Origin of the sequence: Devosia sp. (genome assembly GCF_036406155.1) — a bacterium.
Taxonomy (GTDB): domain Bacteria; phylum Pseudomonadota; class Alphaproteobacteria; order Rhizobiales; family Devosiaceae; genus Devosia_A.
Genome location: NZ_DASWVV010000006.1, coordinates 1 through 52,056, shown reverse-complemented (window position 1 = coordinate 52,056; position 52,056 = coordinate 1). Strand labels below are relative to the sequence as shown.

Here is a 52,056-nt window from a genome sequence, read left to right as displayed (position 1 = left end):
GGCGAGCAGGGCGCGGGCGCCTTCGATGGCGTCCGTGACCGTGTGGCGCAGGCGGATGAGCTTGGTGGTCAGCAGCCTGGCCTCGAGCGAGCCCGGATCGGCGGCACGATAGGCCTGCAGCGGGGCGAGCAGCGGCACCGGCTCGGCCAGTGTCGAGACGCCGTAGCTGTCCTGCCCGTATTTGCCGCAGGCCGAGCCGGTGATGAAGGTCAGGTGCCGGGCGAGGCGCAGCACCGCCCGGTTGGCCCGCACGCGGGCGCCGTCATCGGCTGCCCCCGCGGCGAGGCCGTCGAGATGGGCGTCGAGCCAGGCCAGGTCGGTGCCGAGGGCCTCGAGGGCCGCGGGAATGCGGGCGAGCTCGGCCGGATCGGGCCCGTCGCCGAGCATCCGGGCGAAGCGCGCCTTGAGGTCGGCGGCGCGCGGCGAGAAGCGCTGCGGCAGCACGGGGACTGTCGCGAGGTCGTAGACGAAGCGCGTCCAGTAGTCGGTGTCCTTTTCCAGCACGCCGACGTCGACGACCTCGATGGTGTCGTGCTCGGTGTGGTTGTACCAGCCGATGGTGGCCCCGTGCAGGCTCTGCACGATGCGCCGCGAGAAGCCGTGCCGGGCGGTGGAGGAGTTGACGCCGACCCCGAAGAAGGACTGGTCGCCGAAGCGGTCGAGATTGCCGGTGACGATGGGCAGGCCGTCACCCAGCGCGGCTTCGGCGACGGCCTGCGAGAAGGCCATCAGTTCGGGGCAGGAATTGATGTGGAACTCGTCGGTGCCCTTCATGCCCACCGAGTCGATGTTGAGATAGGCCACGGCATCGCGGTTGATCTGCTCCCAGTGGCTGTCCACGAAATAGGTCGAGCCGGCCGCCTCCGCCACCTCGTGGCCGTTCCAGAAGCAGAACACGACCGAACGCCGCAACTGGTCGCGGCTGGCGGCCAGCACCCGCGCGATCTCCATCATGACGGCGTCGCCGGTGATGTTGTCGGTGACGCCGGGGAACCAGGAGTCGATATGGCCGGAAACGATGATGAACTGGTCGCGCTCGGGCGACGTTTCCGGCGCGCGCAGCCAGCCGATGGGCTGCGGCAGCGTGCGCCACTCGCGCTTGGAGGTCACCCGGGCGCGAAGCTCCACCTTGCCCTGCCCGAGTAGCTCGCGCAGGGCCATGCCGTCGCGCCGCGAGATCGAGATGCCGAACAGGCGCGGGATGTCGTGCCAGGTCTCGGGCGTGGGGTTGCCCCACACCGACTTGAGCCCGCGCCAGGGAATGTCCGGCTCGTTCTCGCGCCCCCAGTTCATCAGCACGATGCCGGCGGCACCCATGACCGAGGCGATGCGCGCCTTCTCCGGCGTGGCGGGGGCGTAGGAGACCTCGGCGAGCACGATCTTGCCCTTGACGTCCTTGCCGGCGTAGTCGGCGAGCCCGCCCGGGCCGACGTCGACCAGTTCGCCCACGAAGCCGTCCTCGGGGGTCGGGTCGATGTGGCAGCACGGCAGCGATGCGAGGACGCGGGAGGCGGGGCCGACGATCTCGAGATGCGACTCGCCCGGGTCGCTGTCATAGGTCTCGAATTCCTGCAGATAGGCCTCGAGCCCGTAGCCGTTGAGGGTGTCGACCACGTACTGGCCGGCGCGACGGTCCTGACCGGACCCGCTCTTGCGGTAGGGCGTGTCGGTGCGCATGTGCTCGACATGCTGCATGACATTGGCAATGGCGTGCGAAAGCTTGATCTGACCGAAGGTCATCTGGCAGTCCTTGTATCCGCAGTTGAGAGGAAGCGCCGGGCGAGGTCGAGATACACCGTCCGGGCGATCAGCATCTGGTCGAGGTCCGCCCACTCGTCGGCGGCGTGCATGTTGGCGCCGCCCGGGCCGTAGAGCAGGGTGGGGATGCCGTTGGCGTTGAAGATGTTGGCGTCCGAGACGCCGAAGCAGAACTCGTAGGACGGCGGCCCGCCATGCACGGCCGCGTAGCTCTGGGCGAAGGCGGCCACGAAGGGGTGGTGCTGCGGCAACTCGAAGCTGTCGTAGCGCGGCGGCTCGATGGTGATGGCGAAGCTGGCCGGCGACTGCAGGTCGCCGACGAGGCCGGTGAGCAGGGCGACGGCCTGCTCCGCCGTTTCCCCCGGCATGAAATGCCAGTTGACCAGGAATTCGCAGTGGTCGGGCACCCGGATCTCGTAGCGCCGTTCGCCGGAGGAGATATTGAGCACGCAATGGCTGGCGACCCCGTATTCCGGGTGCGGGCGGCGTTCGATGCCGGCGATGGCGGCGAGCAGGCGACCGGCCTCGACCACGGCATTGACGCCCAGATGCGGGGTCGAGCCATGTGCCGACCGCCCGGTCACCACGACCTTGAGGTTGACCTTGCCGATGGCGCCGATGGACGGGCCGGTGAAATGCGGCTCGCACATGATGGCCGCGTCGATCGCCCGCCCCCGGGCGAGGAAGCCCTTGGCCCCCCGGGAATAGGCTTCCTCGTCGGCCAGCGCCGCGAACACCACCTTGCCGCGCCAGTCACTGCGGCACCGGTGCAACTCGCGCACCGCATGCATGGCGCAGGCCAGCCCCGCCTTCATGTCCATCGCCCCGACGCCGTAGAGGCGGCCGTCGCGCACGAAGGGCGCGTGCGGATCGAAGCTGTAGTCGGGCGCCGGCGAAACCGTGTCGCAGTGGCCTCCGATCCACAGGGTCGGCCCCGGCCCGGTCCCGGCGATTTCGACGACGACGTTGTGCAGCCCGCCGTCGGCGGGCTCGAGCGTCGCCGTCATGCCGTTGTCGGTGAACCAGGCGGCAATGGCCTGCTGCACCGCCTGCTCCTCGCCCGACAGGCTGGGAATGGCCACCAGCGCCGACAGCAGGCCGGCGAGTTCGGCCGCGGTATCGGGGGCGGCGTCGTTCATGCGGCCCACCAGCGGCGTTCCAGCCGGGTGATCACCTCGACGCCGGTCGGGGTGACCAGCACCTCGTCCTCGATGCGCGCCCCGCCGACGGGGGTACGGTAGAGCCCGGGCTCGATGGTGAGCACCATGCCCGGCCGCAGGAAGGTCTTCTCGCCGCGGCACAGCGCCGGCGGCTCGTCGACGCCGAGCCCGATGCCGTGGCCGAGATAGGTGCCGGCGCCGCCGTAGCCGAAGGCGAACTTGCCGTCATAGCCGGCCTGCACGGCGACATCGTTGGCGATCTCTTCGAGGTCCTCGGCGAGAACGCCGGGGGCGATGGCCGCGATCGACGCCTCGAGCATGCGGTTGACGGTCTCCAGCAGGTGCACGCCGGCCTCGGTCGGCTCGCCCACCACCGTCGCCCGGCAGATGTCGATCATGTAGCCGTCGTAGCGGCCGTTGATTTCCATGTGCAGCAGGTCGCCGTCCTCGAGCACGCGGTTCGACACCGGCGGCACGAGATAGGGCTCGCCGGAGCGGGCGACGCCGGTCTGGCAGGTGGCGAAGGCGTTGGCGACGCCGCGCCGGGTCAACTCGGCGCGCACGATGGCCGCGAGGTCCTCCTCGGTGACGCCCGGCCGGATCTGGCGGCGCACGATGTCGCCGACCTCGTCGGCGATCGCCGATCCCTTGCGCAGGGCGGCGAGCTCGACCTCGGACTTGACCGCCCGCAGGTTCATCACCAGGTCGTCGGCCTCGACGAAGCGGACCGTCGGGTTGTAGCGGACCAGTTCCTCGTAGGTCATGGCGGAGATGACGTCGAGGCCGACAAGGCCCAGCGTCGCTCCGGAATAGCCGCCGGCCTCGAGGACCTGGGTGATGCCCCTGACGATGTTGGGGTTGACCGTGATGCCGCCGACCCCGTGCGCCGGCGTGTGGAACGGCGTCGTCACCACGACCTCGGTGGGCAGCCTGGGATCGGTGGGCACGAACAGCAGGCCCAGCCCGCGCCCGCGGATGGCGAAGCGGCTGGGATGGCCGGCGAGCATGGGCACGTGGCCGGTCAGATACAGCATGTCGCCATTGCGGTCAGGCGCGCGGCCGACCACCACCACGCCCTCGAATCCACGCATTCCGGCCAGTTCGCGAACGCGCTGGATGCGTCCGGCATACTCTTCGATCACGTTCGTTGCTCCTATCGTGTGCGGACGTCGAAGGTGTCGCGCAGCCCGTCGCCGAGCAGGTTGAGACCAAGGACGAGGAAGATGATTGCGAGGCCCGGGAAGACCGAGATGAACGGCGCGGCGCGCAGATAGCCCCGTCCCTCCGCCAGCATCTGGCCCCATTCGGCCAGCGGCGGCGCCACCCCGAGGCCGAGGAAACCGAGGCCGGCGCCGACCAGGACCGCCTCTGCCATCAGCAGCGAGGCCTGCACGATGACCGGGGCGAGCGCATTGGGCACGACGTGCTGCACGATGATGGTGCGATCGCGGGCGCCGAGCGAGCGGGCGCTCTGCACGAAATCCAGCTCGCGCACCTGCAGCACGGCACTGCGCGCGACGCGCACCACCCGCGGCACGGCGGCAATGGCGATGGCGATGATGGTCGAGGACAGTCCCGAGCCCATGATGGTGATGATGGCGAGCGCCGTGATGATGGTGGGCATGGTCATCATCACGTCGGTGACGAACACCACCACCCGCTCGACCCAGCCGCGGAAATAGCCGGCGACGGTGCCGATCGCGGTGCCCACGACCGTGGCGATGCCGACGACGCAGAAGCCGAGCAGCAGCGAGGTCTGGGCGCCGAACAGGATGCGGCTCAGAATGTCGCGCCCGAACTGGTCGGTGCCCATCCAGTGGCTGGCGGAGGGCGGCGCGGCGACGTTCATCAGATCGACGGCATTGGGATCGTAGGGGGCGATGAACGGCGCCAGCGCGGCGGCGACGACGTAGAGAAGGACGACGACCAGCCCGACCATGCCGACGCGGCTGGCGAGGAACTTCCACAACAGCCGGCGGCGCGGCGTGGACGCCGGGGTGGGCGCGGACCCGGCTGCAGCGGCAGGACTTCCCATGACCATTCCCATCGCTCAACCCAGCCTGATGCGCGGGTCGATCAGGCTGTAGGCCAGATCCACCAGCATGTTCACGAGCACGAAGAAGAAGCCGATGATCAGGATGGCGCCCTGGATCATCGGAAAATCGCGGCGGAAGACGCTGTCGGCCAGCAGCTTGCCGATGCCCGGCCAGACGAACACGGTCTCGATCAGCACCGCGCCGCCCATGAGGTAGGCGAACTGCACGCCGATGACGGTGATGACCGGGATGAAGGCATTGCGCAGCGCGTGCTTGTAGATGACGACGCCGGGACGCAGCCCCTTGGCGCGGGCGGTGCGCACGAAGTCCTGGCGCAGCACCTCGAGCAGGCTCGAGCGCGTCATGCGCATGATGATGCCGATGGAATTGCCGCCGATGGCGAGCGCCGGCAGGACGAGGTGCCAGAACGTGCCGGACCCGGTCGCCGGCAGCACGCCGAGCTGGATCGAGAACAGCAACTGCAGGATGAGGCCGATCCAGAAGATCGGCGCCGACACCCCGATCAGGGCGACGACGGACAGGCCGACATCGGCCGCGGTGTTGGCGCGCAGTGCGGCGTTGACGCCGAGCAGCACGCCGACGATGGCGGCCACGAAGATGCCGGCCACCGCCAGCAGCAGGGTCATGCCGAGGCGCGACAGCAGGATGGGCAGGACCGGCTCCTTGGAGACGACGGAGACGCCCCAGTCGCCCTGGAAGATGCCGGCGATCCAGGTGAAGAACTGTACCCAGACGGGCTGGTCGAGGCCGAGTTGCTGGCGGATGACGGCGATGTCGCTTTCCGACGCGCCCATGCCGGCAACGGTGAGCGCGGGGTCGCCCGGCACCAGCTGCAGGATGGAGAACACGAGGACGGACAGTGCGGCCAGCACCAGGACCCCGTTGATCAGGCGACGGCCGACGAAGGTCAGTATGCCCATGAAAGCTCAGCCTTTCGCGGCGAGGGGGCGGCGCATGCGGCCGGCCCATCGCCGACCGCGGCGCTGCGTGTCACTGGGATCGGCCGGCGGCGCCCGGGAGGGAGTTTCGCCGCCGGCCGGCCCCGGGGGGACTACTCGAACGCGGCGTTCTTGAAGCGATAGATGTCGGTGGCGAGATACTCGACGCCGTGCAGGGCGGCGTCATGCGCCGTCACCTGGACATAGCTGTAGAGCGGCACCCACGGGGCATCCTTCATGATCAGCTCCTGCACCTGGGCCGCCAGCTGCATGCGCCTGGACTGGTCGATCTCCTGGGCGATCTGGGCGCGCAGCGCATCGACCTCGGCATTCTTGTAGAACATGGTGTTCCAGCCGTTCGGCGGCACGTTGGCGCTGTCGAACACGGTGTTGAGGATCTGCGAGATGTCGGCGGTGCCGGTCTCCCAGCCGAGCAGGTACAGCGCGGTGTCGTTCTCGCCGGCCGGCTTGCGCAGCACGGACAGGTAGGTCGACCAGTCGATGACCTCGACATTGGCGGTAATGCCGACCGCGGCCAGTTGCGCCTGGACGCCGATCACCGTCTCGCGGTCCATGTAGTAGCGGCCCTGCGGCGTGCGGATGGTGGTGGTGAAGCCGTTGGGATGGCCCGCCTCGGCCAGCAGCTGGCGGGCGCGATCGGGGTCGTAGCTGTAGAGGTTCTGCGGGGCATAGCCGATCACCGTCGAGGCGATGATGGAATCGGCGGGCACGCCGACGCCGCGCAGGATGCCGGAGACGATCGCCTGCCGGTCGACGGCGAAGTTCAGCGCCTGGCGCACCAGCACGTTGTCGAACGGAGGCTGTGCCGTGTTGATGCCGATGTGGCCGAGGCGCGTGTTGGAACGCTCGATGAGCTCGATGCCGTCGGTGTTGCGCAGCCGGTCGACCTCGAAGCCGGGCACGTCGACGATGATGTCGGCCTCGCCGGTCTCGAGCATCGTGAGCCGCGTCGTCGCTTCCGGCACGGTGATGAAATTGACCGCCTCGACCTTGGGCGCCTCGCCCCAGTAGGCGTCATTGCGGACCACGCGCACGCTCTGCTCGGCGACGTGGGAGTCGTACTTGAACGGGCCGGTGCCGACCGGATTCCAGCCGAGCTGATCGCCGAACTTCTCGATCGAGGCGGCCGACAGCACGGAAGCGGAATCGAGCGCCAGCGCACGCAGCAGCGTGCCCGACGGCGCCGCCGTCACGATCTGCACGGTGTGGTCGTCGACTGCCGTGATCTGCTTGATCTCGCGCAGGTCGTTGGCGCGGCCCATGCCGGCGCTGGGGTTGATGATGCGGCTGATGGAGGCGACCACGTCCTGGGCGGTGAGCGGCGAGCCGTCATGGAAGCTAACGCCCTGGCGCAGATGGAAGGTCCAGGTGAGGTTGTCACCGGACACCTCCCAGCGTTCGGCCAGCAGCGGCTCGATCTCGGCGGTCTCGGCGTTCATCTGCACGAGCGTTTCCATGATCTGGACGCGCACGCTCTGGGCCTGGGTGCCGGCGGCGACGCCGGGATCAAGGGTCAGGATGGGGGCGCCGAGCGCGAAGTCGATCACCGCGTCCTGCTGCGCGGCAGCAGGCAGGGCGAAGACGCTGGCCAGCAGGGCTGCTCCCAACAGCCGCCTGGAAATGCTATGGAAATTCATCTGGTGGTTCCCTCTCTTCAGATTGATCAGACGGTGAACGGGACCGCGCCGTCAGGCGTGACGTAGTACCCGTCCTCGCAGGCGATTATCTTGTCGTCGATCGGCCATACGAACTCGGTGCAGCCGAGCATGCCGGCGTGCAGCGTCCCGGCGAAACCGGGCAGGAAGTGGACGGTGGCCAGCGTCTGGCGCTGCAGGGTGTGGCCGCAGTCGCGGGTATAGCCGTCGATGCTCATGTCGGCGTGCAGCAGGCCGCAAGCCTTGAGCTCGTCGGCCATGGGCCGCAGCACCTCGATGCCGACGGCATGGATTTCGCTGCCGCTCATGCCCGGCTTGATGGCCGGGATGAGGGCGTCGACCAGCAGCGCCCGCAGCTTGTCGTGAGCCGCCTGCAAGGCCGGGTCGGGCGACATCGAGCGCGCGATGTCCGAGCAGCCGCGCACCACGCCGGTGCTGTCGGTGACGAGCAGCCCCATGTCGAACTTGATCGTCTCGTCGCCGGCGCTGATGGGATAGCGCCCGGCCATGGCCGGCAGCAGCGTGCGCGCGCCGGGGTGGATGATGTCGAAATAGGGCAGGACGCGCCCCTGCATGCCGACGTCCTGCGCGAAGGCGGCGACGCCCTGGTGGAACACGGCGGCGACGTCGGTTTCCAGCAGCGCCGAGCACGACGCCGTGCGCAGCAGGAACGCCTTGGCGTACTCGAAGCCGGCCAGCACGGCATTGGCGGCGACGATGAAATAGACGAGGTCGGTGCCGGCCCGCTCGTCGAAGAAGCGGCGCAGGGCGTGGGTGCCGTCGGCGAGGTCGAGCCCGGCCGCCTGCAGGCGCTGGAAGCTCCCCGCCGGCAGGTGGCCCTTCTCGAAGCCGACCCGCCCCGAGGCCGCGGCAGCGAGCGCAGCGCCCAGGTTCGCCGCCGCGCCGGCCGGCACAAAGCCAGACTGCACGATCGGCCGCTCCGAGATCACCAGGATGTCGTCGACACCCGGGCGGTACAAGCAGGTCAGGCCGAGGTCGGCGATGAGCCCGCCCGGCAGCCCGGTGAACATTTCGGCGTTGAACGGCGCGCTGACCAGCAGGGCGTCAAGGCCGGCGGCGGCGAGCTGGCGGTCGAGCACGGCGAAGCCGAGCGGCTCGGCGCGCATCGCCTCGGCCAGCACGGCGCCGAAGCGCAGGGTCGAGACGAACGCATCGAGCCGCGGCACGTCGGCATCGCGGGTCTGCCGCCACACCGCCTCGAGGGCGGCGGCGGAACGCGTGTACAGATGCACGGGCACTTCGGGCGCCTGCCCGAACAGCGTCACCGGCCGCGCCGCGGCCAGCGCCTCGAAACGAGCGACGGGCATCGTCGCCTCGATCTCGAGCGGCCCCTCGCCGGCGGCGGCCAGCACCGCATCGACGAAGCCCGGCGCCTTGAAGTCCGGCCCCTGGTTCCAGTCGAAATAGCGCCCGGCGGTGCTGAACGGCACCTCCCGCCTGGCGGCGGCGTGCGCGCCGGCATCGGCCGCCCCGACGACGACGTGCGGCCGGCCGTCCCGTGCGACGACGACGGGAAAGACGCTGAGTTCGCTGTCCTTGAAGATCTGCGGAAAGGTGAGTTCGCGCACATAGTCGACCCCGAGCAGCGCGGTCACGTGTTCTTTGGACGCGAAGATCTTCGTCGCCATCGGGCAATACTCTCCATCTGTGGAGATGCACTGATCTCCACACCAGTTCTTCTGAATTTGAGACCGGCGCCCGGCCGGCCCGGAATGTGGCTGCGCCCCACCGTTTCACCCTTGGAGGCGCGCCGATGATCCTTGCATCGGGTCAAATATCGTGTCAATAGTCGGTATCTCATTCCCAACTATTGGGATCGTTGCAGATGCCGGTTTTGCCACAGGGTTGCCGTCGCCGCTGAAAGCGTGTTTTATTTCAGCATGTTACATAGGCACCGCAGAGATTTGGGGAGGATGAGGTGAGCCTGGTGGTTTCAAAGGCGATACGGCTGATCGACCTGGTCGCGGAGGGCGTCGACAACCTCGCCGACATTTCGGAAGCCTCGGAAATGTCGCGCAGCACCACGCATCGCCTGCTCGCCACGCTGGTCGAGCACAACTATCTGAAGCTGGAAGCCAAGCGCTATACGCTCGGCTACCGGCTGCTCGAACTGGGCGAACAGAAGAAGCGAAGTCTCAGTTTCGTCAACGCCATGCACGAAGTGCTGGCGCGCTATGCCCAGCTGACGTCGGACACCATCCACCTCGCCATCCTCGACGGCAAGGACATGCTGCTGGTCGACCGCGTCCCCGGCAGTCGGCAGCTGCAGATCAACTCCTTCGTCGGCCAGCGGGCCGCCGCCTGCATGACCGCGGTCGGCAAGGTGCTCATCGGCCAGACCGACGCACGCGGTTGGCCGGGTTACCTCGTGCCGCTGCGCCGCGATTATCCGAAGACGCCGGCACAGCTGCTCGAGGAATTCCGCACGGCGCAGCTCGAGAACTATGCGGTCGACTACAACGAATGCGACATCGGCACCTGCGGCGTGGCCTCGAGCTTCCGCGTCAACGAGCGCCTGCTGGCGGCCGTCTCCATCAACGGGGCGACGGCCTATTTCCCCGGGACCCGTCTCGAGGAGATGGCCGACATGACCCTGCGCATGGCCGGGGAACTGGCCGAAATCGCCAGCCAACTGCCGGCCGGCCAGGGCCTCAGCGACATTGGCACGGCGGCCGACGCGCTGCCGCGAGCGCTGCGCACAACCTCGATGTGACGGGCGCATGAACGCACGCATCGCCAGACTCGATGCCGTGAACCGGCGCATCCTGGAAACGCTGCAGCTCAATGCCGCGATGACCAACCAGCAACTGGCCGAGGCCGTCAACCTGTCCGCCAGCGCCTGCCACAGCCGGGTGCAGGCGCTGGAGCGGGCAGGGATCATCCGCCGCTATATCGCCGACCTCGACGTCAACAAGCTCCCCTCGAGCCTCAGCGCCTTCATCGAGGTGTCGCTGGACAGCCACCACGCCGCCGATTTCGCCGCCTTCGACGCCATCGTCGCCGGCATTCCCGCCATCGTGTGGAGCTACAAGATCAGCGGCCCCGCCGACTACATGCTGCTGGCCATCGTCAGGGACATGGGCGCGCTGCGCCGGCTCACCGACGACCTCATCGAGTGCTCGGGCGCCATCGCCAAGCTCACCACCATCCCGGTGCTCGAGCGCCTCAAGAGCTTTGCCGGCATCCCCGTCGAAGCGCTGTTCAGCTCTGCCGGGGCAGACGAATGATCTGCAGTTCTGCGGCATCGCCGGGGGATTTTCGGCGGCGCCGGCCCCCCATTTCGAAAGCACATTCCGCTGCCCTTGCCGCATCATGGCGCGGCAACGAACGAGCGGAAGGAGGTGCGACATGGTGGTATTCGTCGGCGTAGGCGATCTCAAGGCGCTGGTGCAGGCCAAGGGGCTGGACGTGGTGCTGCCCGAGCTCGTGGGCTATCTGGAGCACGATTTCCGGCGCTGGGACGCCTTCGACAAGGTGGCGCGCCTGGCCAGCCATTCCGACATCGGCGTGATCGAACTCATGCCGACCTCGGACGGCCAGCTCTATGCGTTCAAATTCGTCAACGGCCACCCGATCAACCCGAGCACCGGGCACCTGACGGTCACGGCTTTCGGCGCCCTTGCCGACGTGCGCACCGGCTATCCCCTGCTGATCAGCGAAATGACCCTGCTCACGGCGCTACGCACGGCCGCTACCTCGGCGCTGGCGGCGCGGGCGCTGGCCCGCCCCGATTCGCGCCGCATGGCGCTGATCGGCACCGGCGCGCAGTCGGAGTTCCAGGCCCACGCCTTCAGGGCCCTGCTCGGCATCGAGACGCTCAGCATCTACGACGTGGACGGGGCGGCGATGGACAAGTTCGTCGCCAACATGGCCGGCAGCGGCCTCGTCATCGAACGAGCCGGGTCGGCGGCGCAGGCGGCGCGCGGCGCCGACATCGTGACCACGGTCACCGCCGACAAGGCCAACGCCACCATCCTCGAGCTGGCCGACATCGCACCCGGCACCCATCTCAATGCCGTGGGCGGCGACTGCCCCGGCAAGACCGAGCTGGCCGCCGACATCCTGACGGCCGGCCGGGTATTCGTCGAGTTCACCGCGCAGAGCCGCATCGAGGGCGAGATCCAGCAGATGCCGGCGGACTTCCCCGTCACCGAGCTGTGGCAGGTGCTGACCGCCGCCGCGCCCGGCCGCGCGGCGCGCGACGACATCACCGTGTTCGATTCGGTCGGCTTCGCCATCGAGGACTTCTCGGCCCTGCGCTACCTGCTCGACAGCCTGCCGGGGCGGCGGCGCAGCCTCGACCTCGTGCCGGAGCTCGACGATCCCAAGGACCTGTTCGGCGCGCTGGCGGCGAGGCAGGCACCGGCCCTGGTCGCCTGAGACCGGCCGCCCCGGCAGGGTCGCTCGCCCCCCCTGCCGGGGGGCGCCCCTTGCGGTGCAGGAGCCTTCTGCCCTTTGCTGTGGTGGAATAGGCTGTCACACGCGCACCGTTCACGGGGGTAAGGCTGGCAACATGGCGACGACGACGAAGGCCGCGGGCGGCTCTCACCTGACACTCCACCAGTTGCGGGTCGTATGGGCGATCGCGCATGCCGAAACGGTCAGCCGGGCGGCCAAGCAGCTCGGGCTGTCGCAGCCGTCGCTGTCCCAGCAGGTGGCCAAGCTCGAGGCGAGCATCGGGCAGAAGGTGTTCGACCGCGGCGCCGGCCGCATGACGCCCACCGAGATCGGCAGCTTCATCGTCGAGCGCGCCGAACAGGTGATGCGGGAGGTGCAGGAACTCGAGGACGGGCTGGGCAGCTTCGCCGGCGGCACCCGCACCATCGGCATCGCGGGGATCAGCTCGCCGGTGCGGACCCTGCTCCCGCTCGCCCTGCGCCGCTTCCGCGAGAGCCACCCGCAGGTCATGTTCGACGTGCAGGAAAGCAGCCCCGGCGACGTGCTCGCCATGCTCTACGCCCGGCGGGCCAATATCGGCATCGTGGCGGCGAGTTCCATCGCCCAGGCCGGCATGAGCTTCGTGCAGATGCCGCTGCTCGACGATCCCTACGTCCTCGTCGTGCCCGAGGGGCTTGATCTCGACGGCGTCGGCTCAGAGGACGAGCTCGACGCGGCCCAGCGGGCGACCCTCAACAGCGTCATCCACTTCATCTACGGCACGCAGCACCAGAAGCGCATCGAGGAGTGGTACGAAACCGCGCTCGGCCGGCATCGCGTCGTCGCCCGGTGCCGCAGCTTCGAAGGCGCCGTGGCGATGGTGCGCGCCGGGCTCGGCGTCTGCCTCGCCCCGGCCCTGTCCTGCCACGCCGGCGATGCCGTGCTGGCCGGCATCCGGCTCTACGACGTCGCGCTTGGCGACCGCCGGCCGCTGGTGGCGCTGGTGCCTTCGCAATATCGCCATCTCGCGCCCTATCCGGAACTGATCGAGACGCTGCAGGAGGTCGCCCGCCTGCACGTGCGGCCGCATGTCGGCCCGCTGCCGCCGCTCTTTGCTGCGCGCGACCCGGGAGCCTGACTTCTCCGCGCCCCCTGACCACGCTCCAGAAGAGGAGCCTATAGGCACTATTCGACACGGCATTGCCGATCCGCGCTAGGCTGGCCCCATTGGGCAACGAGGATGGCCCGCGGGCCGTGCGTGCGACGTGATCATACTCTATCGCCTCGGCTTTCTGGCCTTGCTGCTGGCCGGCTGGACTGCAGCTTCCGAGCTCATCTCCCGCAATCTGGTGCCGACGCCCCTCGCCACCCTTGCGGCCGCGCAGCGGCTGTTCGCGGAGGGCCGGCTGTGGGTGGCCATCGGCGACAGCCTGACCGTCTACGGCCTCGGCTTCGGCCTCGCGGCCGCGGTGGCCATCCCCATCGGCGTCGCCATGGGCACCATAAGGCCGCTGGGCAAGATGCTCGACATCTACGTCAACGCCCTGGCGGCGACGCCGCGCGTCGCCTTCATCCCGCTGATCATCGTGCTGCTCGGCCTCGGCGTGCAGGCCAAGGTGTTCATCGTCTTCCTCGGCGCCGCCATGCCGATCCTGCTCAACACCTATGCCGGCGTGCTCGCCGCCGACGACGAACTGGCCGAGATGGCGCGCTCGCTGGGCACCAGCCGCCGGCGCATCTTCACCCGCATCACCATCCCGAGCGCGGTTCCCTTCATCGTCGTCGGGCTGCGCATCGGGGCGACGATCGGGCTCATCAACACCGTCGTCGCCGAGCTGTACACCGCCGTGCGCGGCCTCGGCGGGCTCCTCGCCATCTATGGCAACACGTTCCGCATGGCCGAGTACTTCGTCATCGTGCTGATCCTGGCCACGGTCGGCATCGTCGTCACCGAACTGCTTCACCACGTGCAGCGCCGCCTCGAGCGCTGGCGCGGCGAAGCGGCGAACTGAGCTTCCAACAAACTCCGGGAGGAACCGACCATGAAACTGTTACGCCTCGTGCTGCCCGCGCTCGCGGCCTGCCTGCTCGCCTCGCCGCTGGCCGCGGCGCCGTTCCGGCTGATCCTGACGCATCTGGAGCCGCCGCTGGTCCCCAACTCGGTCATGGATCTGGCCCTCGAGAAGGGCTATTTCGGCGCCGAAGGCGTCGACGTCGAGTTCGTCCGCGTCGAGCAGACGCCGTCGGCGCTGCAGGCACTGGCCGCCGGCGAAGGCGAGATGGCCAATGTCAGCGTCGACGGCCTGCTGCTGCTCGTCGCGCAGGGCGCCACCGACCTCAAGGCGGTGGTCTCGCCCAACAAGTCGCTGCCCTACGTCATCGTCGCCAAGGACGACATCCGCTCCGTGGCCGAGCTCGCCGGGCGCAAGTTCGGCGTCGGCCGCGTCGGCAGCCTCGACCATTCGCTGTCGATGAAGGTGCTCGCCAGCGAGGGCCTCGACACCGACTCGCTGGAGGTGCTGGCCATCGGCCAGCCCGGCGTGCGGGCCCAGGCGCTGGTCGCGGGACAGATCGATGCGACGACCATGTCGATCGGCGTGTGGATGTCGATCCCCGACAAGACCGGCTATCACATCCTCATCGACCAGGCGCCGTATTACGCGGCCGCCCCGGTCATCAACAAGGTGAACGTCGTCACCCAGAAGGTGCTCGACGAGCGCCGGCCCGAGGTCGAGGGCGTGATCCGCGCCCTGATCAAGATCTCGCGCGACTTCGCGGCCGACCCCGATGCCTGGGCGGCGGCGATGGTGCCCTATGCGCCGAACACCGACGAAGCCGGGCTGCAGTCCCTGGCCGCCACCTTCGCTGGCAGCTGGAGCGTCAATGGCGGCATGAACCGCAACGACCTGCAATATACCCAGGACTGGCTCTACTCGACCGAGGACTTCGCCGGCGTGGCGCCGGTGACCCTCGATCAGTGGGTGGACTTCGGTCCGGTTGACGCCGTGCTCGCCGATGTGGGTACAGTGGAGGGAGACGCCGCCGCCCGCTGAGGCATGCCGATTCCGACGGGAGGGAAGATTTACGCAGCAGTCATCTTCCCCGGCCGGCGCCATCGCTCTCGAGGGCGTCTCGATGTCGTTCCGCTCGGCGCGGCTGCGCCAGGAGATCGTCGCCCTGCGTGACATCGACCTCGCCGTGCCCGAGGGGCTTTTCGTGAGCCTGCTCGGGCCGTCGGGATGCGGCAAGACCACGCTGCTGCGGCTCGTCGACGGATTGCTCGAGCCGCAGCAGGGCACGGTGCGGGTGCACGGGCAGCCCCCCCGCCCCGGCCCGGCGATGGGCTTCGTCTTCCAGTCCTTCCGCCTCATCCCCTGGCTCACGGTCCAGGCCAATGTCGAGTTTCCGCTGGGCGAGCAGGGGCTGACCCGTTCGGCACGCGCGGCCCTGGCGCTGGAGCAGTTGGAGACGGTCGGGCTGGCGCGCTTCAAGGACGCCTACCCCAACGAGCTGTCGGGCGGGATGAAGCAGCGCGTCGCGCTGGCGCGCGCCCTGGTCACCAAGCCCCGCGTGCTGCTCATGGACGAACCGTTTGCCAGCATCGACGCGCAGACCCGCGAGCTGATGCAGATGGAGCTGATGCGCATCTGGAGCCAGCGACGGGCGACCGTGCTGTTCGTCACGCACAGCGTCGACGAGGCCATCGTCCTGTCGGACCGGATCGTCCTGATGGGGCCGCGGCCGGGCCGGATCGTCGAGACGGTGGACGTCGACCTCGAGCGGCCGCGCTGGGCCTACGACGCCCGCGCCGACGCTCGCTACATCAGGCTGCGCGCCCATCTTTCCGCGCGGATGCGCGAACTGGTGCTGTCCGACCCGCTATCGGATTTCTACCGCCCCGACGACGGGCAGCAGCAGTAGGAGCACCCCCGGACGGGGCCACCACGCGGCCGCGGGCCGCGGACAAAGCGGGCCGGTTGGCCGGCCGCCAGACCCTCGCCAAAAGTTGCATGTCAGGGCTCCTGCGTCCTGTTGACGCACCGCAATTCGGGGCCCTATAGTGACTATAACGATTGCCTGCACTGCTCGGAACGACTTGGTCCAGTGGCGGAAATGCCATTGGGCGAGAGCGCCGGACGCAAGACAATTCAACGAGTTGGTCACAATAGTTGAGGAGGAGGCAACTCATGAAGAGTAGTCAGAGACTGACAGCGATCGTGGCGATCGCCGCAACGTCCATTTCGCTGCTGGCGGTACAGGCCGCGACGGCGCAGGACAACCCGACCGACGCTCTGACGCCGGTCACGGACGAGATGCTGCTCAACCCGCCGGACGGCGACTGGCTGATGTGGCGGCGCACCTATAATGGCTGGGGCTACAGCCCGCTCGACCAGATCAACAAGGAGAATGTCGGCAAGCTACAGCTTGCCTGGGCCTGGGGCCTGACGCCGGGCGGACGGTCGCAGGAGACGCCGCTCGTCCATGACGGGATCATGTACGTCCAGAACTCCACCCACCTGATCCAGGCCCTCAATGCGGCCACCGGCGAGCTGATCTGGGAATACCAGTACGAACTCCCGGACGGCGTGAACCCCAGCGGCGAGCGCTCCAAGGCGATCTACGAGGACAAGCTGTTCATTGCGACCCGCGATGCCCACCTGATCGCGCTCGACGCCAAGACCGGCCAGCTGATCTGGGACAAGCAGGTCGCCGACCACAAGAAGGGCTTCGCCTTCTCCAGCGGACCGCTGGTCGCCAATGGCGTCCTCATCCAGGGCATGACCTCGTGCAGCAACGCCCAGCCGGGTGGCTGCTTCTTCACCGGGCATGACCCGGATACGGGCGCCGAACTGTGGCGCGTCCATACCATCGCCCGCGGCGATACCCCCGAGGGCAACAGCTGGAACGGCCTACCCGTGGACAACCGCTACGGTGCATCGGCCTGGATCACCGGCTCCTACGATCCCGACCAGAACCTGTTCTTCGCCGGCGTCGGCCAGCCCTATCCGTGGAACGTCGAGATCGCCGGCCTGACGCCGCCGAGTTCGGATCCGGGCGTCACCAACGAGGCCCTGTATACCAACTCGACCCTGGCCATCGACCCGAACTCGGGCGAGCTCAAGTGGTACCACCAGTACCTGCCCACCGACTCCCTCGACCTCGACTACGTCTACGAGCGCCTGCTCGTCGACCTGCCGGTCAAGGGCGAGATGCGCAAGCAGGTGGTGACCACCGGCAAGATCGGCATCATCGAATCGCTCGACCGCACAACCGGCGAATGGCTGTGGGCCAAGGAAACGGCGCCGCAGAACGTCGTGCTCTCGATCGATCCGCAAACCGGCAAGAAGGAGATCAACCCGGAGGTCATCCCGGTGATCGGCGAGACCACCTTCAACTGCCCGGCCGACCCGGGTGCCAAGGCCTGGCAGGCCACGGCCTACAGCCCGCGCACCGAGACGCTGTACCTGCCGACGGTCGAGTTCTGCTCCAACACGACGGTCAACCCGCTCGACCCGGGCCAGATCTACACCGGCGGCGGCCTGCAGACCTACTCGCGCGTGCCGCATCCGGACAGCGACGGCAATATCGGCCAGGTCCGCGCCATCAAGCTGACCGACCAGTCGGAGGTGTGGCAGTACCGGCAGCGTGCGCCGGTCACCAGCTCGACCCTGCCGACCGCGGGCGGCGTGGTGTTCGTCGGCACTCTCGACCGGCACCTGCTGGCGATGGACGACGAGACCGGGGAGGTGCTGTGGAAGAGCCCGACCCTCTCCAACTCGCTGGAGTCGTTCCCGATCACCTATGAGGCCGGCGGCAAGCAGTATGTTGCGATCACCGCCAGCTGGGCCTCCGGGCTCGGCCGCCTGGCATCGTTGACCCCGGAAATCAAGCTGCCGCCGGACAACCCTGCCACCGTGTACGTCTTCGCGCTTCCCGACTGATCGCTGGCGCATCGCGAACCCGGCCCGGGCGGACCTGGACTCCTCCAGTCCGCCCGGAGTCTTTGTGAGGTCTGACCATGTCCCCTGCGTTCACCTTGCCGCGTCTGGCCAACCTGCTCACGGCGCTGGCGCTGGCCCTGCTGATGGCGGCGCTATGGCAGGGCCCGGTTGCGGCGCAGGCGGAGCCGGAATTCTTCGACCAGCCCTTCGCCCCCGGCCAGTGGAACATCGGGCGGCGCCTCGACCAGTCCGAACTGCGCTATTGCGTGGACCAGCGCGACCCCGACTGGGAAGTCGCGGGCGCCGTCGCCGACGCCATCGCTGCGGCGCTGCTGCTCGAGCCGCGGCGCTACGTGGTCGAAAGCGACCTCGCCCTCGAGGACATCACCAAGGTCTACGAGGTCATGCTCAAGCACTGCGACGCGCATATGGGCTTCAAGCTGATCCCCGAGGGATACGCCAACTGGGTGACCCTGAGCCGCGCCTATTACGACGCCCAGTATGTATTCGTGACCACCGAGGCCGGGCCGGGCCGGCTCGCCGACCTGGCGGCAGGGCGCCCGATCGGGGCGACCATCGGCACCTCGGCGCATATCCGGCTGGCCTCCTACCTGTCCGGCCTGCCTGCCGAGAAGCGCTGGCCGGTGTACCCCATGGGCAATGACGAACTCGCACTCGAGGCGCTCGTGGCCGGCAAGGTCGACGTCGCGCTCGTCTGGGCCCCGGCGCTGTGGGCGAGGCAGCGCGCGGAGCCCGCCTATGCCGGCATCCACGCCATCGATCCGGCGCCGCTGCCGCCCACCACCCTGGGTGTCGGCGCGCTGCTGCTGGCCGACCAGGTGTTCCTGCGCACCGCCATCGACCAGGCGATCGCGGCGCTGAGCGCCGACGGCACCTTCGCGCAGATCTACAAGCGCTTCGATTTCCCGGCGACCCCGGCCCCGTGATGGCAGACCCCGCCCCCGCTCCGGCCGCGCCCGCCATCCGCGTCGACGGCGTCAGCAAGCGCTATGGTCGCACGCTCGCGCTCGACAATGTCAGCTTCGACGTGGGCGAACGGGAGATGTTCGCCCTGCTCGGCCCCAACGGCGCCGGCAAGACGACGCTGCTGCACATCCTGTGCTCCATCCTGCGCCCCGACAGCGGCGTGGCGCTGATCGGCGGCGTCGACGTGGCGAAGCACCCCCTCGCCGCCCGCCAGCTTCTCGGCATCGTCTTCCAGGAGCCGAGCCTCGACGACCGGCTGACGGTGAAGGAGAACCTCGATCTGCACGGCCTCGTCTTCGGCGTGCCGCGGCGGCTGCGGCGCCAGCGCATCGGCGAGATGCTGGCGCTGGTCGAGCTCGCCGACTGGGCGGACAAGCCGGTGCGCTCGCTGTCTTCTGGCATGAAGCGGCGGCTTGAGATCGCCCGCGCGCTGATCCACGATTCGAGGATCCTGCTGCTCGACGAGCCGACGGTCGGGCTCGACGCGCAGACGCGCGAGCGCATCTGGAGCCATGTGCGCCAGTTGCGGGCGGAGCGCGACATCACCGTGCTGGTGACCACCCACTACATCGAAGAGGTGGAGCATTGCGACCGCGTCTGCATCATCGACGGCGGCAAGGTGCTGGCGCTCGATACCCCGGAGGCGCTCAAGCAGGCCCACGGACAGACGCTGCTCCGCCTGTCGCCGGCCAGCGCTGCCGATGGCGAGGCGATCGCCCGGCGCTTCGCCGACCGGCTGACGGGGACGCCGGGCACGGAGCTGACGCTGGTCAGCGATGACGCGCTGGTGGCCGCGGTGCTCGCCGAATTCGGCACCCGAATCAAGACGCTCAGCATCGAGGTGCCGAGCCTCGAGACGGTGTTCCTGTCGTTGACCGGACATGAATTGCGCAATCGGGCGGCGGATCCGCGCGAGCAGACCCGTGCCTTCGGCCGGCGGGGAGGCGAGCACACGCGATGAACGGGGCTGGGGCAAGGCAACGGCGTTCGGCGCTGATGGTGCAGCTCGGCGGGCTCTACGGCCTGTGGCTCAGGGAGGTGAAGCGCGCCTTCCGCGATCGCGGCCAGCTGATCGGCGGCGTCAGCCGGCCGATCCTGTGGGTGCTCATCCTGGGGATCGGCCTCAATCCCTATTTCCGCGGCGAGGTCTACGGGGCGGCGACCTTCGTCGTGCCCTTCACCTACCTGCAGTTCATCTTCCCCGCCGTCATCGCCCTCAACATCATGTTCACCTCCGTGCAGTCCGCCGTCTCGGTGATCTGGGATCGCGAATTCGGCTTCCTGCGCGAGGTGCTGGTGTCGCCGCTGTCGCGCACGACGGTGCTGCTGGGCAAGGTCCTGGGCGGCACCACCGTGGCCGTGCTGCACGGATGCCTGGTGCTGATCCTCGCGCGCTTTGCCGACGTGCCGCTCACCCTGCCCGACGTCCTCAAGGCCGTGGGACTGATGGCGCTGCTCGCCTTCGCGCTCACCTCGCTGGGGGTGGTGATCGCCAACCGCATCCGCAGCTTCGAGGGGTTCGGCATCTTCTCCAACGCGGTGATCCTGCCGCTCTATTTCACCTCGAGCTCGATCTTCCCGCTCGACCCGGCGCTGACCCGGGCGCAGACGCGCATCGTCTACCCCGAATGGCTGGTCACCCTCGTCGAGTACAACCCGCTGACCTACGCGGTCGATGCCCTGCGCGGCACGCTGATCGACTACTACCAGTTCGCGCCGTGGATGGGGATCGCGGTCATGGCGGGGGCGGCGGTGGTGCTGTTCGGCATCGCGCTCTACGACTTCCACCGCACGTGAGGCGACCATCGTGACCCGGGCTGCCATGCGCGATGTCCTGAGCTTCGTGGCGGTGGTGGCGCTGCTCGTCGCGGTCAGCGTGCTGCCGCCGGACACCTCCCTCAGCGAGGTCGAGAAATCGGCGTCGCTCAAGGCGTGCGTGCCACCGGTCTATCCGCCGCTGGTGACCGGCGACGCGGCCCTGCCGGGGCTCGACATCGAGCTGCTCGGCGCCGTGGCGCAGCGCCTCGGGCTGGCCCTCGTCGTCAATGAGAACCCGGCCATCGGTCGCGATTTCAACCCGCGCAACTGGCGGCTCAGCCGCGGGCAATGCCACGTCATCGCCGGCGGTGTGGTCGATTCCGTACAGACCCGCTCCTTCCTCGACGTCAGCCCGCCCTATGCCGAAACCGGCTGGGCCGTCGTCTCGCCGGCCCCGATCGCGGACCTCGCGGGCAAGACGGTCGGCGTGCTGACGCTGGTCTCCGGCCTCGACCGCATCGGCCTCGCCAGCGTACTGCGCGCCCGGGGGGCTGTGGCGCGCGTGGTGCCGACGCCCGACATGCTGGCGGCCGGCATTGCCGACGGCACGTTCGCCGCGGGGGTGACCGAGGCCATGCTGGCGCGCAAACTCGCCGACGAGCACGGCTGGACGGTCGCCTGGGCGCCGGACCTCGCCCACTACCGGCTGGTCTTCGGGCTGTGGAAGGGCGACGTCACGCTCAAGCATGCCATCGCCCGCGCCTTTGCCGGGCTGTCGGCGGACGGCACCCTCGCCGCCATTCTCGATCGCTATGGCGGTGTCCCGGTCGCGCCCCGGTGAACCGGCCAGCTAGCGCGCCAGCTCGGGCCCGATGACCAGTGGCGCGACGACGTCGTAGACGGGCAGCAGCACCATCCGGGTGATGCCGAAGGCGGAGGCCAGCAGCAGGCCCCAGCCGACCATCACGCCGGTCAGCGCCGGCAGGCGCACGCCGATGGCGGCCAGCAGGTGGGCGCCGGCCAAAGGCGGCAGCGGCAGGAGCGCGAACAGCGCCATCCACACGCATAGCCGCGCCGTCAGGCGCACGAAAGCCGCCCCCGCGATCCCGGCGGTATAGGGCAGCGTCGTCAGCAGCGGGATCGCCAGCTGCAGGATGAGGTAGCCGAGGGCAAGCAGCGCCGCGCTGCCGGCCAGCACGGCGACCACCAGGCCCCAGGGCCCGATGCGCAGCCCGGCCGCGTCGATCGCCACCGGCCGGCTCCAGCCGAAGCCCGACAGGATGAGCGAGCCCAGGCCGAGGACGTCGACATGCGGGAGCGGCAGCAGCGTCAGCCTGCCGTCATGGGCGGGCCCCTTGTCGCCCAGCAGCACCGCCACCGCCGCGATCGTCGCGCCCTGTACCGTCATCATGAGCAGCCCGGCGAACAGCCGGAGCACCAGCAGCTGGACGGTCAGGTCAGGGCCGCTCACGCGGGTCTCGGCAGGCTGGAACGACCGGGCGCGGCGGCGATCACTTGGTCATGGTGAGGTTGTAGAGCGCGTCGACGTCCGAGGGCAGCGGCGCGCCGGCCGGGTAGCCGTTGCGCTTGAGGATATAGGCCATCATGTCGAGATAGACATTGGCCGAGTAGCGCCCCGGCGAATCGGGCGGCATGGCGGTGCTGATGAAATCGAACAGCACGCCGGCCGGCACGCCGTTGGCGTATTTTTCCTCGAAGCTGGTGCCGCGCAGGGGCGGTCCGCCCAGCAACCCGCCCCGCAGGTCCTCGCCATGGCACTCCACGCAGTACTTGACGAAGCTCTTCTGGCCGCGGTCGGCCTGGTCGGAGGCATAGGTGACCGGCTTTTCGACCACGGTCTCTTCGGCGGCCTGGGCAAGCAGGACGCGGTCGGGGCGGGCCGCCGGGGGCGTCGTGCCGTCAACCACGGGCGGCGCGAAGGCAGACAGGCTGAGCCAGATGCCGGCGACCAGTCCCAGGGCCAGCGCGCCGCGCCCCGCGGGGTGTTGAAAGAAGGGATGCATGAGTTCCTCCAGTTACCGGCCAGTCGCCGCCGAGGAACGGCGTGGCCCTATTTTGTCGCGCAAGCAAGATTCGCGAGCAAGATTACAGTGAAGCCCACGCGGGCGCCGATGGCAAGACCGCTTTCTTCTTTGGGAATGGCAAATGCGCGCCCGGACTCAGTGGACGTGGGGCCTCGTGCCCGGCATGTGCGCTCATCGCCCGGGGATGTCCGGCCGCCGACTTGCGGCCGACGCTACCATCCCCCGGCACGCGCCGAAGCCGATGCTCGAGAAGCCTTCGCGGGTGCAGCGGGCCGAGAGGATCACCAGATCGCCATCCTCCAGAAATCTCCTGGATTCGCCGGACGGCAGGGCTATGGGCTCGCGGCCGCCATGCGTCATCTCCATCAGCGAACCGACACTGTCCGGCGCCGGTCCCGAGATCGTCCCGGTGCCCAGGAGATCGCCGCTGCGGAGGTTGCACCCGCTCACGGTATGATGGGCAACCATCTGCGCCACGGTCCAATACAGATAGGCAGTGTTGGTTGTACTGATGGTGACGGGCGGGGTTCCTGACCCCCGCATGGCCGCGGTCTGCAGGCCGATCGTGACCTCGCAGTCGAGTCCGCCGGAACTCCGGTCTTCCTCGTCGTCAAGATAGGCAAGGGGAGCCGGGTCGCCCGCACCGCGCCGGAAGGCCTGCCGGCGGAACGGCGCCAGGGCCTCGGGGCTGACGATCCAGGGCGAGATCGTGGTCGCGAAGTTCTTGGCGGTGAACGGGCCGAGCGGGCGATACTCCCAGGCCTGAATGTCCCTTGCCGACCAGTCGTTGAGGAGACAATAGCCGCCGACGTGTTCCCTGGCGGCGCCGATCGGGATCGGTTCGCCCATGGGATTGCCGGTGCCGATCACGACGCCGAGTTCCGCTTCGAAGTCGAGTTGGTCCGTTGCAGCATGGACCGGCGCCCGCGCGCCCGACACCGGCAACTGACCGGCAGGGCGGCGCACCGCCGCGCCGTCGACTTGAATCGAGGAGGAGCGGCCGTGATAGGCAATCGGCACGTATTTGTAGTTGCCAAGCAGCGGCTCGTTGGGCCGAAACTGCGCTCCCGCATTCGTCGCGTGGTGGATTCCCGCGTAGAAGTCCGTGTAGTCGCCGATACTGACGGGCAGGTGCATCGTGCATGCGCGGGCCGGTTTGAGCAGGCGCGTCGACATTTGCCTCGCCGCCTGCGATCCGGCGCCATCGACGGCCAGCAGGTCGAAGACCGCGCGCCGCAGGGCCCGGCGCGCTGCGGGGCCGAGCGCGAGGAAGGCGTTCAGGGCCGGCGCGGCGGCTGTGCGGGCGAGGGCGGCAGCGCCGGCGTCCAGGATACCGGCACCGGCCAGTTCGGCCAGATCAAGGATGTCGTCGCCGATGGCCATGCCGCCACGCGGGCCATCCGCGCCACAGCTGAAGACGCCAAGCGGCAGGTTCTGCAGCGGGAAATCGGCGTGGCCATCCGCGCCCGCCACCCAGCTTCGCCGCGTGGCATCATGGGTTTCATCGATCATGCGACAGCCGACGGTGCAAGGGCCTCGATGTCGGTGACGACGTCGATCACGGTGAGCCGAGGCGTGGCCAGCGCCGAGGCCAGCGCCGACTGGAAGTCGACCGCCTTTTCCACGCGGATTCCCCGGGCGCCGATCGCTTCGGCGAGGCCGGCGAAGTCGGTCGGGCGAAACGTCCAGAGGGCCCGTCCCTGTTCGGTCTGCTGACCGCCATAGACGCGGTCAAAGCCACGCTTGGACTGATTGCCGCCGCCATTGTTGTTCACGACAATGACGGCGTTGATGCCCCAGCGCAGCGCCGTCTCGATCTCCGCGACGTGGTACCAGAAGCCGGCGTCGCCCGTAAAACAGATCACGGGGCGATCGGGAGCTGCACATTTCGCCCCGAGGGCGGCGGGGAAGGCCCATCCCAGATGCCCGGCACTGCGCAGATAGCTCTGGCGGTTGCTGCGCAGGTCATACATGCCGCCCATCCACATGCCGGCATGGCCCGTGTCCACCACCATGATCGCGTCCTCGGGCGCATGCCGCGAAAGCTCGCTGCAGATCCGCTCGGGGCGAATGGGCATCGCGTCGCTGCTCAGCAGCGGCCGCATCTCGTCACGCCATTGTGCCGCCAGTTCGCGCACCCGGGCGAGCCAGGTGCCGCGCCGGGGCGCGGTCGAACGATCGGCGCAGGCCAGCATCAGCTCCAGCGCCACCCGCGCATCGGACAACAGGGCCGCGTCGAGCCTGTAGTTGCGCCCAAGGTTTTCCGCTTCGATGTCGATCTGCAGGACGGCCGCGTCCTTCGCCGGCAAGCGCCAGAAGTGGGTGGTCATGCTGCCGGTCTCGCTGCCGATGAAGCAGACGAGGTCGGCTTCCAGCAGCGCCCGGTTTGCCGAGCCTCGCGAATAGGTGCCGCAGACGCCGATCGAGAGAGGGTGCGTTCCTGCGATGGCATCCTTGCCGTTGAGCGAGGTGGCAACGGGAATGGACAGGGCTTCCGCCAGGGCGACAAGCGCCGCTCCCGCCCCCGACGCGCGGACGCCGCCGCCGGCCACGATCACCGGTCGTGCCGCCGCCTGCAGCCGCTCCACCAGTTGGCGCACATCCGCCTCGGACGGTCTGGGCCGATAGGGCGGGATCGCCGACGGCAGCCCGGACACATCGGGGTCGAGGTCGGCTTCCTCCTGGTCCAGCTGGCCCTCGTTGCCGCGAAACTGCAGGTGCACCGGTCCCGGCACCCCGCTCACCGAAACGCGGAAGGCCTGGCGCAGCATGTCGGGAATCCGGGCCACGTCGTCGACCGTGGCATTGAACTTCGTCACCGCCTCGAAGGACGGGACGTCGTCGATCTCCTGGTAGACCTTGCGGAACTTGGTTGCCGGGTCCCGCCCGCCGGTCAGGGCGATGACAGGGGAATGGGCGAGATATGCGTCCCGCAGTCCGGCGGCGAGGTTCATCGCGCCCACGACCTGCGCCATGCAGACACCCGGACGGCCGGCGACGCGTGCATAGCCGTCTGCCATATAGGCAGCCGCCTTTTCGCCATGCGCGTGAATGCGCCTGATGCTGGTGTGCAGCTCCAGTTCGGCCATGGTGCGGCGCAGCACGGCCGGGACCATGAAGATGTCGGTGACGCCGTAGGCGGAAAGCATCTCCGCGAGGGCGCGGGCGCCTGTCATGCGAGTCATGTCTGAATCCGGAGTTGCGGCATGGGGATCGAGTCGGTTTCGCTGGTCGGAAACCGGGCGGCAGCGGCGTCCAGCCGGTTGAGTTCATGCTGCCTGGCACGTTCGCGGCGCCGCAGGCGATAGGCGTAGGCAGGCGGCAGGCTGGCAAAGGGATCGGCGACGCCCAGCGCACCAGCAGCCGCCACCGGCCAGTCCCCGTTCACGAGAAGTTCGCGGGCCAGGGCGATGATGTCGGCATGGCCACCGGCGAGGATGGCTTCGGCATGCGCAGGCGCCGTGATCATCCCGACGGCCACGGTCATCAGGCCGGTCGCCTGCCGGACGGCGCTCGCATAGGGGACGTGGTGCCCCGCGACCCACGGCACGACAGGCATCGTCGAATCGCCGGCGATGCCACCGGAGGAACAGTCCACCACGTCGACTCCGCGCTGCTTGAGCGCGGTGCAGAGTGCCAGCGTGTCCTCCAGCCCCCACCGGCCGCCGCGCCCGTCGACGCTCGAGACGCGAAAGGCCAGGGGGCGGTCGGACGGCCAGACGGCGCGAACCTTTTCCGTGAGTTCGAGGGCGAAGCGCATGCGGCCCGCACGGTCGCCGCCATAGCCGTCGGAGCGCCGGTTGGTTACGGGCGAGAGGAACTGGTGGATCAGGTAGCCGTGGGCACCGTGGATTTCGACCATGTCGAAGCCTGCCTCGAGGCTGCGTCGAGCGGCCTCGACCCATGCGTCCTGAACGGCACGGATGTCGTCGCGATCCATTGTCCGGACGGGCAGGCCGGCATCCTCGGGCGCCGCGCCGCCCGGTGAGAGCGGCACCCACGGTGGACGACCCTCGTCGGCATCGGCCGATGTGAGCCGCCGCCACCGGCCGTCCGGTCCGCGGGTGGTGGAGGCCTTCGCCCCGGAATGGCCAAGCTGGATCGCCGGCACGCCATTCTGGCTGCGGATGAAATCGGTGATGCGGCGATAGGCCGGGATCTGCGCGTCGTCCCACAGGCCGGCGCAGGAATGGGTTTTTCGCCCCCGCGCTTCCACGGCGGTTTCCTCGCCAAAGACGATTCCAGCGCCGCCAATGGCGAGACGTCCCAGATGGACCAGATGCCAATCCGTGGGCGCGCCGCCGGGCGACCTGTATTGGCACATCGGCGATACCATGATGCGATTGCGGGCCGTGACCCCACGCATCTGCAACGGCCGAAACAACAGCGGGAGGGAGGTGTCCATGGGCTCGGCGGGGATGGACTGCATGTGCAACTCCTGTGGCATGGAAGGGCAGCGCACCGGGAGCAGGCGAACCGCGGCCGGCATGGGGGCCGCACCCAGGTATCCTGGGCGCGCCGAAGCGCGCCCAGGACGGCGAATGCCTATTGCACGCCCAGCCTGTTCAGCAGGTCGTCCACCCGCTCCTGCGACAGGTCGGTCTCGGCGGCCATGTAGTTCTCCCCGACGACGGGACATGCGGGCAGGTCGGTGACGACCGCCGACGAGCCGCCGCTGAGCGCACAGTTGATCCGCTGCGACTCCTGCGACAGGAACCAGGCCATGAACACGCGTGCCGCGTTGGGGTTGGGCGCCTTGGCGGCAATGGCCCAGGAATGCTGGGGACCAATGGCCGTCACGTCGGAATGGTCATTCGGGATCGACACGCCGATGGGCGCCTGCTTCTCGATGAAGGGCTGCGCATGCGCGAAGGCGGGCGGAATGACCAGTTCTGCGCCGCCGGCGGCGACTTGCTGCACACCCTGGGTGCCGCCTTCGACCAGCGTGAAGTTTTGCGCCTTCAGCTTTTCGATGTACTCCGGGCCGTAGGTGACATCCATGAGGTCCAGCCACGCCATGTATGAACTCGACGAGCGCGGGTCCACCAGCATGCCCTTGCCGCGATACTCCTCCTTGAGGATGTCCTCCCAAGTCAGCGGAATGTGGTCGCCCTGCACCAGGTCGGTGTTGTAGGCGATCAGCATGATGCCCTGAAGCGTGTTGATGTAGTGCCCCTTCTTCACCCCGTCCGGCCACTCGGCGAGGATGGGAATCTCCTGCTCGGTGAGCGGGGCGAACCAGTCGGGGTTGGCCTCGAGCAGCCTCGTCGCCGACAGGTCGAGCACGTCGGGAACGTGGACGCCGGCCTCGACTTCCTGCACGTAGCGCGTGGTCAGGGGATTGGTGGCGAGGCGCAGCACGTTGACCTCGATGCCGGGGACGGCCGCCCGGAAGCCCTCGACTGCGGCATCCATCACCGGAGCCGCGGAGCTGGCATAGATGACCAGCTGGCCTTCCTGGAGCGCGGCGGCCATGATTTCGGGGCTGACACCGTCGAAGCCCTGCGCGCTCGGACTGATGAATAGAGCTGCAAGAGCGCTAAGCCCGAGCAGTGCATTCTTCGTTCTTGAGAACATGCATTCCTCCTTTTCGATTGTGGCCTCGGCCTACTCGGCCGCGTCCTCCTGCTGAGTGAGGCGTTCGCCTTCTTTGTGGGTCCATGTAGAGGTGGCAGCCGCAAGGATGCGGCCACCGCCGTCGGTCATCTGCGCCTCGACGAAACTTATCGTGCGGCCGCGCTTGAGCAGCCGCGCCGTGCACCTGGCCGGTCCCGGCAGGACCGCGCGGAGGTACTGGATGTTCATTTCCACCGTCTTGCCCTGGCTGATCCGGTGGCGCACCAGGCGGCCCATGCAGGTGTCGAAGATCACCCCGATGAGCCCACCGTGAAGCGAGCCCTGCAGGTTCAGCATGAATCCCCGTACCGTGAAGTCGATGGTGCAGGTGTCGCGGTCGAACTGCGGGTGCAGACCGAGCAGCCGGGTGATGAACGAGGACGGGCCAGCACCGGGCGCAGGGATCAGCGCCGACTCGAATGCCGCGCGCACCTCGCTATCGTCCATCGTATTGTCGTGCGGCTGCATCAGCGGGCCACGCCGCGTTCGCGCATGGCCGCAAGTGCGGAGTCGGAAAGACCGAGTTCCTCCTTGAGCACGGCGTCGGTATCGGACCCGAGCGACCGGCCGGCCCAGCGGATAGTCCCCGGCGTTTCCGACATCCGGAACAGCACATTGGGCATGCGGATGGTGCCGAGGTCGGGGTCCTCGACCGCGGCAATCATCTCGCGGTGCACCACCTGCGGGTCACTCATCATGTCGGGGATGGAATAGACGGGAGCGAAGGTGACGGCCGCTTCGGCAGCGGCTTCCATCACCTCGTCCCGCGTGCGCTCCATCATCCAGCTGGCGACTGCCCCATCGAGCAGGTCGACGTGCTCGGCACGTCCCTTGCCGGTCTTGAACCACGGCTGCTGCACGAGGTCGGGCCGGCCCACGAGGAGGATGATGCGCTCCGCCAACTCGTTGGTCGCGGCCGAGACACCGATCCATTTGCCGTCCTTGGTCGGATAGGTGTTGCGCGGGGCCGTGTTCGGCGAGCGATTCCCGGTGCGTTCGGTCGGTATGCCGAGTTGGTCGTAGCGCACGATCGGCAGCGCCATCGTCGACATCAGCGGCTCGAACACCGTCAGGTCGATGACCTGGCCGCCGCCGCCGTGAACGTCGCGATGATAAAGCGCCATCATGATGGCGGCCACGCCGCTGATGCCCGCCATGTAGTCGGCCATCGCAAACGGGGGCAGCGTCGGTGGCCCCTCGGGCTGGCCGGTGAGATGGGCGAACCCGGACATGGATTCGATGAGTGTGCCGAACGCAGGACGATTCTTGTAGGGGCCGTCCTGGCCGAACCCGCTCACCCGCAACAGGATGAGGTTCGGATTGACGCTCTTCAGCCGGTCATAGCCAAGCCCCCATTTCTCGAGGGTGCCCGGACGGAAGCTCTCGACCACGACGTCGGCGGACTTGACCAGTTCGACGAAGATGTCGCCTGCCTCCGGATCGCCAAGATACAGCCCGACACTGCGCTTGTTGCGGCCTGCCACCTTCCACCACAGGGGCATCCCATCCTTGATGTTGCCCATTCGGCGCATGCCGTCCCCGCCTGCGGGGTGCTCGATCTTGATGATATCCGCGCCGAAATCGCCGAGGACCTGACAACAGGTGGGGCCAGCGACCACATTGGCGATTTCCACTACCCGCAGGCCACTCAGCGGCGCGGAGCGATTGGCTTGTGACACGCTCAGTTCCTCCCTTTGCAGACTGTCACCCGCAGAAAGATTATTGTCAACAATCTTCATTCATGAAGTTGCCACTTTCGATCTTTGGTCGTAGACCTTATTGCGCTAGGTGTGCCCCGCGCGCCCGCCCGCGCACACCTGCCCATGAAGAGGGGTTATCCGCTGATGAGCGGCACCAGTTCGAACTTTTCATCCCACCTCACGATCGACCCGCTGGATGCGCCGCCGCTGCGCTTCAAGGTGGCCGAAAGGCTCGAGAAGATGATTGCCGACGGCATCCTCAAACCCGGCGAGCGCCTGCGAGAAAGCGAGCTGGCGGCCATGCTGCAGGTCAGCCGCGGGCCGATCCGCGAGGCCTTGCAGTTGCTGGAGAACGACGGCTGGGTCGAAGTGCGGCCGCGGCTCGGGGCACGGGTGCGCGAACGCACGGAGCGGGAGGTGTGGGAATATTTCGACATGCGCAGCGCGCTCGAAACCCACGCCGCCGGGCTCGCAGCGGCGAGCACCGACGAGGCCGGGCGACGCCGGCTGGCGCAGCTCATGGCGGAGGCCCGCGCCGCGCTCGACACGGGAAGCATCGACGAACTCCGCGAGGCCAACCGGGCCGTGCACCGTCATATCACGGTACTTGGCGGCAACGAGTCCCTGACCTTGCTCGTGCAGCATCTCGGGCGGCGCGTCTACGCGTTCACGCAGCGCACACCGCACCGCTCCCGCGAGGTCTGCCACGAGCATGAGGAAATCGTACAGGCGATTCTCGACCACGATGCCGACAGGGTCGTGGAACTGATGACCGAGCACACGCGCCGCAACTGGCTTGCCTATCAGGAGTATGCCAGGAAGGCTCCGACCGGCGAGGCGGCCCGGGTCGGCACCATCTCCGAAACCTACTGAACCTTCGGTTCCGGGAAGTCGGCGACGATCGCATTGGTTGCCCGCTTGAGGGCGATCAGGCGCCGGTCACGGTCGGCGACCAGTTCGGCAGCCGGCCTGCCGCCGTAATCGTAGAACCCCTTCCCCGCAAGAACACCGGTTCGACCAGCTTCCACGAGCCGGTCGAGGATGTCGTAGTGGTCCACCGGCGCCGGAAACTCGTAGCTGCCGTTCGCAAGCAGCCGCTGGGTCAGCGTGAGGCCGCCAAAATCCGATTTCATGACATGGCCAAGCAGGGCCATGCGGCCCGCCAGCCCGTGCCGGACGGCGGCGTCGATCTCGGCCGGCCCGGCGATGCCCTGTTCCATCAGCCACAGCACCTCGCGTGTCCAGGCGGCCTGCAGCCGATTGGCGACGTAGCCGGGCACGAAGCGGGAGAGGACGACCGGGCGCTTCCCCAGTCCCGCGACGAAAGCCCGGACCGATTCGATCAGATCAGCGGGCGTCTCGGGGCTACCCACGATATCCACCAGTTCGACGATGTAGGGGGGCGCGTACCAGTGGACGATGAGCGTGCGCCCAAGCCGGCCGGCGGGAACCAGCGGAAAGATGTCGAGCCCCGACGTGTTGCTGGCGATCACGGCTGTCCGGGGCGCCAGGCGGTCCAGTTCGGAGAAGATCGACCGCTTGGCCACGGGATCTTCCACCGCCGCCTCGACCACCAGATTGGCATCCGCCACCGCCTCCGCGAGCGTTGGCACAAAGCGGATGCGGGTCAGCGGGTCGGGAGTGTTCGCATCGATCTCGCCGCACTCGGCGAGGACCTGCACGGCCGAGCGGATGCGGCCGGCGGCCCCGGCGAGCGTAGCGGGGTCGACATCGGTGACGGTGACCCTGGCGCCGCCCAGGGCGTGGACCAGGGCGAGGCCATGACCCATTGTCCCGGCCCCGATGATGGCGACGTTCTCGTACATGGCATCCGCTTTCATTCGGTGGCGGCGAAGGGGCTGATGAACTTGCCTTCAAAGAAGGTGAGGGGCGGACGGGCCTCGGCATCGGTGATGACGTCGAGCAGCGTCGGGATTTCACTCGCCAGCGCCGCATCGAGCGCCGTCCCGAACTCTTCCGGGCGCTCGATGCGCACACCATTGGCACCGCAGGCCCTGGCGATCGCTGCGTGATCGACGGGACTGAAGTAGCAGGCGTCGCTGTGCCGGCCGAACTTCACATCCTCGGCATCCTTCTGGTAGCCGAGAACGCCGTTGTTGAGGACGATCACGGTGACGGGCAGGCGCAGCCGCACAGCGGTTTCAAGCTCGGCCCACGAATGGGCAAAGCCGCCGTCGCCGGCGATGCAGATCACGGGCGCCGCCGGCCTCGCCGCCTTGGCACCGAGTGCCATCGGCAGACCCCAGCCGAGGCCCGCCAGGCCCCGCGGGGCGATGAAGCGGGCGCCCGGGGTCCGGGCCGTCAGGTAGTTTGCCATCCAGATCGACGAATAGCTGGCATCGGCGACCACGATGCTCGCAGGCGTCAACCTCCGGTCGATATCGGCCATCAGGCGTTCCGGGCGCACCGGGGAGCGATCGTCGCCGCGCACGGCGCCGGTCAGCCGGTGGAAGCTGGCGAGCCCACGCGAGACGGCCGCTTCTACCGCCGGACGCGCCGCCGCGCGCTTCTCGAGCCCGGCCGCCAGCAGCGCCTCGCGAAGGGCCGCGAGCCCGGGCCTGGCGTCACAGACCATGCGCGCGGAGCGATAGTTCCGCCCGACTTCCGTCCCATCGATATCCATGTGGATGTAACTGGCGCCGGGAGGGTACAGGCTCCAGCTGTCGGTGCCGTTCTGGTTCGTCCGCGTGCCGATGAGAAGGATCACGTCCGCTTCGGTGACGAGCGCGCGCAGGTCCTTCGTGCGCGCCCCGCTGCCCATGAAATAGCCGACGACGCCCAGCGAAAGGGGATGGCTCTCGGCCACGCTGCCCTTGCCCATCACGGTGGTGGCAACCGGAAGATGGCAATCCTCCTGCAGCCGGGCCAGTTCGGCGGTGGCCCCGGAAACATGCACGCCGCCACCGGCAATCACCAGCGGGCGCTCGGCTCCGGCAAGCCGTGCCGCGGCATCGGCCACCGCGACCGGATCGGGAGACGTGCGGTCGAGTGGAAAGACACCTGGCGCCGCGCGCCGGGGTGTGTCCACCGCCTCGTCCAGCAGCAGGTCGGCCGGCACGAGCAGCACGACGGGCCCGGGCCGGCCGGTCGCCGCGATGGTGAAGGCCATGTCGACGTAGTCGTCGATGCGGTCGGCGCGGTCAACGCGGCGGACCCATTTGCTGCAGGCATCGAACAGCCTCGCATGGTCGAATTCCTGGAAGGCGTTCTTGTCGACGGTGTTGCGTGCAACCTCCTGAACCAGGGCCACGATCGCAATCGATGCCTTCAGCGCCTCGCTCAGGGGCGCCACCAGCAGGGCGGCTGCTGGCCCGTTCTGGGCGGTGACCACCGCCACCTTTCCCGAGACACGCGCATAGCCATCGGCCATGGCGCCGCCCATGTTCTCCTGCCGATAGGCCAGCTGCCGCAGGCCGGCCCCGGTCGCGGCCAGCTGGAAGGCGCTGGGCAGGCTTTGGCCGAAGGTGACCTCGACGCCGTGTCGCTTGAACGCCTGGACCAGTTGCTGTGCCACAGTTCGAGCGGGCATGACCATTTCACCTGCCATTGCAGCTAGAGGGCACTCGCCGTGCCGAACAGGGCGGTCACCTGGCTGGACAGTTGACCGCCATTGCCGTGCACGAGCGCGATTTCTGCCCCGTCCACCTGACGGGCCCCGCCCTCGCCGCGCAGCTGCCGGATCGCCTCGATCATGAGGAAGACGCCATACATGCCGGGGTGGCAGCACGACAGCCCACCGCCATTGGTATTGAACGGCAGCGCCCCTCCTGGCGCCAGCCGGCCATTTTCGACAAATCGCCCGCCCTCGCCCTTGGGACAGAAGCCAAGATCCTCGAGGAAGAGAATCGGGTTGATGGTGAAGGCGTCATAGAGCTGTACGAGGTCCACCTCGTCCGGGCCGAGACCCGCCATGGCGAACGCCCGCCGCCCCGAGTCGACGGCCCCCGTGACCGTCAGGTCCGGCATCTGCGAAATCTGTCGATGCGTCGTCGCCGCCGCCGCGCCAAGCACGTAGACGGGCTTGCGCCGGAGGTCCTTCGCTCGGTCGGCGGCCGTAAGGATCACCGCACCGCCGCCGTCCGTGACGAGGCAGCAATCGAGCAGCGAGAGCGGGTCGCACACCATGCGCGAGGCAAGCACCTGAGACACGGTGAGTTCGTCGCGCATCTGGGCATCGGGGTTGAGCTGGGCCCATTTGCGGGCGGCCACGGCGACCTCCGCGAGCTGCTCGCGCGTGGTGCCGTATTGGTGCATGTGCCGCGCCGTGGCCATGGCGTAGGCACCGATGGGATTGCGCGGCCTGTACGGCGCCTCGAAGGTCATCGGCTCCGAGAGCGTCATGAGCTTGCCGCCCGCAGAACGCTGATTCGAGCCGTAGCAGACACAGGCGACCTCGCAGAGCCCGGCCGCAATCGCCAGCATTGCCGGCACCAGATGGGCGACGAAGGAGGAGCCGCCGATATTGGTCCCCTCCAGCACCTTGACGTCCAGCCCGAGATACTCGGGCACCGACATCGCGGGCATGAACTGCGACAGCGTCGCAGTGAAGATGCCGTCGATGTCCTGCACGCGCAGGCCGGCATCCGCGGCGGCGGCGCTGACCGCCACCGCCATCTGGTCGAGCGAGGTCTGGCCCGGCGTGATCCAGGCGGGGGTGGTGCCCACGCCGACGGCGGCCACAGCGCCGCGCAACGCGCTCATGGTGCCGCCTCCGAGGGACGGAACAGCACCAGCGGCTCACCCTTGTCGTCCGTTGCGATGAAGGCCGTGACCTTCATACCGATGGTCACCTGCGCGGGATCGATGTCCTCCACCCGCGACATCATTCGGGGTCCTTCCGCGAGGTCGACGAGGCAGAGATTGTAATCGCCCCCCTGCTCGGCCTTCTGGCGCACGACAGTCGTCGAATAGACCGTGCCGGCACCCGACGCCTGCTGCCAGGTGTAGCGCGAGCTTCCGGAAAACGGCGACACCGTGCGCGGATAGAAGAAGCAGCGGCCGGAGTCGGCGCAACGCTGCAGCAGAAGCCGGCCCTCCTTCAGGCCGTTGCGAAAAGTGACCTCGGGGGCCTCGTCGGGTATCTGGATCATTCTGCGTCTTTCCGCCGACCTGAGAATGCTGCGGCTAGAGTGCCGAAACCGCGGCCGGCATCGGCGAGTTCGACCAGCAGCGGCGCCGGGGCGAGCGAAGCGAGCCCGAACCGCTCATGATAGTGGGCGAGACGGCGCCGGATGTGATCGAGCCCCACCCTGTCGGCGTGGAACATCGGCCCGCCACGCCAGGCGGGCCAGCCATAGCCATGGACCCAGATGACGTCGATGTCGCCTGGGCGGGCGGCGATGCCCTCGGCGAGGATGCGCGCGCCCTCGTTGATCATGGGAAAGAGCAGGCGCTCGAGTATCTCCTCGTCCGGGATCGGCCGGCGCTCGATGCCCGCCGCCTCGGAGAGACCCAGGATGATCTGCTCGACTTCGGGATCGGGCACCGGCTTGCGGCCCTCGTAAAGATAGAAGCCACGCCCCGCCTTCTGCCCCAGGCGCCCGCGTTCATACATCGCGTCGTAGGCAGCGAGCGGCTGTCCGCGGGCCTGGCGCACCCGCCAGTTCACGTCGACGCCGGCAAGGTCGGTCATCGCCAGCGGTCCCATGGGGAAGCCGAAGCCGGTCAGGACCCTGTCGATGTCCTGGGGCAGCGCCCCCTGCAGCAGCATCCGGTCCACCTCGACCGTGCGCTGGCCAAGCATGCGGTTTCCGACGAAGCCGTCGCAGTTCCCCACGACCACGGGAATCTTGCCGATGCGCTTGGCGAGCGCGACGATGCTGGCGACGACCTGCGGGTCCGACTTCTCGCCGCGCACCACTTCGACCAGTTTCATGACGTTGGCCGGACTGAAGAAGTGCATGCCCACGACACGCTCCGGCGAGCCGGTCGCCGCCGCGATCGCGTCGATGCTCAGGGTCGACGTGTTGCTGGCGAGGATGGCGGGAGCGGGCAGGCCGCGGTCCAGATCGGCGAACACATCCTGCTTGAGCGCGAGATCCTCGAACACGGCTTCGATGACGACATCGGCATCGCGCAGTGCGGCCGCTGTCGACGCCTCGGCCGCGATCAGCGCCAGGCGCGCCTCGACGTCCGCAGCGGTCAGCCGGCCGCGCGCGACGGTTGCGTCGTAGGCGCGACGAATGTTGGCCATGCCGCGCGCGAGGGCCTCCGCTGCGGGTTCCACCAGCCGGACGGGCAGCCCGGCATTGGCAAAACACATGGCGATGCCGCCGCCCATGGTGCCGGCACCGACGACCGTCACGCGATCGGTGCGCAGGCTGCTGCGCTCCGTCCCCGAGGGCGCGCGCGCCGCCTCGCGCGTCGCGAAGAAGGCGTGGCGCAGCGCGGCGCATTGCTCGCTCGCCTCCAACTCCTCGAACAACCGGCGCTCGAAGGCGAGCGCCTGCTCGAAACTCATCTGCAGGCCGGCGCCGATGGCCTCGATGCAGGCAATGGGGGAGCGCTGCTGGCCAGCCCGCCTGCGCACCGGTTCCGCCAACGCCTCGAACGCTTCCGGCGCAATCGGCGGGAAGGGAAGGTCGCGGACCCGCGGAAGCGGGTCTGCCGCCCTCGCGCCGGCGAAGGCCGCGGCGCCGACGGCGAGATCTCCCTCGACCACATGGTCCGCCAGTCCGATCTCCACGGCCCGGCGGCCCCCGACCGGCTCGCCGCTGGTGATCATCGCGATCGCCTGCTCGAGCCCGACCAGCCGCGGCAGCAGCTGGGAGCCGCCGGCCCCCGGCAGCAGACCCAGCGTCACCTCCGGCAGGCCGAGACGGGCGTCGGCGGTGACCACCCGGTAGTGGCAGCCCAGCGCCAGTTCCAACCCGCCGCCCAGAGCCACGCCGTGGATCGCCGCGACGACCGGCTTCGTCATTTCCTCCATGCGGGCAATGAGGTGGAAGACGCGTGGCGGTTGCCGCGGCTTGCCAAACTCCCGGATGTCGGCGCCGCCGACGAAACTGCGCCCCGCGCCCATGAGGACGACGGCGCGCACGGCGGGATCGGCATCCGCCTGCTCCAGCGCCTCAAAGAGCGCTGCACGAACCTCCTGGGCAAGGGCGTTCACCGGCGGATTGTCGATGATGAGGAAGCGGATGCCCCCGTCATCGCGCACGCCCAGTGGCGCGGCTGGTTCTGTCTCCGTCACGCTCCCCTCCATAACCGGCGCTCACACTGGACCCAGCAATTGCTGATTGTCAACAACTTACAATCTTGAAATCTACGTGGGAGTGTGGGAGGCTCCTGGGGGAGGCGAGAGCATGCAAGATCTTCTCTGGACCACAGGGAACGGCGTGGCGACGGTTACCCTCAACCGGCCCGAGCGGCTCAACGCCTTTTCCGACTCGATGGTCTTCGGCCTCATCGAACTGCTTGGCGAGTTCGAACGCCGGGACGACACCGGCGTCATCGTCATCACCGGCGCGGGGCGCGGCTTCTGCGCCGGCGGCGACGTGAAGGGGATGGCCGAAACCGCAGTCGTCGACGTCGACGCCCGTGTCGCGGCCCTCCAGCGCAAGCACGGGCTGATCCGGCGCATCCGTTCCGCCCCGCAGGTGGTGGTCGCCGCCATCAACGGCGTGGCGGCGGGCGCCGGCCTGGCTCTTGCCCTCGCCTGCGACGTCCGCATCGCGAGCCGGACGGCGCGCCTCGGCGCGACCTATGCCCGGGTGGGCCTGCCGGGAGACTACGGCATCTCCTATCTCCTGCCGCAGGCGGTCGGGCGGCCGATGGCCCAGCAACTCCTGCTGTCGGGGCGGATGGTGGAGGCAGAGGAGGCGCTGGGGCTGGGACTTGTCACCACGCTCTTTGCTTCCGAAGACTTCAGCGCGGGCGTGGCCGAATTCGCAGAGGGCATCGCCCGCGGCCCGCGCCTCGCCTATGCCGCCATGAAACGCAATCTATGCGCCGGGGAACAAGGCGCACTCGACGCCGTGCTCGACTGCGAGGCACGCAACCTCGTCGCGGCGCTGTTGACCGCCGACCACCGCGAGGCCGCGCTGGCCTTTACCGAGAAGCGCCAGCCAGTGTTCAGGGGACGGTAGCCATGCGCGATCGCCCCCGCCGCCGCGCCCTCGTCACCGGCTCCACCAGCGGAATCGGCCTCGCCATCGCCAGGCGCCTCGCCCAGGACGGCGTTCATGTTGTCGCCCACGGGCTCGGCAGCGCGCAGGAGAATGCGGCGGCACTTCGCGACATCGGCGAAGCGGCCGGTGGCGGCGCGGCGGAGTTCGTGGAGGCCGACCTGCGGGACCGGCACGCCATCGCGCGCCTGATGCAGGACTTGAACGACGGCGGCGGGCTCGACATCCTCGTCAACAACGCCGGCATGCAGCGGGTCGCCGCCATCGATCGGTTCGTGCCCGAGGACTGGGACGACATGCTGGCGGTGAATTTGTCCGCCGCCTTCCATACGATCCGCCTGGCGCTTCCCGGCATGCGCGCCCGCGGCTGGGGCCGCATCGTCAATATTGCCTCGGTCAGCGGGCTGGTTGCGGCGGCCGGCAAGGCACCCTACGCGGCCACCAAGCACGGCCTCGTCGGACTGACCAAGGCCGTGGCGCTGGAAACGGCACGCGAGCCGGTCACCTGCAATGCCGTGTGCCCGGGCTGGGTGCTGACGCCACTGGTGGAGCGTCAGATCCAGTCCCTCGCCAGCGGCGAGGGACTTTCGAGAGACGCCGCCGCCGCTCGCCTGCTCGGGGCGAAGCAGCCGTCGCAGGCTTTCGTGCGCGCGGAAGACGTTGCCGCAGTGGTTTCCTTCCTGTGCTCGGACGCGGCAGGCGAAGTGCGGGGCGCCGCGTGGAATATCGATGGCGGCTACGTCGCCGCGTGAAGGGAGACAGAACGTGTCGGACTACGCGCTCGTCACCGGCGGTGCCGGCAGCATCGGAGGCGCCATCGCAGAGCGCCTCGCGCAAGACGGTTTCCGGGTGGTCATCGTGGATCGGGAGGCGCCGCGGGACGGCAGCCATGCGGCCGTCATCCGCGTCGATCTCTCGGACGCCGAGGAAACGGCGCGGCTGGTGGGCGAATTCTGTGCCGGGCATCGCGTGACCCGGCTGGTCAACAATGCAGGCATCATCAGGCCCGCCTCGCTGCTCGACACCACGGCGGCCGATTTCGATGAGGTGCTTGCCGTCAATGCCCGCGCCGCGATGGTGATGGTGCAGCAGGTCGTGCCCGCCATGCAGCGGGCGGGAATCGGTCGCATCGTCAACATCGCCAGCCGCGCCGCCCTGGGCAAGCAGCTGCGGACGGCCTACTCGGCCAGCAAGGCGGCCCTGATCGGAATGACCCGCACCTGGGCGCTGGAGCTGGCGCGGAGCGGCATCACCGTCAATGCCATCGCCCCGGGGCCGATAAGGACCCCGCTGTTCGACGCCGCCAATCCGGCCGAAGCCCCGGAAACCCAACGAATCATCGCGAGCGTGCCCGTGGGCTTTCTCGGCGAGCCGCGGGACATCGCCGCCGCGACCGCCTTCCTGCTCGCCGACGAAGCGCGCTTCGTGACGGGGCAGACGCTCTATGTCTGCGGCGGCATAACGGTCGGCCTCACCTCTTAATGTAGATCGCAAACTGTTTACAAAGTCCCGCTCGGCGCATATCGTCCTTCGACGCCGAACGGGAGGGCGGCGGCGGGGAGCGGGGCCCGGGGCAGGGTTTCCTCCGTCGACGGCAAGGGAGGGACCATTTGAACACCATAGTACTGGACAACACGACCCGGGCTTCGGGCCAGGCTGAGACACCGGCGCGGGTCCGCGTCACCCAGCTGCGCAAGTCGTTCCAGCGCCACGGCGGCGGTGGCGAAGTCATTCCCGTCAACAATATCAGCCTCGATGTGGCAGCGCACGAGATGGTGGTGCTGCTCGGCCCCAGCGGCTGCGGCAAGACGACCTTGCTGCGCTGCATCGCCGGTCTGGAGACGCCCGAGCGCGGCGAGATCCTGATCAACGGCCAGACCGTCTATTCCTCGCCGTCGGGCATCCTCCTGCCGCCGAACAAGCGTCCGGTCAGCATGGTCTTCCAGTCCTACGCGCTGTGGCCGCACATGACGCTGTTCGACAACGTCGCCTATCCGCTGCAGGCAAGGAACGTTCCAGGGCGCGACATCCGCCAGCGTGTCCTCGACACCCTCGAGGTGGTCGGCCTCACCGCCCTCGCCGCCCAGTATCCCGGCCAGATCTCGGGCGGCCAGCAGCAGCGCGTCGCCCTGGCGCGCGCCGTCGTCTCCCAGACGGGCGTGGTGCTGTTCGACGAGCCCCTGTCGAACGTCGATGCGCGGGTCCGCGAGCAGCTGCGGCTGGAGATCCGCCGCATGCAGAAAGCCCTCGGCTTTTCCGGCATCTACGTCACGCACGACCAGAATGAGGCGATGGCGGTCGCCGACCGCATCGCGGTGCTCAACGACGGTCACATGGAGCAGATCGGAACACCCGAGGAAATCTACAACCTGCCCGATACCACCTATGTCGGCTCGTTCATCGGCAGCGCCAACATCTGGAAGGGGACCGTCCGTTCGATGGCTGCCGACCGCATCGTCGTCGGGACCACCCTGGGCGACCTCGTGATCGATCCGCGCTCCGAACTGATGACCAATGCCGCACCGGCCACGCCCGGAGCGGAAACCCGGGTACTGGTGCGCCCGGAATCCATCGCGGTGCACACCGCCGCCCCGGCCACGGCAGTCAATTGCATCGAATGCGTCGTCGATACCCGCGTCTTCTTCGGTTCCAGCACCGAGTACCTGCTGATCGCCGGTGAGGAACGGATTCGTGTCTGGATACCCGGCATTTCCAGCGTCCCGGAACGGTCGACCGTCTGGCTCACGATCGACCCCGGCCGGCTGCGCCTGATCGCGCCGAGCATCGTTGCCAACGCGGATGAGGGACGCTGACATGAGCATCGCGCAAACTCAGGGCGCGCAGCCGACCCGCCGGTTCCGTTTCAGGGTCTCGGCCTTCGAACTGCTCTCGATCGCGGTCGCGGCGCTCATCGTGTTCCTGGTGGTCTATCCCGCCGTGGTGATGCTGGTCCGCGTCTTCTATGTCGATGGGCAGTTCAACGCCTCGGCCTTCCAGCGCGTGGCCAGCACGAGCTGGCTGCTGCCCACGCTCGGCAATACGGCCATCGCCGTCCTCGGAGGCGGCTTCGTCGCCATCGTCACCGCCTCGCTGTTCGCCTGGCTGAACGAGCGTACCGATGCGCGGCTCAAGGTCATCGGCGACATCATGCCGGTCATTCCCCTGCTGGTGCCCGCCGTTGCCATGGCGATCGGATGGGTCTTCCTCGCCTCGCCCGGGGCCGGTTTCATCAACGGCGCGCTGCGCGCCATATTCGGTCCGCTCGGGCTCAACGTGCAGGTCAACATCCTCTCCTGGCCGGGCGTGATCTTCGTCTATGCGCTGTATTTCGTGCCCTATGTGTACCTGATCGTCGCGGCGGCCTTTCGCAACATCGATCCGGCCCTGGAGGAGGCGTCGCGGCTGTCGGGCGCCAGCATGTGGATGACGCTGCGCCGGGTCAGCCTGCCCGCCATCAAGCCGGCGCTCATCGGCGCGTCGTTGCTGATCGTGATCGTCGGGCTGTCGCTCTATTCGATCCCGGTGGTCATCGCCAACCGCGCCGGCATCGACATCCTTTCGGTGCGCATCCTCCGTTCCCTCACCTTCGAATTCCCGCCCCGGACCGACCAGGCCATCGTGCTGTCGCTGTTCATGCTTGCCGCCATCGCCACGGTCTGGACGATCCAGCGCAGGGTGACGGGTTCGGGCAATTTCGCCACGATCGGCGGCAAGAGCGCCCGGCATGTGCTGGTGGAACTGGGCCCCTGGAAATGGGTGGCCCGCACCTTCATGTTCACCTACATCCTCTTCACCTCGATTCTCCCCCTTGCCGCCCTGCTGCTCGTTGCCCTGCAGCCCTTTTGGCGGCCGGTCATCGACCCGGCGACCTTCACCCTCGACAACTTCTACGAAGCGCTGATCGGGCGGCCGGTGACGCGCACGGGGCTGATGCACAGCCTCGGCCTCGGCATGGTCGTGGGGATCGTCGGCATGCTTCTTGCGGCGCTCATGGCGCTGTATGTCAAGAACGCGCCGCGCTCGGTCGGCCGCGTGGTCGACGGCACGATGAAGTTCCCCGCCGCCCTCTCCCACATCGTCATCGCCGTGGGCTTCCTGCTCGCCTTCAGCGGGCCGCCCTTCAACCTCTCGGGAACGCTGCTGCTGCTGTTCATCGTCTACGTGATCCTGCACCTGCCGGAGGCATCGATCGCGGCCACGGCGGCGGTGTCACAGGTGGGCAAGGATCTGCTCGAGGCCTCGGAGACCTCGGGCGCGTCGCAGGGGCGCACCTTCCGGAAAATCCTGCTGCCGCTGATCGTGCCCGGGTTCGTCTCGGGCTGGGCCCTGCTCTTCGTCTTGACGGCGGGGGAACTGACGGCCTCCTCGCTGCTTGCCGGGATCCGCAATCCCGTGGTGGGCTTCGTGCTGCTCGACATCTGGGAGCAGGGCACTTTCGGCACCCTGGCCGCGCTGGCCTTCACCTTCACCATGATCACCACCGCCATCGTGCTCATCGCCACGCTGGTCAGCCGCAGGGGCTTCCATTCACGCTAGGACGGAGAGCGGGGCGGGCCGGCGCCGCGGGCCATGAGCGCATCGACAGCAGCACGACCGCGAGTGGGCGCGGCGATCTTCTTGGCCCATGTGCTGCTGCACCAGGTGGTGATCATGGCCGCCCGGGTCACCACCTCCTATCGCGTCATCGAGCTAGACCTCGCGGTCGAATGGCTGGGCGTCATCGCGGCGAGCTTCGCGGTCCTGCCGGTGCTTGTCGCGCTGAGCACCGGGGCCCTGCTCGATCGGCACGGGGAACGCCCGGTCATGCTGGCGGGTGCCGCCAGTGGCCTGCTCGGAGCCGCCGGGCTGCTGCTGCTCCCCAGCAGCATCCTCCTGCTCGTCGTGTGCAACCTGTTGCTGGGACTGTCACACCTGTTCTGCGTCATCGCCCAGCACGCCTACACGGCCGGCAACGGCCCGGCCGCCCGGCGGGACCTGAGATTTGGCCACTACACCGCCGTGGTTTCGCTTGGGCAGGTGGTGGCGCCGCTGCTCATCGCGGTGGTCGGCGGCGCCGACGCCGTTCCCGATACGACGGGGCTCTTCGCGCTGGCCGTGGCGGCCGCGCTGTTCAGCGCCATGGCGGTGCTGGCAATGGCCCCCTTGCCGCGTCCGCAGTTCCTGGAGCCCGGTGAGCGCAACGGTGTCCGCACCGTCCTGCGCTATCCCGGCGTCCCCGCCGCCATAGCCGTGGGCGTGGCGGTCATGTGCTCGATCGACCTGCTGATGATCTATCTGCCCGTGCTCGGGGCCGAAGCGCTCATCCCGGCGGCGACTGTCGCCGTCCTGCTGACGGTGCGTGCCGCCGTTTCCCTGTTGTCCCGCCTCGCTTTCGGCATCCTGCTCCGGACGATGGGGCGGCGGGCGCTGATGACCGCGGCGATGGCCGCCCTCGCGTTCGGCTTCGGCGTCCTGGTGTTTCCGCTTCCAGTCTGGGCCATGCATGGCGCCATGATGGTGACCGGTTTCGGTATCGGCGTGGCGACGCCGCTCACGTTGAGCTGGATCACCGGGATCGTACCGGAGCAGGCGCGCGGCCTCGCGCTGTCGCTGCGGCTCTCGGGCAACCGCGCCGGGCAGTTCGTGCTGCCGCTGGTTGCCGGTCTCGTCATCGGGGGATGGGGCATTGGCTCGGTCTTCGGACTGCTGGCGGTTGTGCTGGTCGGCCTCACCGGCGTCAGCCATGCCGCAATTCGCGATGACAAGAGGAATGAAAATTGTTGACAATCATACATCGCGCATCCGATGCTCGCCGGAGCTAGGAGGATGATGCCATGAACCAGATGACCCAGCCCGAGCTGGTGCTCTATGCCGTCGAGAACCGGGTAGCGACGATAACCCTGAACCGCCCCGAGAAGCTCAACGCATTCAGCGATGACTCGGTGATGCAACTCGGTGCGGCCCTGCGCCGGTTCGACATCGACGCCGATGCCGACGTGGCGGTCATTCGCGGCAACGGCCGGGCATTTTCGAGCGGCGCCGACGTTATCCAGCGCCAGTTGCGGCCGCGCGAAGAGCTGGTCAAGTATGGCGGCCCGCAGGCCTGGGGGGCGCATGCCAACGACTTGCTCACCCGCGCCACCAACTGGAAGCCGGTGATCAGCGCGGTGCACGGCTACGCCATCGGCATGGCACTGGGGCTCGCACTGGAGAGCGAGCTCATCGTGGCCGAGGAAGGAACGAAATTCCAGGTGACCGAGACCTCACGCGGCCTCGCCCCGGTACGCTACTGGGCCCTGATGAATCTGCGCGGCGGCGGCAGCTTCGCGGTCGAGGCGACCATCACCGGCCGCTTCTTCACTGCCGAAGAGGGATTCAAGGCCGGCATCATCGACCGCGTCACGCCCAAGGGCGAGCACATGCAGGTGGCCTACGAGCTCGCCCGGCAGATCGCGGAAAATCCGCCGCTCAGCGTGCGCGCCGCGGTGCGCGCCCGCCGCTGGTACATGGACCAGGCCGAACGCGAGGCCTATCTGCAGACGGCCCCGCTGAAGCTGCACCTGACCGAAGACTTCCACGAGAGCGCGAAGGCGTTTGCCGAGAAGCGCAAGGGCGGCCCCTACAAGGGCCGCTGAGCGCGCACGACACCGGCGCCAGCGGCATTCGGCCGCCGGCGCCGGACATCACCTTCCCGGGGGCCATGGCACCTCTTCGGAGGGACGGCAGCCAGCGACACGTCAGGGTGAGCAAGACCTTCTAGCGGCCAACGAAAACCCGCCGGCGGGCGCTCTCGATATGCGCCTGCATGCGCTCGCGAGCGAGGTCGGCCTGGCCTGTGCGGATGGCTTCGAAGATCGCCCAATGCTCGCGGTTTGCCGTAGTCAGCCGTTCCACCGTTGATCGGGTGGACAAGGTGGCGGCGATGGAAATGCCGATGCGGATGGCGTTCGTCACCGAGTGGATCGTGCGCACGAAATAGTCATTCTCGCTGGCCTGGGCGACGGCGATGTGGAAGGCGATGTCCTCGTCGGCCCCCAGGCCGCCCTCGGCGATGCAGCGATCCATCGCCTCCAGTGCCATTTCGATATCGGCGATGCGCGTCCTGGAATTGTGTTGCGCGGCCAGACGCGCGCCCTCGCCCTCAACGCCGACGCGAAATTCGTAGCAGCGCTGGATATCGGCGATGCTGCCGAGCATCGGCTCGTCGGCTTCGAGCCTCGTCGCCTGGGCCGTCGCCAAGCCGTCCTCCAGGACGCCCGAGGAGTTCGGCAAGGGCAGCATCGAGGGCCTCTGGGCCTCCGAATCCTCCAACAACGCCAATGTCGGCGGCTCGCTGGCGCTTGCGTATATCGCCTATGCCCGGTTCAAGGGGAAGCGCATCCACTTCGAGGACGACTGAGCCGGGCGGGAAACCGCCCGGACGGCACCCGTGGCGAGGGCGATGACGCGACCAGGCGCGTGTCGGGCAGGCTCTTGAGCGCTTGAGCAGGGACCCCCGACCGCTCCTCCCTTCCCGACCATCCGGTCGGCCGCCGCAAGGCTCGATCGGCAAGCCAGCTGCAAACCACGGCGGCCGGCAGGAGCAACTGGCGCGTCAGGCGATCGAGAAGAGTGGCGCGCCCGAAGAGATTCGAACTCCTGACCCCCAGATTCGTAGTCTGGTGCTCTATCCAGCTGAGCTACGGGCGCGCAGGTGCGGGGCGGGCCCCGCGGACCGCGGACACTTATACTGGCTCATGCGCCATTGCAAGCGCCGGCGCACCAGCGGCGGCACGACGGGCGCCCCGCCCCTCAGCCGAGCCGGACGGCGGCGGGCAGGATGACGTCGAAACGCGTGCCCGCCGCCTGCGGCACGTGCTCGAGCCGGCCGCCATGCGCCTCGACGAGCTCGCGCGCGATGGCGAGGCCGAGCCCGGTGCCGCCGGCGCGGGCCGACCCCTCGAAGGCGACGAACAAATTCTCGAGGGCGCGCGGCGGCAGGCCCGGGCCGTTGTCGGACACCGAGACGACGAGCGTTTCGGCAGTCTGCTCGAGGCCGATCTCGACGGCGGGGTGGCCGATCTGCGCGGTTGCCGCCTCCAGCGCCTCGCGCGCGTTCTTGAGCAGGTTGAGGAACACCCGCCCGAGCTGGTCGCGGTCGACATTGACGGTCAGCTCGCCGGGAACGGCGTTGGCCACGGCGATGTCGGGGTGGGCGGCGAGGCGGGCGCCGAACACCGCCTCCTCGATAATGGCGCGCAGCGCGGTCGGCGCCGGCCGCGGCGGGGTGGCGCTCTGCCGGCCGTAGTCGAGCACCGACTGGGCGAAGCCGATGGCCCTGTCGATGGACTGCACCAGCCGCGGCGCCAGGCGCTGCACCTTGGGATCGTCGAGATTGGCGACCTGGTCGGAGAGCAGCTGCGCCGAGGTCAGCGTGTTGCGCAGGTCGTGGTTGATCTTGGCCACGGCCAGGCCGAGATCGGCAAGGTGGCGGCGCTGGCGCAGCATGGAATAGATGCTGGTCTGCATCTCCGCCAGCTGGCGCTCGAGGATGCCGATCTCGTCGCGGCGCGCCGACGGCGCGAGGATGAGGGCGGCGGTCTCCGGCTCCTGGCGGAAGCCCACGACATTGGCGATCAGCCGGCGGATCGGGGCGATGATGACGAAGCTGACGAAGACGTAGAGCACCACCGCCGTCATCACCGCGACGATCAGGGACAACAGGAAGATGTTGCGCGAATAGAGCAGCAGGGCGTGGCGCAGCGGCAGTTCCGACACCAGCACCTCGACGAGGCTGTCCTCGCTGCCGTCGCCGCTGCCCACGATGCGCAGCACGCGCGTGCCGCCGAAGGCCAGCGTGTCGACGGCGCCGGCGATGAGGGCGGCCGGCGAGGCGGCGCGCATGTCGACGGTGAGCGCCTCGCGCGGCATCGGCGCCGCTTCCAGCTCGATCAGCTGGCTCTGCCCCTCGCGCCGGTAGACGATGGCGATGGCCCCGGCCGAATTGAGCAGCCGGTCGGTGAGGCTGCGCGGCAGGGCCATGATGTCGGGCACGGCATCGAGCACGCGCGCGGCGACGATGCCGATGCGCAGCCGGTCCTGCAGCCAGCTGGCGCGGAAGTTGGCGGCGGAGGGCAGGTAGATGACCACTTCGACCGCGAGGATCACGAGGATGATCGTGGCGATGAGCTTGACGGAGAGGCCCGAGAAGGGGCCAGGCATCGCGCGGGTGTGGGTGGCCATGGCTGATGATTAGCCAGAAAGCACAGCGACTTCCAGCCGCAACGGCGCCCCGCCCTGCAGAAAGCGGCGCGGCTTCAGGGGAGCAGGCGGACGAGGGCGGCGAGGCGGAGGGCGAACGGGCCGGGCTGCCGGCCCTGCGCCTCCAGCCCCAGCCGGCGGGCGATGTCGGCGAGGCCTGGATAGGGGGCGACGAAAGCGGCGAGGTGGCGCGCCTCAAGCCCGTTGGCGATGGCCAGCGCGAACAGGGCAATCAGTTCGCCGGCGCCGGGCCCGACGATGCCGGCGCCGAGGACGCGGCCCTTGCGGTCGGTGACCAGCTTGGCCACGCCGTAGCTCTGGCGCATGGCGCGGGCCCGCTCGTTCTGCGCGAAGGACCAGCGGGTGACGACGAAATCGTCGCCGCCCCGGGCCCGGGCCGCCGCCTCGCTCAGGCCCACCTCGGCGATCTCGGGATCGGTGTAGGTGACCGCCGGAATCAGTTCCGGCCGGTGGCGCCGCGGCAGCGCCAGCAGCGCATGGCGGACGACGAGGCCGGCCTGGTATTCGGCCAGCTGCGCCGACTGGCCCGGAAAGGCCGCGTCGCCGACGGCGTAGATGCGCCGGTTGGAGGTGCGCAGGGACGGCCCCACGCGCAGCTGCCGGGCATCGCCGGCGGCGCGGCGGACACCGGCCTGCTCGAGCCCGAGGCCGTCGAGTTCGGGCACTCTTTCGCCGGCGACGAGGATGTGGGAGGCGTCCAGCATCTGCTCGCGCCCGGCGGCGGTGACGATGACGCCGATGCCCTGGCTGCGCGCCTGGATCTGGCTGACCCGGGTGTCGGCGCGAATGTCGACCCCCTCCTCGCGCAGCCGCCGCAGCGCCACTTCGGCCAGGTCCGGATCGCTGTGCGGCAGTGGCCGGCCGGCTTCGACGACGGTCACCTGCGCCCCCAGCCGGCGGTAGGACTGCGCCAGCTCCAGCCCCACCGGCCCGGCGCCGATGATCACCAGATGCGTGAGCTTGCGGGTGTTGTCGAAGATGGTCTCGGTCGTGAAATAGGGCACGCTGTCGAGGCCGGGGATGGCGGGGATGGCGGAACGCGAGCCGGTGGCGATGACGAAGCGGCGGGCGCGGATATCGAACGGCCCGGCGCGCAGCGTGCGCGGATCGGTGAAGCGGCCCTCGGCCGCGACGAATTCGGCGCCGAGCGCCTCGAGCCGCGGCGCGGCATGCTCGGGGGCGAGCCCCGCGATCACCTGCTGGATGTGGTCGTGCAGCCGGCGCGAGTTGACGCGCGGCTCGTCGGCGGCGATGCCGAAGGCGGCGCCGCTGCGGATGGCGTGGGCATGCGCCGCCGCGGCGGCGAGCGCCCTGGAGGGCACGGCGGCGTTGTTGAGGCTGCTCCCACCGGGCCTGCCGCGCTCGACGAGGACGACGGAGGCGCCGTAGGCCCGGGCCGCCGCAACGATCGCCAGCCCGCCGGCGCCGGCCCCGATGACGCACAGATCGGGTGTCAGGATTTCAGCCATTGGATCGTACCGGTTTCCCCAAGCCAGCGCCGCGGCAACGGCAGCCGCCGCTGCCGCGACGGCAGCGCTTCCATAGCATCGACGGCAGCCCGGCAATAGCCGGAACCGCGCCGGCGGCGCAAACCGCGCCGGGGCGCTCATCCCGCCGGGCGCGCGTTGACTTGGACACCCGAATTCCCTATAAGCCCGCCCAACCTGCCGAGGTCGGGCACGCCCCGGTTTTGCCGCGGCGAGCATCTTGCGCAAGCTTTGAACGAGAGGAACCGCGCCGGGCGTGGTCTGATGTCATGAAACGTACCTACCAGCCGAGCCAGCTCGTCCGCACGCGCCGCCACGGTTTCCGTGCCCGCATGGCGACCAAGAACGGCCGCAAGATCATCAATTCCCGCCGCGCCCTCGGCCGCAAGAAGCTCTCGGCCTAAGGCAGTGGCCGCATGACGGCCGTGCCGGAAACGCCCGGAGCGCCCAAGCGACTCCTCAAGAGGTCCGAATTTCTCAGGGCCGCCCGGGGCAGCCGCACCGGGCGTTCTGCGTTTTCGCTGCAGGCGGTCGCCAGCAGCCTGCCCGAGCCGCGCCTCGGCTTCACCGTCACCAAGCGGATCGGCAACGCGCCCGAGCGCAACCGCATCCGGCGCCGCCTGCGCGCCGCCGCGCAGGCTTGCGCCGGCCGCTTCCAGCCCCGACATGACTACGTACTCGTTGGCCGCCGCGAAGCGCTGGTGCAGCCGTTCGACCGGCTCGTCGACGAACTGTCCGCCGCCATCGACAAGATCAACGCCACCACGGCCAAGCGCCCCCGGGATCCCAGATAATGCAGACCGACAACCGCAACATGATCCTCGCCATCGTGCTGAGCCTGGTCGTGCTCTTCGGCTGGCAGTATTTCGTGGCCGGCCCGCAGATGGAAAAGGTGCAGCGCGAGGCGCAGATCGCGGCGCAGCAGCAGGCTGACCAGGCCGTCGCCCCGCCGACGGCAAGCGGGGAAGTTCCCGCCGCCCAGGAGGCCGCCGGCACGCCGGTCTTCGCCGACCGCGCCGCCGCCGTGGCCGCGAGCGAGCGCGTCGGCATCGCGACCGCGTCCCTCGACGGCTCCATCAATTTGACGGGCGGCCGGCTCGACGACCTGCGGCTCAGAAACTACCACGAGACGGTCGACCCGACGAGCGCCGAGATCACGCTGCTGTCGCCCGCCGGCGTCGCCAACGCTTATTTCGTCGAGCAGGGCTGGGTCGATGCCGCGGGCAGCACCCGCCCCGGCGCCGACGCCGTGTGGACCGTGGAGGGCGCCAACGCCACGCTGACCGAAGCCACGCCGGTGACCCTGCGCCACGACGACGGCAAGGGGCTGGTGTTCCGCCGCACCTTCGCGGTCGACGAGAACTATCTGTTCACCGTGACGCAGTCCGTCGAGAACACCACCGGCGGCGACGTCGCCCTGTTCCCCTACTCGCGGGTCGCCCGCCACGGCACGCCGCACACGGCCAATTTCTTCATCCTGCAGGAAGGCCCGCTCGGCGTGCTCGGGGCGCAGAACCTCATCGAGATGAGCTATGCCGACCTCGCCAAGGAAGGCCAGAGGAATGTCGACAGCACCGGCGGCTGGCTGGGCTTCACCGACAAATACTGGGCGGCCGCCATCCTGCCGGAACCGGGGGCGGCGATCAGCGCCCGCTTCTTCCACAGCAAGCCCGGCGCGCTCGACGTCTACCAGGCGAGTTTCGTCGGCCAGGCGCCGGTGACCGTCGCCGCCGGCGCCACCGCCGCGCATACGAGCTACGTCTTCGCCGGCGCCAAGGTGGAGTCGATCATCGATTCCTACGAGAAGGCCTACGGCTTCGACCGCATCGAACTCTTGATCGATTGGGGCTGGTTCCACTTCATCACCAAGCCGATGTTCTACATCATCCGCGCGCTGCACGGCTTGCTGGGCAATTTCGGCCTCGCCATCCTGGCGGTGACGGTCATCGTCAAGGGCCTGTTCTTCCCGCTCGCCAACCGCTCCTACGCCTCGATGGCGGCCATGCGCCGCGTGCAGCCGGAGATGAAGGCCATCCAGGAGCGCTTCAAGGACGACCGCGCCGCCCAGCAGCAGGCCATGATGGAGCTCTACAAGAAGGAGCGCATCAACCCGCTGGCGGGCTGCTGGCCGATCCTCATCCAGATCCCGGTGTTCTTCTCGCTGTACAAGGTGCTGTTCGTCACCATCGAGATGCGGCACGCCCCGTTCTTCGGCTGGATCCAGGACCTGGCGGCGCCGGACCCCACCAACATCTTCACCCTGTTCGGCCTGATCCCCTGGGACCCCACGGTGCTGCCGATGGTCGGCGGGCTGCTGCATTTGGGCGTGTGGCCGCTGATCATGGGCATCACCATGTGGGTGCAGATGCGCCTCAACCCGCCGCCGCCCGACCCGACCCAGGCCATGATCTTCAACTGGATGCCGGTCATCTTCACCTTCATGCTGGGCAGTTTCCCGGCCGGGCTGGTCATCTACTGGGCGTGGAACAACCTGCTTTCCGTCACCCAGCAGTGGATCATCATGAAGCGGCACGGCGCCGAGGTGAACCTGCTCGGCAACATCGCGGCGAGCTTCCGGCGCAAGCCCAAGGCCACCACCGAAAAGCCTGCAGGCGGCAAGGCCGGCTGACGAGGCCGGATTGGATGCGCTCTGCGTCATCGCGGCGCCCGGGAGCGGCACCGACCAGCTGTGGCAGGCGCTCGCCGAGGCGCCCGAACTCGCCTGCTATCCGGGCGGCTGCGCCGGTGGCCGGGCCGGCGGCGTGGATGCGGCCCGCTTTCCGCTGCTGCGCCGGCTGACCGGCATCGATTTCACCGACGCGCACGACCCCCGGCTCACCGAGTTCATCCGGACACGCCCCGCGGCCTGGCTCGACGTGCTGGAGATCGCGGCCAGGGACGCGGGCAAGCGGGTGATGGCGTTCCCGCTGCACCACGACGACCTCGAGCCGAAGCTCGTCGAGCGCGAGCTCATGGCGCGCGCCGGACTGCGCGTGGTGCTGGTGATGCGCCGGCAGGTCGACAGCTTCGTCGCCTGGCGCCGGGCGGCGGCGCTGGCACAGCTGTGCGACAGCGGCACGGTCGGCCTCAGGCTGAAGCTGCAGCCCGACGATTTCTGCCTGTGGATGGAGGCGCAGGAGCGCTGGT

The 52,056-nt window shown here is 68.7% G+C and carries 48 protein-coding genes and 1 tRNA gene; 25 read left to right on the top strand and 24 right to left on the bottom strand.

Annotated features, from left to right (window positions below):
• The 7 genes from VGD93_RS00390 to VGD93_RS00360 form a co-directional block, all read right to left on the bottom strand.
• On the bottom strand, positions 1 to 1,740 hold a 1,740-nt coding region (locus VGD93_RS00390), incomplete at its 3' end, for a M28 family peptidase (RefSeq protein ID WP_395008071.1).
• Positions 1,737 to 2,897: a M20 family metallopeptidase gene (locus tag VGD93_RS00385; protein ID WP_395008069.1), complete on the bottom strand. Its 1,161-nt coding sequence runs from the start codon at positions 2,895 to 2,897 to the stop codon at positions 1,737 to 1,739. The genes VGD93_RS00390 and VGD93_RS00385, both read right to left, overlap by 4 nt.
• Positions 2,894 to 4,060 (bottom strand): M24 family metallopeptidase, encoded by a 1,167-nt coding sequence (locus VGD93_RS00380; RefSeq protein WP_395008067.1) that lies wholly within the window; start codon positions 4,058 to 4,060, stop codon positions 2,894 to 2,896. Before VGD93_RS00380 ends, VGD93_RS00385 begins: the two co-directional genes overlap by 4 nt.
• Positions 4,061 to 4,071: 11 nt before the next feature.
• Complete coding sequence (locus VGD93_RS00375; protein WP_395008065.1) at positions 4,072 to 4,953, bottom strand: ABC transporter permease; 882 nt, start codon at positions 4,951 to 4,953, stop codon at positions 4,072 to 4,074.
• A gap of 15 nt (positions 4,954 to 4,968) precedes the next feature.
• Positions 4,969 to 5,895 carry an ABC transporter permease gene (locus tag VGD93_RS00370; RefSeq protein WP_395008063.1) on the bottom strand — a complete coding sequence of 309 codons (927 nt, stop codon included), beginning with the start codon at positions 5,893 to 5,895 and terminating at the stop codon, positions 4,969 to 4,971.
• A 131-nt stretch (positions 5,896 to 6,026) separates the two neighbouring features.
• Positions 6,027 to 7,571: an ABC transporter substrate-binding protein gene (locus tag VGD93_RS00365; protein ID WP_395008061.1), complete on the bottom strand. Its 1,545-nt coding sequence runs from the start codon at positions 7,569 to 7,571 to the stop codon at positions 6,027 to 6,029.
• A 26-nt stretch (positions 7,572 to 7,597) separates the two neighbouring features.
• Positions 7,598 to 9,238, bottom strand: coding sequence for a M24 family metallopeptidase (locus VGD93_RS00360; protein WP_395008059.1), 1,641 nt, complete (start codon positions 9,236 to 9,238; stop codon positions 7,598 to 7,600).
• A 290-nt stretch (positions 9,239 to 9,528) separates the two neighbouring features.
• Here VGD93_RS00360 and VGD93_RS00355 point away from each other — a divergent pair, with 290 nt between their 5' ends.
• The 12 genes from VGD93_RS00355 (at position 9,529) to VGD93_RS00300 (ending at position 21,515) form a co-directional block, all read left to right on the top strand.
• On the top strand, positions 9,529 to 10,323 hold the full coding sequence (locus VGD93_RS00355) for an IclR family transcriptional regulator (RefSeq protein WP_395008057.1): 795 nt from the start codon (positions 9,529 to 9,531) through the stop codon (positions 10,321 to 10,323).
• A gap of 7 nt (positions 10,324 to 10,330) precedes the next feature.
• Positions 10,331 to 10,837 carry an Lrp/AsnC family transcriptional regulator gene (locus VGD93_RS00350; RefSeq protein WP_395008055.1) on the top strand — a complete coding sequence of 169 codons (507 nt, stop codon included), beginning with the start codon at positions 10,331 to 10,333 and terminating at the stop codon, positions 10,835 to 10,837.
• 121 nt (positions 10,838 to 10,958) lie between these two features.
• Positions 10,959 to 11,990: an ornithine cyclodeaminase gene (locus VGD93_RS00345; RefSeq protein WP_395008053.1), complete on the top strand. Its 1,032-nt coding sequence runs from the start codon at positions 10,959 to 10,961 to the stop codon at positions 11,988 to 11,990.
• A 133-nt stretch (positions 11,991 to 12,123) separates the two neighbouring features.
• The gene (locus tag VGD93_RS00340; RefSeq protein ID WP_395008051.1) at positions 12,124 to 13,125 is read left to right on the top strand and encodes a LysR family transcriptional regulator; all 1,002 of its coding nucleotides are present in this window, start codon (positions 12,124 to 12,126) and stop codon (positions 13,123 to 13,125) included.
• 127 nt (positions 13,126 to 13,252) lie between these two features.
• Positions 13,253 to 13,999: an ABC transporter permease gene (locus tag VGD93_RS00335; RefSeq protein WP_395008049.1), complete on the top strand. Its 747-nt coding sequence runs from the start codon at positions 13,253 to 13,255 to the stop codon at positions 13,997 to 13,999.
• A 30-nt stretch (positions 14,000 to 14,029) separates the two neighbouring features.
• Entirely contained in the window at positions 14,030 to 15,040 is a 1,011-nt protein-coding gene (locus VGD93_RS00330) for an ABC transporter substrate-binding protein (RefSeq protein WP_395008047.1), read from the top strand.
• Positions 15,041 to 15,122: 82 nt separating this feature from the next.
• Entirely contained in the window at positions 15,123 to 15,908 is a 786-nt protein-coding gene (locus tag VGD93_RS00325) for an ABC transporter ATP-binding protein (protein ID WP_395008045.1), read from the top strand.
• A gap of 266 nt (positions 15,909 to 16,174) precedes the next feature.
• Positions 16,175 to 17,929 carry a pyrroloquinoline quinone-dependent dehydrogenase gene (locus tag VGD93_RS00320; RefSeq protein WP_395008043.1) on the top strand — a complete coding sequence of 585 codons (1,755 nt, stop codon included), beginning with the start codon at positions 16,175 to 16,177 and terminating at the stop codon, positions 17,927 to 17,929.
• Between the two features lie 77 nt (positions 17,930 to 18,006).
• Positions 18,007 to 18,876 carry a substrate-binding periplasmic protein gene (locus VGD93_RS00315; protein ID WP_395008041.1) on the top strand — a complete coding sequence of 290 codons (870 nt, stop codon included), beginning with the start codon at positions 18,007 to 18,009 and terminating at the stop codon, positions 18,874 to 18,876.
• A complete protein-coding gene (locus tag VGD93_RS00310) occupies positions 18,876 to 19,877 on the top strand; it encodes an ABC transporter ATP-binding protein (RefSeq protein ID WP_395008039.1) in 1,002 nt (333 codons plus the stop codon). The genes VGD93_RS00315 and VGD93_RS00310 overlap by 1 nt, the downstream gene beginning before the upstream one ends.
• Complete coding sequence (locus VGD93_RS00305; protein WP_395008037.1) at positions 19,874 to 20,713, top strand: ABC transporter permease; 840 nt, start codon at positions 19,874 to 19,876, stop codon at positions 20,711 to 20,713. The genes VGD93_RS00310 and VGD93_RS00305 overlap by 4 nt, the downstream gene beginning before the upstream one ends.
• Before the next feature lie 10 nt (positions 20,714 to 20,723).
• On the top strand, positions 20,724 to 21,515 hold the full coding sequence (locus tag VGD93_RS00300; RefSeq protein ID WP_395008036.1) for a substrate-binding periplasmic protein: 792 nt from the start codon (positions 20,724 to 20,726) through the stop codon (positions 21,513 to 21,515).
• A gap of 9 nt (positions 21,516 to 21,524) precedes the next feature.
• Here VGD93_RS00300 and VGD93_RS00295 read toward each other — a convergent pair whose 3' ends face one another.
• From VGD93_RS00295 to VGD93_RS00260, 8 genes are all read right to left on the bottom strand, one after another.
• Positions 21,525 to 22,145 (bottom strand): hypothetical protein, encoded by a 621-nt coding sequence (locus tag VGD93_RS00295; RefSeq protein ID WP_395008034.1) that lies wholly within the window; start codon positions 22,143 to 22,145, stop codon positions 21,525 to 21,527.
• 40 nt (positions 22,146 to 22,185) lie between these two features.
• Entirely contained in the window at positions 22,186 to 22,698 is a 513-nt protein-coding gene (locus tag VGD93_RS00290) for a c-type cytochrome (RefSeq protein ID WP_395008032.1), read from the bottom strand.
• A gap of 192 nt (positions 22,699 to 22,890) precedes the next feature.
• Positions 22,891 to 24,231 (bottom strand): fumarylacetoacetase, encoded by a 1,341-nt coding sequence (gene fahA / locus VGD93_RS00285; protein ID WP_395008030.1) that lies wholly within the window; start codon positions 24,229 to 24,231, stop codon positions 22,891 to 22,893.
• Positions 24,228 to 25,895 carry a thiamine pyrophosphate-binding protein gene (locus VGD93_RS00280; protein ID WP_395008073.1) on the bottom strand — a complete coding sequence of 556 codons (1,668 nt, stop codon included), beginning with the start codon at positions 25,893 to 25,895 and terminating at the stop codon, positions 24,228 to 24,230. The genes fahA and VGD93_RS00280 overlap by 4 nt, the downstream gene beginning before the upstream one ends.
• Before the next feature lie 5 nt (positions 25,896 to 25,900).
• Positions 25,901 to 27,148: an NADH:flavin oxidoreductase/NADH oxidase gene (locus VGD93_RS00275; protein WP_395008028.1), complete on the bottom strand. Its 1,248-nt coding sequence runs from the start codon at positions 27,146 to 27,148 to the stop codon at positions 25,901 to 25,903.
• 116 nt (positions 27,149 to 27,264) lie between these two features.
• Positions 27,265 to 28,296 (bottom strand): ABC transporter substrate-binding protein, encoded by a 1,032-nt coding sequence (locus VGD93_RS00270; protein ID WP_395008026.1) that lies wholly within the window; start codon positions 28,294 to 28,296, stop codon positions 27,265 to 27,267.
• A 30-nt stretch (positions 28,297 to 28,326) separates the two neighbouring features.
• Complete coding sequence (locus tag VGD93_RS00265) at positions 28,327 to 28,782, bottom strand: PaaI family thioesterase (RefSeq protein ID WP_395008024.1); 456 nt, start codon at positions 28,780 to 28,782, stop codon at positions 28,327 to 28,329.
• 20 nt (positions 28,783 to 28,802) lie between these two features.
• A complete protein-coding gene (locus VGD93_RS00260; RefSeq protein WP_395008022.1) occupies positions 28,803 to 30,014 on the bottom strand; it encodes a CaiB/BaiF CoA transferase family protein in 1,212 nt (403 codons plus the stop codon).
• A 144-nt stretch (positions 30,015 to 30,158) separates the two neighbouring features.
• Here VGD93_RS00260 and VGD93_RS00255 point away from each other — a divergent pair, with 144 nt between their 5' ends.
• On the top strand, positions 30,159 to 30,908 hold the full coding sequence (locus VGD93_RS00255) for a GntR family transcriptional regulator (RefSeq protein WP_395008020.1): 750 nt from the start codon (positions 30,159 to 30,161) through the stop codon (positions 30,906 to 30,908).
• On the opposite strand, the gene VGD93_RS00250 is transcribed toward VGD93_RS00255, so the two are convergent.
• From VGD93_RS00250 to VGD93_RS00230, 5 genes are read right to left on the bottom strand one after another with little or no spacing between them, the layout of a single operon-like run.
• Positions 30,902 to 31,861 carry a 3-hydroxyacyl-CoA dehydrogenase family protein gene (locus tag VGD93_RS00250; RefSeq protein ID WP_395008018.1) on the bottom strand — a complete coding sequence of 320 codons (960 nt, stop codon included), beginning with the start codon at positions 31,859 to 31,861 and terminating at the stop codon, positions 30,902 to 30,904. The two genes, VGD93_RS00255 and VGD93_RS00250, sit on opposite strands and share 7 nt — an antisense overlap.
• 11 nt (positions 31,862 to 31,872) lie before the next feature.
• Positions 31,873 to 33,591 carry an acetolactate synthase catalytic subunit gene (locus VGD93_RS00245; RefSeq protein ID WP_395008016.1) on the bottom strand — a complete coding sequence of 573 codons (1,719 nt, stop codon included), beginning with the start codon at positions 33,589 to 33,591 and terminating at the stop codon, positions 31,873 to 31,875.
• Between the two features lie 17 nt (positions 33,592 to 33,608).
• On the bottom strand, positions 33,609 to 34,757 hold the full coding sequence (locus tag VGD93_RS00240) for a thiolase (RefSeq protein WP_395008014.1): 1,149 nt from the start codon (positions 34,755 to 34,757) through the stop codon (positions 33,609 to 33,611).
• On the bottom strand, positions 34,754 to 35,146 hold the full coding sequence (locus VGD93_RS00235) for a Zn-ribbon domain-containing OB-fold protein (RefSeq protein WP_395008013.1): 393 nt from the start codon (positions 35,144 to 35,146) through the stop codon (positions 34,754 to 34,756). Before VGD93_RS00235 ends, VGD93_RS00240 begins: the two co-directional genes overlap by 4 nt.
• Positions 35,143 to 37,248: a 3-hydroxyacyl-CoA dehydrogenase NAD-binding domain-containing protein gene (locus VGD93_RS00230; RefSeq protein WP_395008011.1), complete on the bottom strand. Its 2,106-nt coding sequence runs from the start codon at positions 37,246 to 37,248 to the stop codon at positions 35,143 to 35,145. The genes VGD93_RS00235 and VGD93_RS00230 overlap by 4 nt, the downstream gene beginning before the upstream one ends.
• A gap of 112 nt (positions 37,249 to 37,360) precedes the next feature.
• Between VGD93_RS00230 and VGD93_RS00225 the strand changes: the two genes are divergently transcribed.
• The 7 genes from VGD93_RS00225 to VGD93_RS00195 all read left to right on the top strand — a co-directional run bounded on the left by VGD93_RS00225 (position 37,361) and on the right by VGD93_RS00195 (position 44,796).
• A complete protein-coding gene (locus VGD93_RS00225) occupies positions 37,361 to 38,143 on the top strand; it encodes an enoyl-CoA hydratase-related protein (protein ID WP_395008009.1) in 783 nt (260 codons plus the stop codon).
• A gap of 2 nt (positions 38,144 to 38,145) precedes the next feature.
• Positions 38,146 to 38,934, top strand: a complete 789-nt coding sequence (locus VGD93_RS00220) for a 3-hydroxybutyrate dehydrogenase (RefSeq protein ID WP_395008007.1) — start codon at positions 38,146 to 38,148, stop codon at positions 38,932 to 38,934.
• 13 nt (positions 38,935 to 38,947) lie between these two features.
• Complete coding sequence (locus VGD93_RS00215) at positions 38,948 to 39,664, top strand: SDR family NAD(P)-dependent oxidoreductase (RefSeq protein ID WP_395008005.1); 717 nt, start codon at positions 38,948 to 38,950, stop codon at positions 39,662 to 39,664.
• 128 nt (positions 39,665 to 39,792) lie between these two features.
• The gene (locus VGD93_RS00210; protein ID WP_395008003.1) at positions 39,793 to 40,995 is read left to right on the top strand and encodes an ABC transporter ATP-binding protein; all 1,203 of its coding nucleotides are present in this window, start codon (positions 39,793 to 39,795) and stop codon (positions 40,993 to 40,995) included.
• A gap of 1 nt (position 40,996) precedes the next feature.
• Positions 40,997 to 42,718, top strand: coding sequence for an ABC transporter permease (locus VGD93_RS00205; RefSeq protein WP_395008001.1), 1,722 nt, complete (start codon positions 40,997 to 40,999; stop codon positions 42,716 to 42,718).
• A gap of 33 nt (positions 42,719 to 42,751) precedes the next feature.
• Positions 42,752 to 43,945 carry an MFS transporter gene (locus VGD93_RS00200; protein WP_395007999.1) on the top strand — a complete coding sequence of 398 codons (1,194 nt, stop codon included), beginning with the start codon at positions 42,752 to 42,754 and terminating at the stop codon, positions 43,943 to 43,945.
• Positions 43,946 to 43,995: 50 nt separating this feature from the next.
• A complete protein-coding gene (locus VGD93_RS00195; RefSeq protein WP_395007997.1) occupies positions 43,996 to 44,796 on the top strand; it encodes an enoyl-CoA hydratase/isomerase family protein in 801 nt (266 codons plus the stop codon).
• Between the two features lie 121 nt (positions 44,797 to 44,917).
• On the opposite strand, the gene VGD93_RS00190 is transcribed toward VGD93_RS00195, so the two are convergent.
• A complete protein-coding gene (locus tag VGD93_RS00190) occupies positions 44,918 to 45,358 on the bottom strand; it encodes a FadR/GntR family transcriptional regulator (protein WP_395007995.1) in 441 nt (146 codons plus the stop codon).
• Here VGD93_RS00190 and VGD93_RS00185 point away from each other — a divergent pair.
• A complete protein-coding gene (locus VGD93_RS00185) occupies positions 45,345 to 45,560 on the top strand; it encodes a tripartite tricarboxylate transporter permease (protein ID WP_395007993.1) in 216 nt (71 codons plus the stop codon). The two genes, VGD93_RS00190 and VGD93_RS00185, sit on opposite strands and share 14 nt — an antisense overlap.
• A gap of 213 nt (positions 45,561 to 45,773) precedes the next feature.
• Here the strand turns inward: VGD93_RS00185 and VGD93_RS00180 are convergent.
• The 3 genes from VGD93_RS00180 to VGD93_RS00170 form a co-directional block, all read right to left on the bottom strand.
• A tRNA-Arg gene (locus tag VGD93_RS00180) sits at positions 45,774 to 45,850 on the bottom strand.
• A gap of 102 nt (positions 45,851 to 45,952) precedes the next feature.
• Positions 45,953 to 47,383 (bottom strand): sensor histidine kinase, encoded by a 1,431-nt coding sequence (locus VGD93_RS00175; protein ID WP_395007991.1) that lies wholly within the window; start codon positions 47,381 to 47,383, stop codon positions 45,953 to 45,955.
• A gap of 74 nt (positions 47,384 to 47,457) precedes the next feature.
• Positions 47,458 to 48,891, bottom strand: coding sequence for a dihydrolipoyl dehydrogenase family protein (locus VGD93_RS00170; protein ID WP_395007990.1), 1,434 nt, complete (start codon positions 48,889 to 48,891; stop codon positions 47,458 to 47,460).
• A 287-nt stretch (positions 48,892 to 49,178) separates the two neighbouring features.
• Between VGD93_RS00170 and rpmH the strand changes: the two genes are divergently transcribed.
• The 4 genes from rpmH to VGD93_RS00150 form a co-directional block, all read left to right on the top strand.
• The gene (rpmH, locus tag VGD93_RS00165; RefSeq protein WP_395007988.1) at positions 49,179 to 49,313 is read left to right on the top strand and encodes a 50S ribosomal protein L34; all 135 of its coding nucleotides are present in this window, start codon (positions 49,179 to 49,181) and stop codon (positions 49,311 to 49,313) included.
• A 12-nt stretch (positions 49,314 to 49,325) separates the two neighbouring features.
• On the top strand, positions 49,326 to 49,703 hold the full coding sequence (gene rnpA / locus VGD93_RS00160; protein WP_395007986.1) for a ribonuclease P protein component: 378 nt from the start codon (positions 49,326 to 49,328) through the stop codon (positions 49,701 to 49,703).
• A complete protein-coding gene (yidC, locus tag VGD93_RS00155; protein WP_395007985.1) occupies positions 49,703 to 51,538 on the top strand; it encodes a membrane protein insertase YidC in 1,836 nt (611 codons plus the stop codon). Before rnpA ends, yidC begins: the two co-directional genes overlap by 1 nt.
• A 10-nt stretch (positions 51,539 to 51,548) precedes the next feature.
• On the top strand, positions 51,549 to 52,056 hold a 508-nt coding region (locus VGD93_RS00150), incomplete at its 3' end, for a hypothetical protein (RefSeq protein WP_395007983.1).

Excerpts from the sequence above, each read along its gene's own strand:
- VGD93_RS00385 (WP_395008069.1), bottom strand. The coding sequence starts at position 2,897 with ATGAACGACGCCGCCCCCGATACCGCGGCCGAACTCGCCGGCCTGCTG.
- VGD93_RS00375 (WP_395008065.1), bottom strand. The coding sequence starts at position 4,953 with ATGGGAAGTCCTGCCGCTGCAGCCGGGTCCGCGCCCACCCCGGCGTCC.
- VGD93_RS00370 (WP_395008063.1), bottom strand. The coding sequence starts at position 5,895 with ATGGGCATACTGACCTTCGTCGGCCGTCGCCTGATCAACGGGGTCCTG.
- VGD93_RS00365 (WP_395008061.1), bottom strand. The coding sequence starts at position 7,571 with ATGAATTTCCATAGCATTTCCAGGCGGCTGTTGGGAGCAGCCCTGCTG.
- VGD93_RS00360 (WP_395008059.1), bottom strand. The coding sequence starts at position 9,238 with ATGGCGACGAAGATCTTCGCGTCCAAAGAACACGTGACCGCGCTGCTC.
- VGD93_RS00350 (WP_395008055.1), top strand. The coding sequence starts at position 10,331 with ATGAACGCACGCATCGCCAGACTCGATGCCGTGAACCGGCGCATCCTG.
- VGD93_RS00345 (WP_395008053.1), top strand. The coding sequence starts at position 10,959 with ATGGTGGTATTCGTCGGCGTAGGCGATCTCAAGGCGCTGGTGCAGGCC.
- VGD93_RS00340 (WP_395008051.1), top strand. The coding sequence starts at position 12,124 with ATGGCGACGACGACGAAGGCCGCGGGCGGCTCTCACCTGACACTCCAC.
- VGD93_RS00330 (WP_395008047.1), top strand. The coding sequence starts at position 14,030 with ATGAAACTGTTACGCCTCGTGCTGCCCGCGCTCGCGGCCTGCCTGCTC.
- VGD93_RS00325 (WP_395008045.1), top strand. The coding sequence starts at position 15,123 with ATGTCGTTCCGCTCGGCGCGGCTGCGCCAGGAGATCGTCGCCCTGCGT.
- VGD93_RS00320 (WP_395008043.1), top strand. The coding sequence starts at position 16,175 with ATGAAGAGTAGTCAGAGACTGACAGCGATCGTGGCGATCGCCGCAACG.
- VGD93_RS00315 (WP_395008041.1), top strand. The coding sequence starts at position 18,007 with ATGTCCCCTGCGTTCACCTTGCCGCGTCTGGCCAACCTGCTCACGGCG.
- VGD93_RS00310 (WP_395008039.1), top strand. The coding sequence starts at position 18,876 with ATGGCAGACCCCGCCCCCGCTCCGGCCGCGCCCGCCATCCGCGTCGAC.
- VGD93_RS00305 (WP_395008037.1), top strand. The coding sequence starts at position 19,874 with ATGAACGGGGCTGGGGCAAGGCAACGGCGTTCGGCGCTGATGGTGCAG.
- VGD93_RS00290 (WP_395008032.1), bottom strand. The coding sequence starts at position 22,698 with ATGCATCCCTTCTTTCAACACCCCGCGGGGCGCGGCGCGCTGGCCCTG.
- fahA (WP_395008030.1), bottom strand. The coding sequence starts at position 24,231 with ATGATCGATGAAACCCATGATGCCACGCGGCGAAGCTGGGTGGCGGGC.
- VGD93_RS00280 (WP_395008073.1), bottom strand. The coding sequence starts at position 25,895 with ATGACAGGCGCCCGCGCCCTCGCGGAGATGCTTTCCGCCTACGGCGTC.
- VGD93_RS00275 (WP_395008028.1), bottom strand. The coding sequence starts at position 27,148 with ATGCAGTCCATCCCCGCCGAGCCCATGGACACCTCCCTCCCGCTGTTG.
- VGD93_RS00270 (WP_395008026.1), bottom strand. The coding sequence starts at position 28,296 with ATGTTCTCAAGAACGAAGAATGCACTGCTCGGGCTTAGCGCTCTTGCA.
- VGD93_RS00265 (WP_395008024.1), bottom strand. The coding sequence starts at position 28,782 with ATGGACGATAGCGAGGTGCGCGCGGCATTCGAGTCGGCGCTGATCCCT.
- VGD93_RS00255 (WP_395008020.1), top strand. The coding sequence starts at position 30,159 with ATGAAGAGGGGTTATCCGCTGATGAGCGGCACCAGTTCGAACTTTTCA.
- VGD93_RS00250 (WP_395008018.1), bottom strand. The coding sequence starts at position 31,861 with ATGTACGAGAACGTCGCCATCATCGGGGCCGGGACAATGGGTCATGGC.
- VGD93_RS00245 (WP_395008016.1), bottom strand. The coding sequence starts at position 33,591 with ATGGTCATGCCCGCTCGAACTGTGGCACAGCAACTGGTCCAGGCGTTC.
- VGD93_RS00240 (WP_395008014.1), bottom strand. The coding sequence starts at position 34,757 with ATGAGCGCGTTGCGCGGCGCTGTGGCCGCCGTCGGCGTGGGCACCACC.
- VGD93_RS00235 (WP_395008013.1), bottom strand. The coding sequence starts at position 35,146 with ATGATCCAGATACCCGACGAGGCCCCCGAGGTCACTTTTCGCAACGGC.
- VGD93_RS00225 (WP_395008009.1), top strand. The coding sequence starts at position 37,361 with ATGCAAGATCTTCTCTGGACCACAGGGAACGGCGTGGCGACGGTTACC.
- VGD93_RS00220 (WP_395008007.1), top strand. The coding sequence starts at position 38,146 with ATGCGCGATCGCCCCCGCCGCCGCGCCCTCGTCACCGGCTCCACCAGC.
- VGD93_RS00205 (WP_395008001.1), top strand. The coding sequence starts at position 40,997 with ATGAGCATCGCGCAAACTCAGGGCGCGCAGCCGACCCGCCGGTTCCGT.
- VGD93_RS00200 (WP_395007999.1), top strand. The coding sequence starts at position 42,752 with ATGAGCGCATCGACAGCAGCACGACCGCGAGTGGGCGCGGCGATCTTC.
- VGD93_RS00195 (WP_395007997.1), top strand. The coding sequence starts at position 43,996 with ATGAACCAGATGACCCAGCCCGAGCTGGTGCTCTATGCCGTCGAGAAC.
- VGD93_RS00185 (WP_395007993.1), top strand. The coding sequence starts at position 45,345 with ATGCTGCCGAGCATCGGCTCGTCGGCTTCGAGCCTCGTCGCCTGGGCC.
- VGD93_RS00190 (WP_395007995.1), bottom strand. The coding sequence starts at position 45,358 with ATGCTCGGCAGCATCGCCGATATCCAGCGCTGCTACGAATTTCGCGTC.
- VGD93_RS00175 (WP_395007991.1), bottom strand. The coding sequence starts at position 47,383 with ATGGCCACCCACACCCGCGCGATGCCTGGCCCCTTCTCGGGCCTCTCC.
- VGD93_RS00170 (WP_395007990.1), bottom strand. The coding sequence starts at position 48,891 with ATGGCTGAAATCCTGACACCCGATCTGTGCGTCATCGGGGCCGGCGCC.
- rpmH (WP_395007988.1), top strand. The coding sequence starts at position 49,179 with ATGAAACGTACCTACCAGCCGAGCCAGCTCGTCCGCACGCGCCGCCAC.
- rnpA (WP_395007986.1), top strand. The coding sequence starts at position 49,326 with ATGACGGCCGTGCCGGAAACGCCCGGAGCGCCCAAGCGACTCCTCAAG.
- yidC (WP_395007985.1), top strand. The coding sequence starts at position 49,703 with ATGCAGACCGACAACCGCAACATGATCCTCGCCATCGTGCTGAGCCTG.